The sequence below is a fragment of the Halorubrum cibi genome (assembly GCF_900182635.1).
GTDB classification, from domain to species: Archaea; Halobacteriota; Halobacteria; order Halobacteriales; family Haloferacaceae; genus Halorubrum; species Halorubrum cibi.
Genome location: NZ_FXTD01000007.1, coordinates 170584 through 227412, shown reverse-complemented (window position 1 = coordinate 227412; position 56829 = coordinate 170584). Strand labels below are relative to the sequence as shown.

The 56829-nt window shown below is 55.3% G+C and carries 49 protein-coding genes and 3 pseudogenes (1 of these 52 only partly in view); 13 read left to right on the top strand and 39 right to left on the bottom strand.

Translation table 11 applies throughout. The annotated features are described in order from the left end of the window. Window positions 1-43: 43 nt before the first annotated feature. Complete coding sequence (locus FN829_RS10920) at window positions 44-1321, top strand: phosphoribosylglycinamide synthetase C domain-containing protein (RefSeq protein ID WP_246066516.1); 1278 nt, start codon at window positions 44-46, stop codon at window positions 1319-1321. On the opposite strand, the gene FN829_RS10915 is transcribed toward FN829_RS10920, so the two are convergent. From FN829_RS10915 to FN829_RS10905, 3 genes are read right to left on the bottom strand one after another with little or no spacing between them, the layout of a single operon-like run. After that, window positions 1318-2418 carry a tyrosine-type recombinase/integrase gene (locus tag FN829_RS10915; RefSeq protein WP_142986992.1) on the bottom strand — a complete coding sequence of 367 codons (1101 nt, stop codon included), beginning with the start codon at window positions 2416-2418 and terminating at the stop codon, window positions 1318-1320. The two genes, FN829_RS10920 and FN829_RS10915, sit on opposite strands and share 4 nt — an antisense overlap. After that, entirely contained in the window at window positions 2415-2870 is a 456-nt protein-coding gene (locus FN829_RS10910; RefSeq protein ID WP_094558433.1) for a hypothetical protein, read from the bottom strand. Before FN829_RS10910 ends, FN829_RS10915 begins: the two co-directional genes overlap by 4 nt. Continuing rightward, a complete protein-coding gene (locus tag FN829_RS10905; RefSeq protein WP_246066513.1) occupies window positions 2870-3325 on the bottom strand; it encodes a hypothetical protein in 456 nt (151 codons plus the stop codon). The genes FN829_RS10910 and FN829_RS10905 overlap by 1 nt, the downstream gene beginning before the upstream one ends. A gap of 214 nt (window positions 3326-3539) precedes the next feature. On the opposite strand from FN829_RS10905, the gene FN829_RS10900 reads away from it, so the two are divergent. After that, entirely contained in the window at window positions 3540-3767 is a 228-nt protein-coding gene (locus tag FN829_RS10900; RefSeq protein ID WP_094558434.1) for a hypothetical protein, read from the top strand. A 27-nt stretch (window positions 3768-3794) separates the two neighbouring features. On the opposite strand, the gene FN829_RS10895 is transcribed toward FN829_RS10900, so the two are convergent. The 6 genes from FN829_RS10895 to FN829_RS16230 all read right to left on the bottom strand — a co-directional run bounded on the left by FN829_RS10895 (window position 3795) and on the right by FN829_RS16230 (window position 10864). Then, window positions 3795-6068, bottom strand: a complete 2274-nt coding sequence (locus FN829_RS10895) for a hypothetical protein (RefSeq protein ID WP_142986991.1) — start codon at window positions 6066-6068, stop codon at window positions 3795-3797. A 737-nt stretch (window positions 6069-6805) separates the two neighbouring features. After that, window positions 6806-7141 carry a hypothetical protein gene (locus FN829_RS10890; protein WP_142986990.1) on the bottom strand — a complete coding sequence of 112 codons (336 nt, stop codon included), beginning with the start codon at window positions 7139-7141 and terminating at the stop codon, window positions 6806-6808. 285 nt (window positions 7142-7426) lie between these two features. Beyond that, window positions 7427-7732, bottom strand: a complete 306-nt coding sequence (locus FN829_RS10885; RefSeq protein WP_142986989.1) for a hypothetical protein — start codon at window positions 7730-7732, stop codon at window positions 7427-7429. Between the two features lie 324 nt (window positions 7733-8056). Further along, window positions 8057-8335: a cold shock domain-containing protein gene (locus tag FN829_RS10880; protein ID WP_142986988.1), complete on the bottom strand. Its 279-nt coding sequence runs from the start codon at window positions 8333-8335 to the stop codon at window positions 8057-8059. A gap of 907 nt (window positions 8336-9242) precedes the next feature. Further along, the gene (locus FN829_RS10870) at window positions 9243-9791 is read right to left on the bottom strand and encodes a hypothetical protein (protein ID WP_142986986.1); all 549 of its coding nucleotides are present in this window, start codon (window positions 9789-9791) and stop codon (window positions 9243-9245) included. Continuing rightward, window positions 9788-10864 (bottom strand): hypothetical protein, encoded by a 1077-nt coding sequence (locus tag FN829_RS16230; RefSeq protein WP_246066512.1) that lies wholly within the window; start codon window positions 10862-10864, stop codon window positions 9788-9790. Before FN829_RS16230 ends, FN829_RS10870 begins: the two co-directional genes overlap by 4 nt. A gap of 82 nt (window positions 10865-10946) precedes the next feature. On the opposite strand from FN829_RS16230, the gene FN829_RS10860 reads away from it, so the two are divergent. Next, a complete protein-coding gene (locus FN829_RS10860) occupies window positions 10947-11810 on the top strand; it encodes a hypothetical protein (RefSeq protein ID WP_142986985.1) in 864 nt (287 codons plus the stop codon). A 323-nt stretch (window positions 11811-12133) separates the two neighbouring features. Here the strand turns inward: FN829_RS10860 and FN829_RS10855 are convergent, their stop codons facing one another. The 3 genes from FN829_RS10855 to FN829_RS16220 form a co-directional block, all read right to left on the bottom strand. After that, complete coding sequence (locus FN829_RS10855) at window positions 12134-13042, bottom strand: ADP-ribosylglycohydrolase family protein (protein WP_142986984.1); 909 nt, start codon at window positions 13040-13042, stop codon at window positions 12134-12136. 156 nt (window positions 13043-13198) lie between these two features. Next, entirely contained in the window at window positions 13199-14041 is an 843-nt protein-coding gene (locus FN829_RS16225) for a hypothetical protein (protein WP_246066511.1), read from the bottom strand. A 27-nt stretch (window positions 14042-14068) separates the two neighbouring features. Then, entirely contained in the window at window positions 14069-15262 is a 1194-nt protein-coding gene (locus FN829_RS16220; RefSeq protein ID WP_246066510.1) for a RecQ family ATP-dependent DNA helicase, read from the bottom strand. Between the two features lie 406 nt (window positions 15263-15668). On the opposite strand from FN829_RS16220, the gene FN829_RS10845 reads away from it, so the two are divergent. Both FN829_RS10845 and FN829_RS10840 read left to right on the top strand, forming a co-directional pair. After that, window positions 15669-16244, top strand: a complete 576-nt coding sequence (locus FN829_RS10845) for a DUF7342 family protein (RefSeq protein WP_142986983.1) — start codon at window positions 15669-15671, stop codon at window positions 16242-16244. Next, on the top strand, window positions 16241-16690 hold the full coding sequence (locus tag FN829_RS10840) for a hypothetical protein (protein WP_142986982.1): 450 nt from the start codon (window positions 16241-16243) through the stop codon (window positions 16688-16690). The genes FN829_RS10845 and FN829_RS10840 overlap by 4 nt, the downstream gene beginning before the upstream one ends. 188 nt (window positions 16691-16878) lie before the next feature. On the opposite strand, the gene FN829_RS10835 is transcribed toward FN829_RS10840, so the two are convergent. The 4 genes and pseudogenes from FN829_RS10835 to FN829_RS16445 form a co-directional block, all read right to left on the bottom strand. Beyond that, window positions 16879-18021 (bottom strand): FAD binding domain-containing protein, encoded by a 1143-nt coding sequence (locus tag FN829_RS10835; protein WP_142986981.1) that lies wholly within the window; start codon window positions 18019-18021, stop codon window positions 16879-16881. Window positions 18022-18158: 137 nt separating this feature from the next. Beyond that, window positions 18159-18764 (bottom strand): peptide-methionine (S)-S-oxide reductase MsrA, encoded by a 606-nt coding sequence (locus tag FN829_RS10830; RefSeq protein WP_142986980.1) that lies wholly within the window; start codon window positions 18762-18764, stop codon window positions 18159-18161. Window positions 18765-19060: 296 nt separating this feature from the next. Further along, a complete protein-coding gene (locus FN829_RS10825) occupies window positions 19061-19465 on the bottom strand; it encodes an HVO_A0114 family putative DNA-binding protein (protein ID WP_142986979.1) in 405 nt (134 codons plus the stop codon). Window positions 19466-19488: 23 nt separating this feature from the next. Continuing rightward, window positions 19489-19792: pseudogene (locus tag FN829_RS16445) on the bottom strand (toxin-antitoxin system TumE family protein). A 308-nt stretch (window positions 19793-20100) separates the two neighbouring features. Here FN829_RS16445 and FN829_RS10815 point away from each other — a divergent pair. Next, window positions 20101-20712, top strand: coding sequence for a winged helix-turn-helix domain-containing protein (locus FN829_RS10815; RefSeq protein ID WP_246066509.1), 612 nt, complete (start codon window positions 20101-20103; stop codon window positions 20710-20712). Next, window positions 20709-21188 (top strand): hypothetical protein, encoded by a 480-nt coding sequence (locus tag FN829_RS10810; protein ID WP_142986978.1) that lies wholly within the window; start codon window positions 20709-20711, stop codon window positions 21186-21188. The genes FN829_RS10815 and FN829_RS10810 overlap by 4 nt, the downstream gene beginning before the upstream one ends. Before the next feature lie 121 nt (window positions 21189-21309). On the opposite strand, the gene FN829_RS10805 is transcribed toward FN829_RS10810, so the two are convergent. From FN829_RS10805 to FN829_RS16215, 7 genes are all read right to left on the bottom strand, one after another. Beyond that, window positions 21310-21606 (bottom strand): DUF3006 domain-containing protein, encoded by a 297-nt coding sequence (locus FN829_RS10805; protein ID WP_142986977.1) that lies wholly within the window; start codon window positions 21604-21606, stop codon window positions 21310-21312. Continuing rightward, window positions 21606-23024 (bottom strand): lamin tail domain-containing protein, encoded by a 1419-nt coding sequence (locus tag FN829_RS10800; RefSeq protein ID WP_142986976.1) that lies wholly within the window; start codon window positions 23022-23024, stop codon window positions 21606-21608. The genes FN829_RS10805 and FN829_RS10800 overlap by 1 nt, the downstream gene beginning before the upstream one ends. A 56-nt stretch (window positions 23025-23080) precedes the next feature. Next, complete coding sequence (locus FN829_RS10795) at window positions 23081-23950, bottom strand: hypothetical protein (protein ID WP_142986975.1); 870 nt, start codon at window positions 23948-23950, stop codon at window positions 23081-23083. A 206-nt stretch (window positions 23951-24156) separates the two neighbouring features. After that, window positions 24157-25806, bottom strand: coding sequence for a sensor histidine kinase (locus tag FN829_RS10790; RefSeq protein WP_142986974.1), 1650 nt, complete (start codon window positions 25804-25806; stop codon window positions 24157-24159). 298 nt (window positions 25807-26104) lie between these two features. Then, a complete protein-coding gene (locus tag FN829_RS10785; RefSeq protein ID WP_142986973.1) occupies window positions 26105-26323 on the bottom strand; it encodes an exodeoxyribonuclease VII small subunit in 219 nt (72 codons plus the stop codon). Window positions 26324-26356: 33 nt separating this feature from the next. Further along, window positions 26357-27823, bottom strand: a complete 1467-nt coding sequence (gene xseA / locus FN829_RS10780) for an exodeoxyribonuclease VII large subunit (protein WP_246066508.1) — start codon at window positions 27821-27823, stop codon at window positions 26357-26359. A 105-nt stretch (window positions 27824-27928) separates the two neighbouring features. Then, window positions 27929-29518: a PGF-CTERM sorting domain-containing protein gene (locus tag FN829_RS16215; RefSeq protein WP_246066507.1), complete on the bottom strand. Its 1590-nt coding sequence runs from the start codon at window positions 29516-29518 to the stop codon at window positions 27929-27931. A 223-nt stretch (window positions 29519-29741) separates the two neighbouring features. Between FN829_RS16215 and FN829_RS10770 the strand changes: the two genes are divergently transcribed. Next, complete coding sequence (locus FN829_RS10770) at window positions 29742-30206, top strand: hypothetical protein (RefSeq protein ID WP_142986972.1); 465 nt, start codon at window positions 29742-29744, stop codon at window positions 30204-30206. A 47-nt stretch (window positions 30207-30253) separates the two neighbouring features. Here FN829_RS10770 and FN829_RS10765 read toward each other — a convergent pair whose 3' ends face one another. The 7 genes from FN829_RS10765 to FN829_RS10735 form a co-directional block, all read right to left on the bottom strand. Further along, window positions 30254-31075, bottom strand: a complete 822-nt coding sequence (locus FN829_RS10765) for an IS5 family transposase (RefSeq protein WP_142986971.1) — start codon at window positions 31073-31075, stop codon at window positions 30254-30256. A 507-nt stretch (window positions 31076-31582) separates the two neighbouring features. After that, window positions 31583-32755 (bottom strand): HNH endonuclease, encoded by a 1173-nt coding sequence (locus FN829_RS10760; protein WP_246066506.1) that lies wholly within the window; start codon window positions 32753-32755, stop codon window positions 31583-31585. Window positions 32756-32817: 62 nt separating this feature from the next. Further along, a complete protein-coding gene (locus FN829_RS10755; RefSeq protein ID WP_142986969.1) occupies window positions 32818-33480 on the bottom strand; it encodes a hypothetical protein in 663 nt (220 codons plus the stop codon). Next, window positions 33480-34424 carry a hypothetical protein gene (locus FN829_RS10750; RefSeq protein WP_142987008.1) on the bottom strand — a complete coding sequence of 315 codons (945 nt, stop codon included), beginning with the start codon at window positions 34422-34424 and terminating at the stop codon, window positions 33480-33482. Before FN829_RS10750 ends, FN829_RS10755 begins: the two co-directional genes overlap by 1 nt. Before the next feature lie 595 nt (window positions 34425-35019). Next, window positions 35020-35838, bottom strand: a complete 819-nt coding sequence (locus FN829_RS10745) for a hypothetical protein (protein ID WP_142986968.1) — start codon at window positions 35836-35838, stop codon at window positions 35020-35022. Further along, window positions 35838-36755 carry a hypothetical protein gene (locus FN829_RS10740; RefSeq protein ID WP_142986967.1) on the bottom strand — a complete coding sequence of 306 codons (918 nt, stop codon included), beginning with the start codon at window positions 36753-36755 and terminating at the stop codon, window positions 35838-35840. Before FN829_RS10740 ends, FN829_RS10745 begins: the two co-directional genes overlap by 1 nt. Next, window positions 36755-37348, bottom strand: coding sequence for a hypothetical protein (locus FN829_RS10735; protein ID WP_142986966.1), 594 nt, complete (start codon window positions 37346-37348; stop codon window positions 36755-36757). The genes FN829_RS10740 and FN829_RS10735 overlap by 1 nt, the downstream gene beginning before the upstream one ends. Before the next feature lie 156 nt (window positions 37349-37504). Between FN829_RS10735 and FN829_RS10730 the strand changes: the two genes are divergently transcribed. Further along, entirely contained in the window at window positions 37505-37759 is a 255-nt protein-coding gene (locus FN829_RS10730; protein ID WP_246066505.1) for a MarR family transcriptional regulator, read from the top strand. A 139-nt stretch (window positions 37760-37898) separates the two neighbouring features. Further along, entirely contained in the window at window positions 37899-39143 is a 1245-nt protein-coding gene (locus FN829_RS10725; protein WP_142986965.1) for a hypothetical protein, read from the top strand. Window positions 39144-39182: 39 nt separating this feature from the next. On the opposite strand, the gene FN829_RS10720 is transcribed toward FN829_RS10725, so the two are convergent. From FN829_RS10720 to FN829_RS10705, 4 genes are all read right to left on the bottom strand, one after another. Further along, a complete protein-coding gene (locus FN829_RS10720) occupies window positions 39183-41204 on the bottom strand; it encodes a tRNA-guanine transglycosylase (RefSeq protein ID WP_246066504.1) in 2022 nt (673 codons plus the stop codon). Between the two features lie 73 nt (window positions 41205-41277). Then, on the bottom strand, window positions 41278-42828 hold the full coding sequence (locus FN829_RS10715) for an ATP-binding protein (protein WP_142986964.1): 1551 nt from the start codon (window positions 42826-42828) through the stop codon (window positions 41278-41280). After that, complete coding sequence (locus FN829_RS10710) at window positions 42829-44067, bottom strand: tRNA-guanine transglycosylase (RefSeq protein ID WP_246066503.1); 1239 nt, start codon at window positions 44065-44067, stop codon at window positions 42829-42831. It abuts the gene before it with no gap. After that, a complete protein-coding gene (locus FN829_RS10705) occupies window positions 44067-44525 on the bottom strand; it encodes a DUF6884 domain-containing protein (RefSeq protein ID WP_142986963.1) in 459 nt (152 codons plus the stop codon). The genes FN829_RS10710 and FN829_RS10705 overlap by 1 nt, the downstream gene beginning before the upstream one ends. A gap of 211 nt (window positions 44526-44736) precedes the next feature. On the opposite strand from FN829_RS10705, the pseudogene FN829_RS16210 reads away from it, so the two are divergent. From FN829_RS16210 to FN829_RS16375, 3 genes and pseudogenes are all read left to right on the top strand, one after another. After that, window positions 44737-46050 (top strand): annotated as a pseudogene (locus FN829_RS16210) (homing endonuclease associated repeat-containing protein); the annotation flags it as partial. Window positions 46051-46212: 162 nt separating this feature from the next. Continuing rightward, window positions 46213-46494, top strand: a pseudogene (locus FN829_RS16205) (PadR family transcriptional regulator); the annotation flags it as partial. Window positions 46495-46770: 276 nt separating this feature from the next. Then, a complete protein-coding gene (locus FN829_RS16375; protein WP_008847727.1) occupies window positions 46771-47250 on the top strand; it encodes a helix-hairpin-helix domain-containing protein in 480 nt (159 codons plus the stop codon). 19 nt (window positions 47251-47269) lie between these two features. Here FN829_RS16375 and FN829_RS10695 read toward each other — a convergent pair whose 3' ends face one another. From FN829_RS10695 to FN829_RS10670, 5 genes are all read right to left on the bottom strand, one after another. Continuing rightward, window positions 47270-47851 carry a hypothetical protein gene (locus FN829_RS10695; RefSeq protein WP_142986961.1) on the bottom strand — a complete coding sequence of 194 codons (582 nt, stop codon included), beginning with the start codon at window positions 47849-47851 and terminating at the stop codon, window positions 47270-47272. 109 nt (window positions 47852-47960) lie between these two features. Continuing rightward, complete coding sequence (locus FN829_RS10690; protein ID WP_246066502.1) at window positions 47961-50888, bottom strand: hypothetical protein; 2928 nt, start codon at window positions 50886-50888, stop codon at window positions 47961-47963. Next, window positions 50885-51718, bottom strand: a complete 834-nt coding sequence (locus FN829_RS10680) for a hypothetical protein (RefSeq protein WP_142986959.1) — start codon at window positions 51716-51718, stop codon at window positions 50885-50887. The genes FN829_RS10690 and FN829_RS10680 overlap by 4 nt, the downstream gene beginning before the upstream one ends. Continuing rightward, window positions 51715-52644: a hypothetical protein gene (locus tag FN829_RS10675; RefSeq protein ID WP_246066501.1), complete on the bottom strand. Its 930-nt coding sequence runs from the start codon at window positions 52642-52644 to the stop codon at window positions 51715-51717. Before FN829_RS10675 ends, FN829_RS10680 begins: the two co-directional genes overlap by 4 nt. Then, window positions 52641-56829, bottom strand: partial view of a DEAD/DEAH box helicase gene (locus FN829_RS10670; RefSeq protein ID WP_142986958.1) — the 3' portion only. It continues 476 nt past the right edge of the window; 4189 of the gene's 4665 nt are visible here — the last part of the coding sequence; its start codon lies off the right edge, out of view; the stop codon is at window positions 52641-52643. Before FN829_RS10670 ends, FN829_RS10675 begins: the two co-directional genes overlap by 4 nt.

Genomic DNA, 56829 nt, shown 5'->3' with positions numbered 1-56829 from the left:
TCAGACGAGAACTCTACCGCAAACCCGGACGAAAAGCGCTCAAATACGCCGTCAAAGCAACTCTCTGAAATCAACAATGTGCTACACAAGAGCGTACTACATCGAATCGGAAGGAGATCAGGAAATCGGTGATGGCTTCGTGCCCAAGACTGATGATTGGCGGGCGGAGGTCGACTGGGCCGACGTCATCATTTTCGACGATATCTGGGTAGGCCCGGACATCGGGACGGGCAAACTCGCTCAGGAACTCCGCGAGCAAGGGAAGGCTGTCGTTGGTGGAACCCCGAACACCGATCATCTTGAAGAAGATCGTGGCTATGCGATGGAGATACTCGAAGAGCACGACGTCAATACCGTTGAGCACCACATCTTCAATGACTTTGACGCAGGCATCAACCATGTCAAAGAGAATCCGGCTCCATACGTCATCAAGCCACTCGGCGAAGTTCAGAACGTCAAACGATTGCTCTATGTCGGGAATGAGGATGACGGGAGTGACGTTATAGACGTACTCCGGGCTTACAAGAAGGCGTGGGGACACCGCATGAAGGGCTTCCAACTCCAACGGAAAGTCCAAGGCGTCGAAGTCGCCATCTGCGGGTTCTTCAATGGTGAGACGTTTATTGACCAAGTCAATTTCAATTTTGAGCATAAGAAATTATTCCCTGGGAACATCGGTCCACAGACTGGTGAGATGGGAACGTCGATGTTCTGGGCGGGGCAGAACAAATTGTTCGAGGAGACGTTTGGCAAACTCGAAGGCTGGCTTGCCAACGAAGGGTACGTGGGAAGTATTGACATCAACTGTATCGTCAACGAGAACGGGATCTATCCGCTAGAGTTCACACCCAGGTTCGGGTACCCGACGATTGCGCTACAAGAAGAGTCGATCGAGTCGTCTACCGGCGAGTTCTTCTACGACCTCGCACACGGAAACGACCCGAACGTAGAGGTTCACAATGGCTACCAGATCGCCATTCGGGTTGTCCTTCCACCGTTCCCGTTCGACGACGACAAGACATACGATGAGAACTCTCGAAACGCCGCGGTGGTCTTCGAGACGGAGAGCCGCGAAGGGATTCATCTTGAAGACGCAAAGAAGGTTGACGGCCAGTGGCGTGTTGCCGGCGGCAATGGGATGCCCATCGTTGTGACCGGGAAAGGTGAGACGATGCAGGCAGCGCGTGAGCAAGCGTACGACCGGATTGATGATATCGTGATGCCGAATATGTACTACCGCGATGACATCGGTGAGCGTTGGATCAGCGGCGATGGAGACCGCCTACAGGCGTGGGGGTACCTCGGACCTGCGGATAGTTAGATACCAAGCCCGAACTTGTAGATCTCGTCAAGGTATCGGTCTTTGATGTCTTCATAGTACGTGTGGACGTATGTGGCCAATGAGTCATGCTGATCGCTGTCGTAGTCACCTTTGTGGCCAGTCATGTACTGTATTTTTTCTTCTGGCCACTGCCGTTCGTTTCGGAAGTGCGTTGAGAACCGGTGCCGACCGAAGTGTGAGGTTAGACTCCGATATGGATCATCAGGATCCATCTTATATTCGGGGTGGAAGTAATCTTTCCAAATCTCGTTGATTTTTGAATTGTTCATCTGATTATGGCGGGTCGGAGAGAGAAACAGCCATGATTTTCCGTTGTCGGGCCTCACGAGAAGATACTCAATGAGGAGCAGCCGCATCTCATCATCGAGTGGAAGCACTCGGGGGACATTCGACTTGTTCAGATTTCGGTCAGGCGGAATGTAGACGGAGTTGGGCCGGTCGCGGACTCGTCTGTGCGTCCCCATCTCATCGTAGTGGTCTGTCAGTTCTTGATGACGGAGATTGATTTCTGACAGCTTGATGTTACACAGTTCACTTGCGCGGAGACCGAGTTTCAGTTGCATCACAATGATACACCGATCCCGCCAGTGGTTCACGTCTTGGAGCTTCTCACGGAGCTCAGGAACAGAGATTCGTGGCGGCTCTTTCGCTTCTTCTGGTGACAAGTACCCTTTCTGTAGCTCCTTCGCAAATGGATTGAACGCGTCGTCGTGGGGGAAGGCCGGGTCGGACTGCCAGTATTTGAAGACGCTATTCAAATGGCGGATCTTCGGTTTAATGGTGCTGTCTGAATTTTCGCGTTCTTGGCGAAGATATGTAATGAACTCAACAACGTGGTGTTCAGCCGGGCATGCCGGGTGACGGTCTTGTTCGTTCATGAAGCTCTTCCATTGTTTGATTGGTACGGTGTAGTTATTGATCGTTCCTTGAGGCGTCGTTTCGTAGTCGATGAGGTCGCTAAGAGCCGCCTCAAACGGTTCAAGTTCCTTTCTGATGAAGGTCTCCTCGAGCGTCGAGAGCGGATCTAAATCTTTCTCGAAGGCGTCTGCGATCTCTCTGCGTTTTTCGTTTGTCATTTGAATGACTCCCTGTCGAATGACATGACGAACTCCCAGATTTCATTACATGCTGGGTAGTTGGCTGAGGCCATCAGCACCGGATTATATCGATGTGGATACTCAGTGTGCCACACGAGCCAGTGGTAGAACCGCTTGAGGAACAGCCAATAGGGTTTGTACGCTCGCTCAATTTGGACCTCGTCAAGAAGCCCCTTGATGAAAGACTCGACATCTTCTGGTGTCGCTAATGCGTAATGTCTCCCCGTGTCTTCGAGGTGGTCTCCCCAGCGGTCTTTGACGCGGCGTGCCTCCGCACGCTTCCACTTAGAATCAGAGTGGATTTCGTTCCACTCCGACCAGATATTTTGCTCATCTATGCCGGGGGAAAACGAGTAGAAACGGTACTCTTCCGGTACCTCTGATAGTGACTTGTATATCCCCAACCGTTCTTCGATCTTCTTTGAGACCACTATTTTTCACTCTCGATTGGATAGAACATCTCCTCATCTCGCTGTACCCGCTCTCCATCAAGGACATCCAATTGACGACTCACCCGTTCGGGGGTTGAGTTCATCATATGCTGAATGATTTCGCCGTACTCGGCCCCTGGGTTGTTCTCGATGTACTCGGCAATTGCTTCACGCTCACCTTGGTAGAGTGCGGTTTCCAACTCTTGGACGCGTGATCTCCTGGCTTCTAGCTCTTTGCGGAGATCGTTCCGTTGTTCTCGAAGGTCGTTGATGTCCTCGTCTCGCTCAACTGATGGGCTGAATTTTTTCATCCCTGCTTCGACCATTGCTTGAATCCACTCTGAGAACGACATATCCATCTCCGCCGCCTCACGCTTCCACCGCTCTAACTGTTCGTCGGTGGGGTAGGTCGCTACATGTTTTGTCATCGAACTATTTCTCAAGAAAATGTTCACCAGCAACAAATATAGTTCTTGTCGACAAAGATATTTAACTAACCACACATCGCTTGCCACAGCAGAGCGTTGAGATGATTCAATTTCGGGGGTGTCTGCTACGAGGTTTTAAAAGTAAACACAAATTAGCCCGAAATACTGTGCTAAAAATTAGGATACCGAGAGTCCACAAGGGATCGAAACCAGACACTATCTCTGCCACGAGTGGAGTTCTATGACCCGCCATATTGATCAGGAAATAGATGATTCAAAAAGCGTCTTTGAGCAACTGCGAAAAGCGAAGATTAATCGAACCGACAAAGACGGTGCGATTGGAGTTCCGGTATTCCTGACCGCAGAGGAACTTGAGCAGCAAGGTATTGATCCGGAAGAGACAGACGAAGTCGTAATTCGCGTTGAAAGGGGATTCTTGCTCTTAGATGATGCGAACCCCGACGAGTGAACCACACTCGTTAGAATCGGTCAGGAATCATTTACCGAGTAGCCGAGAGAGGAACCCACTTGACTCGTCAGTGTTACTGGCGTCAGTTTCGTTTTCCACTGAGTGTCCCGGCTGCGTCTCGGTCTCTGCGGGATTTCCGAGGAGCTCTTCGACCGAGTACCCGATCCACTCGGCGAATTCGTCCGGCGCGCCGATATACACGCTCGTCGAAGACTTCTCCGACATGAACCGCTTGGGGAGTCGCTTCTCGTAGTCGTACACCTCGTACTCTTCGCGGTCGAAATCGGCCGTGATCGCGTCGGGCTCTGATTCGAACGTGACGCGGCCGCCCTGAATGTCGCGCTGCCATTTGAGCCGCCCCGTGTCGTACGTTTTCTCAGCTGGTTCGTTGTCAGGGAAGTACTCCGGTTGCTTTCTCCCTGCCTCTTCGTAGAACTCCCGGACGATACGACGGACGTCTTCGATCGTACCGTTCCCGTCAGTCCACGGTTTGTCGGTGAGCATCCGTCGCGCGACGTAGCTGAAGATCGGATTCTGCCGTTCGAGTACCTCCGCGAGGTCGTCTTGCGCCGCGCGGAATCCCGGGTCCTCCGGGTTCGAAGGGAACGACACGTCCATGCTGAGAATCTTCATCCGGTTCCGGAACTCAGATTTCGGGAGCGCGTCGTTCGTCGTGAAAATCAGGCACGGCTGATCGACGCTCGTCGGCGTCCAATCGCCCCAGTAGTTCCGGATTGGACTCCACCGCTGTATCTTCTCTTTCTCCGCGTCGATGATGGCGTACGGGAAACTCGTGTTCCACTCTCGAATCCCGCGGATTTCTTTTACACCGACGTCGTCGGCGTCCACCCCGGAAATCACGGTGTTGTCGGACACCAGTCGGAGGATATACTCGGTGAGTTTGTCCTTCCCGGCGTCACTCTTCCCTTCGATGTACAGGTGTTGGAGGACGTTATCGAGTGTACGGGATGGCGATGACATAGCTTCGGCATACTGGTTTGCGAACGGGGCCCAGAACCCGTAGAGAAACGCCTCGTACATCTGTGCCATCACCGCCGTCTCGGACTGCGTGTGACCGTGGTTTTCGACGGTTTCGATGTAATCCTCGATCGTTTCGAGGCAGTGATCCAACACCGCCGGAGTCGGTTCCTCGGTAGCGACGAGGATCATCTCGTCTTGCTCACCGATCACGACTTGCTCGGCGTCCGGCAGCACCGTCATCGTCGGAATTGCCGTCGATTCCTTCACTTGCGTGTTGTACGCGCTGAGCGGTGCGGTAATGCTGTGATCCTCGATGGTTGCGCCGCGATCGCGGAGACTCGCCCCGAACTCGTCCGCCGTGTCCTTATCGACCTTGCTCGTCCCCATCCGTATCCGCTCGTCGGGCGTCCTGACACGAGGGCGATCGAGCGTGTCCGTCAATCCCGTTTCGTGTTCCGATTCGACGAGTCCCACATCCGGTTCCGTCTCTTCCTCGGCGGTGTCGTCCGAGCCATCACTGTCGGTCTCTTCTGGTTCAACGACAGTTCTGTCAGCGGCGTCCGGATCTTCGACAAACGCCACCGTTTCCTCGGCCTCGTCAGGGTCATCGACAACCGCCGTGACGTGATCTGCGACTGCTTTCAGATCCTCGACGGCGTCCTGATTGAGCGCCGCAGTGTCACTCACGTCGAGGTCGCCGGCTCCGACCCAGTACTCGATCCGATTTTCACGCTCTTCGGGAGAGTCCGCGTCTTCGAGCGCTTCAACCAAGCCTTCGAGCAGCGTCTGGCTACTGTACCCGTCTCGGTACTGATCGATGAACCGTTCGAACGACTTGTCCAACTCTGTGCCGAGTTCGGTCGTCATCACCGAGATCTGATTCGTGTGATACTCCCACGAATTCCGCGACAGGTTCGCCGACCCTTGGACGAGTTTCACCGTGTCGTCCGGCATGACGATCCGGTAAATCTTCGAGTGCACCGTCTTCCGATTCTTCAGACGCACGACGAGCCGGTCGTCCTGCCGGAGCTGTACCAATGACCGGGCCGTCGCCACTTCGTTCACCTGATCGGCATAATCGTCGGCGTTCCCGATCAGCACGTCGAGCGACCCGATCTCGTACTCGGTCAGCATTTGTACCATCAGTTCAGGCGTCTCCGCGTACGTCACTGCGTCCACGTGCTCTGCGCCCTCAAACAACTCTAAGAAGTCATCCCGACTTTTCACCATCGCTAACCGGTATTTTGCCGCCCCTGACCCGTAGAATTCCGGCATATCTGCGAACCGGTCGAACGAGATGTTCGCCGTCAGTTCGTCCATAAACATGCCATCCGTCTGCGATGAATAAACCCGTGCCGTGGAGTGGTAGTAGAATATCTTCGGTCCCCCAAAGACATCTCGACACCATCAGGAAGGTCTGTAGAGAGCAGTCAAGCGACCTGAGAAAACGTAGCTAGCCATCGAAAAGTCGCATATCGTCATCAACCTGAACCAAGGTCTCATTTTGGTAGAGTTCTGATGGATATGATGCTCGAAACTGGTACTGATCGCGTTCGAAATGAATCACTCCTCCAACGATTGTTTCCAAGGGGGAGGGAGGGTGTCCCGAGTGTAAATGGTTGTAAGCAGGCGATTCAAGCTATCTCTAGCGGATTTGTTTTGATAGGTCTGAATATACACTCTATCGGGTCTGTTGAAACCCTTAGGAAGAGATACATTCTGACCGGAGTGTGGTCAGTACAGAGGACTCACGAACCGCTCAGTACACACGAACAATGTAACCTGATCGGACACAACCTCTCCGACTCTTGGTAATAGCGCCGTACAGGATACAGAGGATCCATACAACACCGAGGTCGTGTCCAATCGGTTCCCGAGATGCTGAACATACTGTGCTACGCGAAGCATACTCACGTTGCTGTCAATAGCATAATATTATATACTTCTGTCAAAGATTAGTAAAAGCCGTCTTAGGACGGCATTCTGAACAAGCTGCTGCTTGTTCGGCATAACAGGGTGGCTTGATGCCACTCGGGTGGCTTGAACGTCACCCACTCCTACACACAGGAGACACATCTTCGAGATTGATACCCTAACAGAGTTCTGACCGTCCTGGTTGGAGCATAGATTTCAGCAACTGAATTCAACCGGAACACCCGCGCGAGTTCTTTCACATCTACGCAGTCGGGTTTCTTGTCGATGTCTGCGATTGTGTTGATCTTTTTCCGATAAGTGACGATCACATCCAAGTGCTCGGACAGCGGATCGTGGATATAACAGGAGTTGGAGGTCGCCCCAAGCACGGCTTCTGCGACGGCGTACCGCTGGGCGAGTTCGTTGAGGTTCGCGTTCTCGACGCGAACCTTTTCGACGTTCTTCCCAGCCCCATCCATTACTACTGCCTGTGCGTACCGTGTATGGACATCGATCCCAGTATATGCTCTGTTCACCTGGGACGTCAGTGCGTGAAGCAGGGGTTCACCTATCCTAGTTTCCCGGATGCCGCGGCGCTCAGCACCCGAGCTGGCACGCCTGTGACCGGCTCCTTTCACACGCGGACCAGTCAACAGAGCGTGCTCTGTGGCATGCGAAATCCATCGATCTCTTGCGCTTCATATCCTGCTTCACGCTTTCATAGAATTACGGCGGCCATCGAGTCAGCAGAGCGTTCCGTGGTACTATCTGTTAGGGACCTCCGCGTATTGGGTCACACCGCCTTTGCGTGTGTATAGTTGATTGTCATGAATAGTAGGTCCGAAAAAGTACCCGAGATCGGCGAGTTCTTTGTGATAGTCTCTTTTTGTTTTGTGTGATTCATACACCTGTTCCTTCCCGGCGATCTTATGTAGCAAGTTTAGGTCAACGTTTTCGAGAGTGTTAGCCATCACTTGTGTCTCAGTCCTGTCCTTTTTGTCTGCGATGTTCTTTATCGACTCGTACGGATCGTTACCGTTGAAACGGTCAGTGTCGTTATTGGATGTCATCTGTTTAGAAAGAGTGCTTGAAGCTTACAGCTAGAACTCATCGGCCCAGACTGTTAGTTACTGCGCAATTCGTGATTAAACCGGATACTGTTGCTATCCAAGGTTCGTTGAGAGGAGTACTTTTGGACACGTTTGGTTAGTTGACTAGAGGGTCGGCGTCGGGTTCATAATACCGAAGGGAGCCGTTCAACGTTGTAGATGGTGAACATCAGAACGCATTCTCTAAAACTGGTAGAACTTTCAGCAGTCAATTCACGCTTCAGCGACCGGGTGTTTCATCCCAACATATATCTGAAGAATAGAACTTCAACAGAGCCTCTAAAATCAATTCCCTCCCCAGCGCGTACGTGTGCTGGCGAATGGTTCGGTTGACGACTCTGCCCGTTTTTTGTGCTCGATATTGACCGCTTCGTACCCACGATCGGTCTCATGAATATCATACTGTAGTAGGTCGTCCTCTGTAGGGAATCGACCAGCAACGTCGCTCACGTGGAAGAATACATCATCAGCCACCTCACTTGTCGAAATGAACCCATAGCCATCCTCCGAATTAGAGTGATCAACAACACCGACATCGTCCCAAGCTACGAATTCGTCGTTCATCTGCTGTCCACCAGTTGGTGCTGAGGAATCGTCCGTGTCAGCGGTATCGCTCGAGTGCCCCGTGTGACTCGCCCTGTGCCTGAGGAGATCCATCGGCGCATCGAACTCATCGCCACAGTCAGCGCAGCGATGCACTGTTTTCTCCTCTGGCTCCGGATCATGAGTGCGTTCGACATGGCGGTCTACTGCGTGCTGAGAGTGGTATGTGCGGTCACAGTGGTCGCACCCGAAGCGAGCACCATCGGGCCGCTTAGTACACGACGTTAGATGAGACATCAACTCATGCTCCCTAGCAAATGGCTCCGCACAAAACTCACACTCGTAGTTTTTCTCAAGATAGTTTTGCCCGCCTTCGTCTTCGTGTATGTCCCCCGTAGTCGGGTTCGAACTATCGACGTTCGAGTCGACACTCTCGCCCGTCTCGCTCGTTTGGGCCCCCTCGGACTCAGACCCTTCTGGCGTGTTCAACCCCGAAGCGGAGAGTAACGTTCCAATAGCCTGTTTGCGTTCCTCAGAAAGTGATTCTCGAACTTTGCTAAGCAACCAGAGAGTTCGCTGAACCGTCTCAACGGGTACCTCAGCAGACGGTGGGTCTGTAATCGTCGCCGCTGTTTCCCGATGCTCTGATGGATCGGTATCGACGGGGGTCAATTCTCGAGTCAGAATCCCAACGATCACCAGTGCTTCTGGGACCGTCGAATCTGGGAGTGTCTCTAGAACCTTTTTGAATCGGTTCCCCACCTGGTAATCAGTGCGGTCCGGATTTCGGATTCGATCTCCACCGTCATATTGGAGGGACATCGACTGTTATGCTAACTGACCAGTTCACATATAATATGTTTGTGACTGATTGGCTCAATCGAGCTTGTTTCGCCTGAAGTCATGGCCAACGATAAACTGCCTAACTTCAGTTCCCGCTGTACCGTCCACCAAACGTTGCGAAGTGATCAACGAGCTCCGCCTGCGCCGCCTCAAGTTCGTCGACCGATCCGACGTGCTTGTAGAAAACAGTGTTCGAGTCGAACGGATTACCCGCCGTTGAAAGAGACCAGTCACCCTCACGCGTCCGGTCAACAACCGCTTGGTCAACAGCTTCGTCAGCACCTTTGATCTTGTAGCCGAACGCTCGCAGCGCACCGTCGACGTCGGTTCGATCGTAGTCGGTCGGAGACATCCAATACAGGTGCACGTTCAGTCGCTGCCTGTGATTCGCCGGTGCCTTCGGTCCCTCCATCTCGTGATTGATGCGATGAATCGCAAGTGCTGACCCGGAGTTTCGATTGGTCTTCACGCTCATGTCCGTCTCCGGATCGAAGAGCTCGGGCTGTTCATCAACCATCTCCTGATCGAACACGCGGAGGCGTGCCTCGATCTCGTCTTCAAACTGCGAGATCAGTTGGAGCGCCTTGAGATAGCGATCCGAACGCAACCCCTCGGTCAGAAACTCATCGGTCATAGGTCGAGTCTCGACCGGAGATACGTTAACTGTTCGTCGAGTGTCTCCGAGACCACGATCGGTCGCACCGTCTCAACGACGCCTGAAGGGTCGACCATTCGATCGATCGTCGGCTGGGGTTGGAAGCCGGCGATCTGCTGTTCAACCGCCGCACAGAAGAGAAACGCATTGGCCGCCCAGTGATCGTCGACGGCATCTCCTCGCCGTAGTACCGCCCGAACCGCCGCAGCGACATCCTGCCAGTACAGGACGGTAATTGGTCCCGACTCGTCCCACACGATCTCGCACGTCCCGTCCGGTCGCTCATCGATACTTGGCGACACGACTGCGTTGAGACGGTCACGCTGTCTCTTCGGTAACAGGAGGACGTGATCCCAACGCACGTCAGCGTAGTGTCGTTCGACGAGTCGCGCCGTCTCCGGCGTTTTCCGATAGTTGTCGTCGTCGAGTTTCACTTCGATCGAGACTCCGTAGTCGGGATGTCGAACCAGAATATCCGCCCGGCGTCGCCCGCCGTCGCGTTTCGGAAGTCGAGCCTCCCGGAGTACTTCGTTCGGTGGGTCGTCATCCGATACGCCGAACAATTCTCCGGCGAGCGCCGCAGACGGCTCAAGCAACTGCGCGAGCCACTGCGACCAGTCGAGTTCACCGCTCGGTCGTACCGGTCCCCGAAGCGCTCGCGTCCCCGTGATGTCCGTAGCGAGCGGCTCCGTCTCGAAGGGAGCCGCGGACGCTGCCCACGCGTCGTTGGATTGCTCGAATAGATCAGCAATTTCGATCGCCTTCTCGTGACCAGCTTCACTGAAGAGCTCCCACCACGAATCGAGCTCGGTCCACCACTCGGTCAAGTGGCCTTGGTTCGTGGCTCGGAGCGCAGGGTGACAGACCATCGTGGATTCCGAGCTCGAACCGAGCTGAGCTACTGAATCAATCGCTTCCCACTTTTGTCCCGGTTCCCGTAGCACTCTGTCCCGATCAGACCGATACGCCGCCACACCGCTCTCAGAGCCGAGGTACGCGTCAAACCAGGGATCAAGACGTGCCCAGTCACTCGGTTCGACGTCGCTGCTCACGAGCCGACAGACGCAACGAACTGATAAAACTGCTTGCCAGGCTCACCGGGGTATTTAGTCGATGTCTCGTGAGAGATTCGATATGCCCTCCACGGACACCACACGAGCAGCCCCCGGCCAGCGGTGGGAGACGACCCTTCACGGCATTCGTCGGCTGCCGCACCGGACGGCCGCGTTCATCGTCACGATGCATCCCGCGGTCTGGGTCGGCCTTTTCGTCGCGCTCCCGCTCGCAGTCTTGGGGTCGACGACCGTCTTCGGTTCGCGGGCAGCCGTCGGGTACGTCATCGTCTGTGCGTGTCTGTGGTTGATGATCTGGTTTTCGAGTGCGGGGCTCAAGACGAACCGCTACCGGCTTACTCCCGAGACTCGCACCCTGGTGATCGAATCCGAATTCGACGACCCCGAGACCGAACAGTTCGCGGCGGCGACCGGTGCTGACGAACAGACGATCGACCTCACCGAGGTAGAGTCCCTACAGTTGATTCCGCTCGGGCCGATCGTTGCCGCTCGGGTCCGCTACCGGTCGCTCGCTCTCACGAAGCCAGAGGGGTTCCTCATCCCGCGTGGACAACTCCGCGAGATTGCCGCCAACTTCCGATCGTGTGGTGTGTCGGTCCCCGACCTGGTTGCCGGCGACCCTCCGACACTACAGCGTCGGCCGCTCCGTGCTGTATCTCGGATCGCGGCGACGCCGATACTGATCGGCGTGCTCCCAGTCTACATCGTACAGGTTCGACTCGATATCGACGTGTGGCCGTTTCTGTTCGGGTTCGTGCTCGTCACCTGGGTCGTGATAGTTCGCCACCTCTCGGTCCGGTTCGGGATTCGACCCGAAGGAGGCCGAGCACGCGACTGGCTCCTTCGGTGGGGAATTGACCTCTTTGTTTCGGCAGTGGGGTTAGTGGCCGCGCTCGGATTGCTCGGTCTCGTTGAGTCGATGTGAGGGTGACTTGGCAACTGAGTCTTTCACCAACCGCAGCAACGGCCTCGATGCTGAGTGTGAGTTCCAACCCAATTCCTGGTTCATGGGTTGTTTCCACGGTTTGAACACTGCTTCACGGTATATTTTGAAGTGGTACTCGACCTGTAGCGATCCTCTTCAGCGCGACTAATTGACGGTTCGGCCCCGATCGATCAGCTGTGGGCACGCCGGTGTCAAGAACTGATTATGATACTCCGAAATATCATATTCTAGAGTACGATTATCGCCATGGTGGTTGAGCCGTACTTCACTGACCTCTGTCAGTGGTGAGGGAGGTGGGAAATTCATGACAAGCTCGTGAGCTGACTTGCCAGCGATTTGATTTCTCTCACCTCATTGATGGCACTCAACCACCGTTCGGGAAGCTGTGACGCCCCGAACCGCGCCCCGGCGACCGCGCCCGCAATCGCCCCGATCGTGTCGGTATCTCCGCCACGATTGACCGCCGTTACTATCGCCTCCTCGGCGCTGTCTGCGACGAGGCTATCGTGGAGTGCTGTCTGTAGCGAATGGACGACGTAGCCTGACGTTTCCAACGGGCTAGGCGTCTCACCACGAGCTACTGGTTCGAGCGCAGTCACGAGTTCGTCAGGCGCGTCTGAGTCGACGTCGTCGAGCGCAGCCTGTAACGGCGCGTCTGTGTTCTCAAGCAGACCAGCTATCGTGAGGTTCAGAATCGCACAGCCGTACGTACACCGCGGGTCAGCGTGGGTGATCTGCGAAGACTGTCGACTCACCGCGGCAAGTCGATCCCAATCACTCGCGTACGGGACAGCGAGTGGTGGACATCGCATCACGCTTCCGTTGCCTGCGTTCTGGCCTTCTCGACTCTGCTCCCAGACGTGTCGGCCCGCTTCATCCCACGCGTCGCCGTGTTTGAGTCGACTGAGCGACCTCGCCGTCATCCCTCCGATATCGAACGGCTCGGTGTCGTACCAAGCGACGAACCGCCTGGCGATGTCCGCCGGATCGAACTCTTGTAGTTCGACGAGGCTCCGTACGATACACAGCGCCTGCTCGGTGTCGTCCGTGATCGTCCCGGCGGGCTGATTCCACGTCCCCTCGCCGACCATCTCGTCGAGTCGTCCGTGTTCCGTACTGATCGCCGACGCGGATTTGAACTCGACCGGTCGGCCTAGCGCATCGCCGCACGCTAACCCGAGGAGGACACCGCGTGCTCGATCCGAATCCATACGTCGGCAACGGAGAGGAATTTGAAAAACCTACGTCGTGGTACAGTATCAATCAACGTGGAGGGGGGAGGGGGTTCCCGAGTGAAATTGAATGGTACGTCTCGCATGACTGGTCCTGTGTGAGACATCGATACTGACCCGAGACTCCTTCATCGGTCACCACTTACCTCGTTCTGCGAGCGCGAACGGATACACGATCCCACTGCCGCCGTCTCGCAGCGTTAATCCGGCCTCGGTAAGCGTCCACCGGGAGTTGACTGTCTCGTCAACGAGCAAAACCGGGTCTGACCGAACACCGGCCGTCACCTCGAACGCGTCCTCGACGTTCCACCGTTTCTGATACGAATTTGCTAACTCGTGTTGCGAGTCGGTCGATTTGACCTTTCGCAACGCGGGTTCGTAGGGAACTCCGAGTCCCGCTGCGATTCGCTGTGCGAGATCTGTCACGTGCTCATCGTCGTTTCGTGACGGGACAGCTGTCACCCACGCCGGCGCGGGTGTCGGTTCCCACACGGCTTGGATGTGTTCAACGGCGGCGTCGACTACTTCCTGGCTGTATGCCTCACCATTACTCCGCTGTTCGCGGACGAGCTCACCGAGCCCCGGGTCTCCGTACACGGTGAGTGTCCGCCCGTCTTCCGTTTTTCGTGTGTCTGCGATCTTCGAACGCCCACCGTCCGGCTCCGGCATGTAGTACCGTGCAGATATCACCTGCCACGACGCGTCCCGGTAATGCTCGACAGCTTCGTCGACGAGCGCTTCGTCTCGGACCGAAGACGGGAGGAACGGACCGGTACAGTTCGCACACTGCCCACACGACGTCGTCATCGTCCCGTCGAGCACGTCGTCGATAAACGCCGCCAAGCAGGACTCCGTCTTGACGAACTCTTGGATCTGCGCGAGTTCCCGCCACCGCTGTTCCGTGATCGATTCGAACCGGTCGTGATCGTACTGCCAGTCTTTCGACGTCCGCTCGAACCCGTCCTCAACGCGGAGCAACGCGTTCTCGACACGTAGGATATTCAGTCACTTCGACGCCGCTTTCCACGACACGTTCGCGCGTTTCAACACCTCATACTTGTACAGCGGTGCGTCGCTCTCTTCGATCGTCGCCAGGACGGTTTCGAAATCCTCCGGAGCAGGGAACGCTTCTTCGATGAAGTACTCGGCAATCCTGTCGTCTTCCTCTCCGGAGAGCAGGACGGCGTACGCCTCGTCTAACCCGCGTCCTGCGCGACCGATCTCCTGGTAATACCTGATGAGGTTTGGCGGGCGCTGAAAGTGGACGACCCACCCGAGGTCTGGTTTATTGAAACCCATCCCGAGCGCGTTCGTCGCAACGAGCGCGTCGACCTCGTTCGCCAACAACTGGTCTTCACGTTCGCTCCGAACGTCCCCGTCCATTCCTCCGTGATAATGCTTCGCAGAGAATCCTCGCTGAGTCAACCACTTCGCCACCATCTCGACTTCGTCAGTCGTCAAGCAGTACACGATCCCGGACCCTGGTAACTCGCCGAGATTCTCCGCGAGCCACGCGAGTCGCCTCGCTCGTGAGTCCATCTCTACCGTTTGAATGCGTAGCGAGTCCCGCATGAGATCACCACGAATCACGCGCAAGTCCGGGACCTGAGTCGTCACGTCGTCAATGACCCGGTCGTTCGCCGTCGCAGTCGTCGCTGCAACCGGGATATGACTCGGTAGGTCCTGTAGGATGCGTTTGATCCGACGGTAATCCGGCCGGAAATCGTGACCCCAGTCAGAGATACAGTGAGCCTCGTCGATGACGAGCAGTCCGATTTCGTCTTCCATCTCCGCAAGAATATTCTCACGGAATTCCGGCTTAGCGAGCCGCTCTGGTGAGATGAGAAGTACGTCACAGTCCCCGTCGAGAACCCGCTGTTTCGCGTCGTCCCACTCATCGGTGTTGTTCGAGTTGATCGTCCACGCGTCAAGCCCGAGTTGCTGTTCCGCGTCCTCGATTTGATTCCGCATCAACGCCAACAACGGACTGATGATGAGCGTCGGCCCAGCTCCCTGTGCTCGCAACAGTTTTGTCGCAATAAAATACACCGAGCTCTTCCCCCACCCGGTCCGCTGAACGAGCAGTAATCGCTCTCGTTCATTCACGAGCGCATCGATCGCTTCCCACTGGTCAGACCGGAACTCCGCATCGGGCCCGATAGATCGCTCAAGCAATTTCTGCGCCTGCCCTTTCGTCACACGATCTGGCGAATCACTCACGTCTACGTGACTCTCATCACACCGACTATTGATGTTACGGGACGCGCCTCACGATCAGTAACCGATCACGACCAGCCCCGTGTGTCGCCACTCAAACTATGAAGTCAACAGCTGGTCGAGTTAGCTCTCCTAGTCACAGTCAAGACAGTGACTGTTCGGAGCTCATCTCTCCCACACGACTGGTGTGATCGGGAGGTATCCCTCGAAAAACTTGATGAGCAGAATGCCGTTGTCAAAACCGATGAGTGCCCGTTCCTATACAAGACGACATCGCACTCTCGTCCCGACGACAGTATGTCCGGGACTTTGAGGTCCGCTGTCTCAATGTGGACGGGATAATACTGCTAGAAAAGATTTATTCCGTGCTAGCGCGAACTGAGGGCGTATGGAGGAGCCACGTCCGGATCGGAAAGCTGATCCCGAAAGCGACGGAGAGCCGCCGGACTTCAAATCGCTGACCGATCCCGAAGACGTCGTTCGCGGTAAGCGCACGCGTGACGACTTCTTTGACGCCGTGCTCGGGTTGAGCAAGCCGGCGACCGCAAGCGACGTGGCCGAGCTCGCCGGACGGGGCGTAGACGCGGCACGTGAGTACTTGAAGTGGTTCGAGGAACTCGGCATCGTGACGCGAGTCACTGAGACGCCGGCGACGTACCAGCGGAATCAAGCGTACCTGAACTGGCGTCGCGTACAGCGGCTCCGAGACGAGTACTCCGACGACGACCTGCTCGGGTTCCTCCAAGCGGAATCCGAACGAGCCAAGTCATTCAGCGAGCAGTTCGACGCCGAGTCCCCCGAAGCGGTGTCGATCACCAAGCACGCGTCCGCGACTGGCCGGTCAATCGAGGATGTGTGGGAAGACGTGTCTGCGTGGAAGACCGCTCGTCGACGAGTCGATCTCCTCGAACGTGCGCTCACGTCCGGTTCGGCCGGTGACGCCAACGAGCGAACGGCGGTATGAGCGACGGGGGAGACGCTGACAAGTCGGGCAGGCCGGGTAGTGGCGCACCAATCGACTTCGACCGTCTCGATGTCATCAGAGATCGGCTCGCTACCGACGAGCGTTTCGTTCGGATTGAGGAGCGCCCCGAGTTCGCACCGGACCGCCTGGTCTGTACGTACGACTCGCGGTTCTATCCCGGTCGCGTCGAACGAGCCCATATCGAGATTGCGTGGTACGAGAACGGCGACTTCACGATCCACTACCACGAAGCTCACCAGGATAGAGCGTTCAATCACCGATGGGACCGTCACCCCTCGGATCACAATACGCGAGACCACGTCCATCCGGGCCCCGACGCACCGACGCCCGGCGACGACGTCGACCACCCCGACGATTGGCGCGACGTCCTCTCGACAGCACTCACCGAGATTGAGACGCGACAGCGGGCTTTCTGGGAAACGTAACCGTCTCAACTACCGGGCATCACTACCGAAGAGGTCAGGCGGACCACGCACGGACTCTTTGTGAACGCTCACCGCTGGTCGCATGACGAGTTCGTCGGGTAACCTGCCACAGACTCATCGCTGGGACGGCCACAATCCGCACGTCTGTGACACGCGACGCTCGTTCAGGCAGTCACCCAGAGCCTCGGTCAGTTCAGATTCAGCCGCACGTCACCCATCTGCTTCCCACGGGCGACGAGTGTGGTACCGTACTCACTGCGTGCTTGATCCCATGCCGCGAGCGCCTCGTTGATCGATCTGTGACTCGCAAGAGCTTCGGCGAGCGCGGTTGCATCACCAGCTGCCTTCGCGGTCCCCGCTGCCGTATGCGGGCGGGCAACGAACGCACCATCTCCGAGCAGACATACCCGATCTGTAACCATCGCCGGGACCGTCAAGTCGTAGATCGCCTGTACGAAGAGGTCTGGTGTCTCGCTGACGAGCGTCTCGAACACGGGTGGGAGCGTGGCTGCGCGCTCGCGCTGTCGGTGACGAACCGGTTCGCGCAACTGACCCGGTGAAACGGAGAACCGTTGTTCGGTATCGCTCGTGTCTGTGAATATCACACCTCGGTCCCGTCCGTCGAGAGTATCGTACCACACCCAGTTGAGCCGACGCAAGCCCGGCTCAGTCTCGCCGTTCGGGCCCGGAATGAAGTACGCGAGAATGAGCTGATCGGCTCCCTGGTAGAACGTGAACATCTCGTCGAACGCCTCGGCACACGCAGCCGGGAGGGTCGCTTCGTCGACGACGCCACGCCACGCGACGTAGGATGCGAACTCTGGTTCCACGTCGGGATGTAGTTGCGCGCGTGTCGCCGACTGACCACCCTCGGCGGCGACGACCATGTCCGCCGTCCGTTCCGTCTCGTCATCGGTCGTGGCCGTGGCCGTCTCGGGCGTCACGCCTGTGACCGTTGTCCCAGTTCGGTACTGCTCGTCGGGGAAGGCGTAGCGGAGCTGTCGATAGAGCGCGTCCCACGACGTGAACACCATCGTTTCGGACACGGCGCGTTCGACATCCCCGCTCTCGGTAAGGAACCGACGTTCGTGAGACCGCGTCGTGATCTCCGCTGGGTCAACGATATCATGATCGCTGAGAAACCGGCGGATATTCTGTTGGGCGACGATACCGCCGCCACGGCTTTTGAGCGTACCTGCCGACTGCTCGTAGATCGTTGGATGGTGACCCGACCGCGCGAGCGTAATACCCGTAAAGAGCCCGCCCATCGATCCGCCGGAAATGAGCACATCGAGACCGGACACAGACTGATGGGACTGGTCGGTGGACACACTAGTCCGTTACTGCGTGACAGGTGAAAGCCTACGGGTCCATCGAAGCCGCGAGGCTTCCCGTGGCGGTTGCCGATTCACTCCGGGACGTGGTATCTACGGTGCGAGGGAGTCTCAATCAAGCGGCGTAAGGGTAATTATGTCGGAAGTTCCTCGTCAATGCCAACATCGTGCCCACCGGCGTACCCGTTCAGCTTGGCAGCAATCGGCGACTCACGCAACTCGTCGTCGCCGTATCCCGCCGTCTCAAACGCGTCCATGAGCGAGGAGACGGACCGCAGCTTGTACTTCTGGTGATAATCCTCAGCAGGATAGAAGCGTGAGAGCTGCTCGATGCGTGTTCCGATCCCATCGGCAGTGAGTCCCTTTGTAGTGAGAAACTCATCAAGGACTGCTCGTTGCTCTTCCGTCCCAGCAAACACGATGTTCTGGTACTGTGTTTTCCTGGTCTGGTGCTGTGGGTTGTGCGATTTGAACACCCGATTCAGAAGGTCTCGATACGCTACCGTGGCGGAATCGAACTCGAGTTGGAACACTTCTGTGTGGTCGCCTAACGCGTGATACGTCGGATCGAGTTTTGTTCCGCCGGCGTAGCCGATGCGGGTACGAACGACGCCGTCCATCGCACCGAACTGGGCATCAGGCCCCCAGAAACAGCCGATTCTGAACGTCGCCGTGGCAGTCTCCGCACTATCCATCGCACGGCGGTCGTATTCACGTATCTGTGTTTGTGTGAGCGTCATTGGAGTCACCAGCCTCAAGAGTCGCCGAAGCGTGGGTCGTGGATCCCACCACATTACCACTAGTTAGGCTCGCAGCCGTATATGCTGAGTGTCGATATCCATGCGCAGTCGGCAGCGAAAAGACACTCTCGGCGTCGTGAGCTGCTGTGGAGTGCGGTCGACGGTTCGGGTCATCGAATACTCGACCTACTGAGTCTGCCCATCTCTTATTTGTACTATTACGTTAGTTCGCGGCCGATCTGGTGAGATACGGGAAGGAAGCAGCGACGATTGACCAACCCGCGTGCGGGTGGCCGTTAGGGCGCTGCCGCGCCGATGTCCCCGTTAGATCTCGCAAAGGGAATGTCGATTTCGAGGCCGTCGTAGGTCAGTTTCGGTTTCTTCGCCTGACCTGCTCCGCCACCTTCGAACTCGATAACACCGATATCGTCGAGTTCAGAGAGGTTTCGGTGAACCTGTTTGTAGTCCCGGTCCACCAGTTCGGCAGCTTCGCGGATACTTTCGGGTTCGTGTTCGGATATTGCTTCTAACAACTCCAAGTTCTTCGGACTGAGGAGTCGGCTGAGTTCAGCGTACGAGCCGAAGTTCAATACCGGCTGGGCGTCGTCGAGATCCTCACCCTCCTGAGCGGCCTTGATGCGACTGCGCGTGCGCTGATCGAGGCGGTCGCGTTCGCCGACGGTGACTTTGAGTGTGGGCATGGTATGTCCCTCCCGGAGGCGTCCTACTCTGACCAGTCCCACGAAACGGGAGTCATTTCTTCAACGTCACGCTTGAACCGGTCGTAACGCGTCAGCATTCCGGAGAACTGAATGATTTCGACATCGTTCCCAATGTGGCGATCGTGACTTTTCGTCCGTTCGTGAGCGTTGTCGTGGTGGAGGATGGTGTCGCCACCGACTTCCCGAGGTGTAGACTGTAGTCCATACGCTCGGGTACTTCTCAGCCTCCGTCTGCCGGATGGTCACACTGACAACGTAGCCATCTTCGACATCCTTCCACTCTTCGATGGTGGTATAGGACGCTATCCGTCACCTATGTTATCACCTCCATATGTATGAGCCTATGGACCCCACAACATAGGACAGGGGCGGCTCAGATAGGTTCAGGTGGATCTGTTGAGCCCTGAAAAGGTGATCTGTCTTGCTCCGGCTTGGTCAATACAAGCGGCTCACGAATCGCTCAGTACAGGACTGTAGATTTAACCAACGGTCTACCGTACGCCACGAGATTGTTGGTTAAGACAGCTAATAATATTCCTCCACGCATGGCACGCCCGACGATCAATATACTGTCCCCCAGATTATTATACTGTTCTCTCGTTGTTTGCTATACGATGCCCGAAGATACGTCCCCACCCTATCGAATACGCCCGGATGGCGGTACCGAACACCGTGATGTGAACGATGTCGTCGAAGACGAATGGATTGAGGAGACGACGCCGTTCGAACGAGTATACGAGATTATCCGCCGTGCCTACGAACCGACATCAGCTGCGAAAATCGCCGATCGTGCTCGTGTCTCGCCGACCACGGCGCGAAAGCACCTGCGAACACTCGAAAACGCCGGCGAAGTGACGACGTCGCAGGACGGTCAGACGACGCAGTACCGACGGTCGGAAACGGCCATTGTCACCGAACACGCACAGTCGCTCCTCGCGGAACAGACGCCGGGAGAGATCGCATCCGGAATCGCGGATATGAAGGCACAGATACAGGCGTGGCGCGAGGAACATGATGTCGATTCACCCGAGGAGTTCGCCCGTGAGTTGACTGTTGACGACGCCGACAGCGACCACGGTGCGCTCCTCACAGAGTGGCAAACGACACGACGCAACCTCGCGCTCGCCCAAGCTGCACTCGCTATCGGTGAGGCGACTCACACTGGTCACCTGACCGGCACAGACACGGATGACGACGGCAATGGGGATACATCTGCCGTCGTATGACCGACGACGAGAGAAATCAACACCGCCAGTCGAATGAGCAATCCGAGGTGTTCGGCCCTATCGACGCCGGAGCGTTGCGCGAGATTCGAGACCTGTTCGTCGAACAGGAGCCGCTGGTCCACACGGCGTCACTAGACGATCCGTTGAATCCACAGACGCTTTCGATTGAACTGTCCGACGGCGTCGGAGCGGCGTCAACCGCTCAGATAGACGTCCGATGGAGTTTAACTGGGAACTACGCCGCACACTATAGTGACGACCGCGATCGGAATTTTCGGTTCGACTGCCACCCGAAACCTGACGCGCCGAGACAGCATTTCCACCCACCACCCGATGCTCCGAGCCGGCCGGTCGAGCCATCCTGTATTACTGTGTCCGCAGTCAGCCTTGTCACACGGGCAATCCTCCAACGCTGGCGGTATGCCTACACTCACGACACGTTCGAGGAACTCAACGACGCCGAGAATCCGCCGTAGGCGGGCGTTTCGAGGATGAACTGTCTCGTGGCATCCTGAACAGCACGGACAGGGATGGACTCTCGTTTGGACTGTTCTTCTGAAATACCGCTCAAGTACACCGGAACTCGGTCAACCCTAGTCAGGAATCGTCATCAGACGGTGGTCGTTTTGACAGTCGATCGAACCGATCTTGCGCTGCCGAGGATCGTTCTGTTGTCTCTTCAGGCTCGTATACTGCTTCCTCAATTTCACCATCACGAAGCGTTACTGTGAGGATTGCGTCGGCGTGCTGCGCATCTGTAGGGAACTGTGCCGCGTCGATCACAGCGTTCCCAACCTCGTCGCCATCGCGTTCGAAAAACACGGTTGCGTAGCCGTCTTCGATATTGTCGATAACAGCCGTGTACGTGCCGTCAGGTAGCTCAACTGGCGGCATTAGTATTGCTCCTCCACGACACGCTCTCCATCATCAGTTGTGACTATCACTGTATCGCCATTATTGTTCCATATTGGAGAGCCCGACCCCCAGTACAGTTCGGTTTCCGTATTGGTCCCGCTCCCAGTTCGAAGCGTTAGGGTTGCTTCTGAGCCGATCGTGACGCCATCAGGGATCGTGTAGGTGTGCCCAGCGTCATCAGCGACGGTCCACCCGGAGAGATCAAGCGGGTCATCTCCCGTGTTCTCGAAGACGATGTACTCGTCATTGAGGTTCTCCCGATCATCGCCTTCTGCATCGGCGTTGATTTCTGCGACTGCGAGTGTCGCGTTCTCAGTCGACGTCTCGTCATCATCGTCTTCTGTAGAATCGTCACTCCCGCCCGAATCAATCGCCCCAGTCCCAGCTCCGCCAAGCCGGTCGCGTTCAGTCACTGTGCCGGTCGTCCCTGGTTCGACAGCATCCCCATCACGAAGCGCACCGGGGTCTGTCGGGGCAGCCGCCTGGGTTTGAACGGAGACTGCGCTCCCGTCGCTCACAAGCACGATATCACCGTGGGTCGCGGTCCAATACGTCGGGATCGACCGATCCGACAATCGCTGTAGCACCTCATCGTTCGGGTGGCCGTACTGCGAATCATACGCGCTTGACACCACGACTGCTTCCGGCTGTACCGCATCAAGGAACGCTTCACTCGATGAGCTCGCAGAGCCGTGGTGTCCGGCTTTCAGCATCGTGGATTGTAACTGCTCGCCGTACCTCTCAACGAGGTATGCTTCCTGGTCGTCTTCGGCATCACCAGACAACAGGAAGCTTGTCTCTCCGTACGTGAGCTTCAACACGATGCTGTTCTCGTTGCGCGCTTCATTCTCTAGATACGGCTCCGGTGGCCCTAACACATCAACGGTGACCGCACCGAATGGAAGCGAATCACCCTCTCGCGTCTCGTACAGCGTCACATCGTGCTCCTCGATCGCATCAAGGTACTCGCCGTACGTTTGTGTGCTCGCGGCAATTCCGGGATCGTACACCGCACCGACCCCGTCAGCCTCCGTCTCGTAATAGTCGATGATCGCTGCGTTCCCACCAATGTGGTCAGCATCGTTGTGTGACGTGACGAGATGGTCGATCCGCGTGATGTCGTGGCGTTGTAGATAGTCGATGACGTACTCGCCGTCATCGTTGTAGTGTCCGGTATCAACGAGCATCGTCTCCCCATCCGGCTCGATAATGAGCGTGCTCACTGATTGCCCGACATTGATATAGTGGACTTCGACGGTCCCGTTTGTCGTCGCTACAGATTCTGTGTTATTCCCTGGTGTGGACTCTCCTGGTGTCGAATCACCAGGAGCCGCACCCGCACAACCAGCGAGCACGACCATTACCCCGACGACAACCAACAGCACCCCGCGTCTCATACACACCAGTCTGGCGGAAGCGTGTTGAGCGTTCGGATGGCGTACTCATCGTCGAATCAACCCGCATAGTCTGTGGAGCCCTGGTTTCGGTCACCCAGCGTTCTTCTGCCCCAGATGACTCCAAGCGTCACCAGCATCCCAGTCGTGAATCCTGTGCCGTGCGCAACGACGTTCACGAAGCGACGGCTCGCATCGAGTTCAACTTGGAATAACACAGCAATCAGGGCCACCACGACAACCCACCCGACACCCACACGCACCCCCGCATCACGATCGTGGGCCCAGGCACGTCGCATCCGTTGAATCAGAGCGCTGTGATGCGCCCCGATTCCGAACAGAATTACACTCGTCACCCCAAGGGCGATTCCTGCGAGTTCCGGCAGCACATCGGATGTGACCGACAACACGGTGAGTGACGCAACAGTCACTGTTCCTGCCGTGACCACGCCAGCCGCATACCCGTACCACGCCGTCACTGATCCAAGCAGTACCACGTACAACATCCCACCGAACGCACTCACCACACCAGAAAATCCGCTTGCCGTCGTTATTCCCGCAACGACCTCCCACTGAAGCAGGAGGACCCAGTAATCAATGGCTTTCGTCACTGGCGGCGCAACCACAACGCACCCAGCGGTAGCGAGCCAAAACGTGCGTCGACGTCCTCGCTTGGCGAGTAGTCCGTATATCGAACCGACCACAACAGTGTACCACGCAACGTTCGACACAAGGTGCCCCAAACTGTCGTGGACCGCTGCCGCTGTCCATGCTGACACCAGCGACGGCTCCCCATATGTGAACACGAACTCTGTCCGGAGTGACTCTGGGAAAACCAGATGGATCGCAACAAGGAGGCCACCCACCCCAGCCAATATCGTCGCCTCTACCGACTGTTTGAGTGTAGATACAGGTGGGACTCCACTCATTGCCGTGGCGTAGCCAAGTCAGATGGAAAAATATCAAGAAGTCTGTCAGGCACGGCTATATGAAATTAGACTCTGTAGGAATGGCTCTACTGAAATCTTCCACAGGTGATACATATTGCCCCGGTTGCGGTCAATACAGGGGACTCACGAATCGCTCAGTGTAGCGGACACATTTTGTAGAACAGTCAGAGCCTGTCAGTACAGAATCACGCTACGAGTTCAACGCCGAGGATCTCGAAGCGAGCGCCACCGGTCTCACTCTCAGTCACCTGTATCTTCCACCCATGTGCAGCAACTGTCTCGGCGACGATAGCGAGTCCAAACCCGGTCCCTTCCTCGCGGGTCGTATACCCCGGGTCGAACACGGACTCACGGTCACTCTCAGGGATACCGGGCCCATCATCAGCCACGTAAAATCCCGTCCGGTCAGGAAGCACTCCGACGGAGACCGTCACGTCCGGGCCGCCGTGATCGATTGAATTCCGAAACAGGTTCTCGAACAGTCGTTGGAGCCGTGTCGGGTCCGCTTTGAACGTCAGGTCGTCCTCGACGCGTAACTCGGCAGCGTTTGTCTCAACCATCTCCCAACTGTTCTGTGCGACCGACGAGAGCAACACTGCATCCCACTGCTCGACTGGTTGGCCATCACGGGCGAGCGAGAGAATTTGCCTAATTAGGTCCTCCATCCGAGTTAGCGCCCGTTCGATGGCTGCTGCGTGTTCATTCTCTGCAACCTCCTCGACATCCTCGCGGAGTAATTCGAACCGCCCTGTGGCCACGTTGAGAGGATTACGGAGGTCGTGACTCACTAAACTGGCAAACTGTTCGAGACGTTCGTTCTGTCGCACTAATTCCTCACGGTACCGCTCACGGTCAGTCACGTCGGTCAGAAGGATGGTTCGGCCGAGCCCAGCTTTTGCTGTCCCATACGGTGTCTCTGTAACATGGTAATACCGGGGGCGGTCCTCTTGTTGGAGTTTCAAAATAGCGTCGTCGCTGTCAAGACAGTCAGCTACTCGTGGAAGTGTCGTCTTCAGAGGGGTGCCCTCGGCACCGTCAAGGTCAGGGAAGAGGGTCTGCGCAGCGCGATTCGTGTCTCGAATGTGGTTGCTCGCGTTAAGCGCAATAATTGGCTCGTCCCGTTCGCCGGCCAATTGGATGGCATCGAACTGGTCGATATAGACGAACGCGACACCAACGGCGAAGACGGCGACCCCGAGCGGCTCGTAGGTAATATCGATGAGGTAGGGCGTGGTGTACCCGATGATATCGAACACGACGGGCAGGCCGGTGATTCCAACGAGAGCGAGGAGCGCTCGTGTGTCGAGATCGATCTCGGTGAACAGTTCCAACAGCATGAAATAGCCGACAAAGGCGAGTGCATACGAGAGCCCCATTGCAGTCCAATGTAGCGGCCCTGTGTACACGGACAGATGAGGGAACGGGGTGGCGACGGCTGTCGTCGTGAAGTATCCTTGGTGGAGAGGATTGGTGACCTTCACCGCGACAAGTACGATGTAGACGGCGATAGCAAGGCGACGGTATGTCGGATTTCGATGGTAGGTCCGACCAGTATACGCTGAACAGAAGTAGAGCCATGCGCCGACAGCTGCGAGTCCCAGCACGAGCCCGAACGTATACCACGCGAGTTTGAGTGATATCGTTGGAGAGACGAGAAATCCGACGTGAGCGGTCGCCCACCCGCCGCTCGTCAGGAGGAGTGCCCACAATCCCCGTCGCGTATCAGCATTTGTGATACGTTGAAGGCGTGTGAGACTTATAAAACAGGCCAATGCAGCCACGACGAAGAGACCAACATAGACCAGAAAGAGAGGAGATGTCGTCGAGACAGCCATATTGGACCGTCCCGGGGGCTAGGGTAATACTTTATGAATCTGTAAGGTGACGATGTCTTGATAGCGCGTGATAGACGCGCACTCCTCAGCGACCAGCCATTTCAGACGATAGTATATCTGAAAAATAGGATTTCAACAGAGCCCTAGGAATCCTATAGCCCGGGATCAGACCCATTATGGAGGATACTCAATTCAACGATCATGTATATCGAATAGTACCTCGTGGATACCACTGACACGACCCTTAGGAGTCACCGCGCAGACTCGTGAGGAGTGTTCAGTCCCGTCTCATGCTGGGTTACTCCGCAGTCTCCTCATCTAGTTCGTCGCCGTCGATCTCGATGATGTCACCGTCACCGACATCAAGCGTATCTCGAAGCACCGTAAGCTTCTCATCTGCCTCCTCACGCAGTTCTTTGGCCGTCTCGAGTCCGACTTCACCGTCTTCAAGCGTTTCAGCGATTTCTTCAAGGCGATCAATTGTGCCGCCAATATCGACGTCGTCGTGTTGACTCATACCTGTGTGATTACCGCCCAGCCTTTTCAACCCTCAGAGAACACCCACGGCGAGTACCAGCAGCGTCAGCCCCAGCACGACAAGCAATACAATAACGGCAACTCGGAGGCGTCGAGCCTCACTCTGCCCGGCTTGTACGCGGGCGTCGGTTTCGATCTCGCGGTACCCATCCTCGATTCGAGCTTCGAGCGCCCCAAGCTCACGGTCAACGCGTGTCTGATACGCCGTGTCGATCCGCGATTCAAGCCCTCCTACTCGACGCTGCGCGGCCCCAACAGTCACCGCATCCGTCTCCACAGCATGTTCGAGGGCCTGGTACGCGTCATTCAGCTGGGTTTCGATCGCAGTCAGCCGCGACGTGACAAGCGCCTCGTACGCGACCGTGATCCGGTGTTCAAGATCAGCGGTGCGTTGCCGTGTCGCCTCCCGAGCCTGCGCTCGCTGTTCAAGCGTTTGGAGCCCGGCGTCAAGCCGTTGGGTGAGTGTCGCCACGCGGTCAGTGACGACCGAGGTGTAGGCACGATCCACTCGGTGTTCAATATCGGCGACGCGCTGGCGAACTGAAGCGAGGTCCGGGGCGACCGCCACACCAGCGTCGGTTGGCGTCATCGGCCGGTGATCCGCTACCGCCTCCGCAAGTGTCTCGTCATCTTCGTGCCCAACCGCAACGACCGTCGGTGTCGCACAATCAGCGATCGCCCGAACGACGGGTTCCTCGTTGAAACACCACAGATCTGCGTCAGCGCCCCCCCCACGCGTCACGACAATCACATCGATTGCCGAGTCCTGTTCTAGTCGTCGCACCGCAGTAACGAGGGAGGCGACTGCGGCCTCGCCTTGGACTGTCGCGCCACAGACTGTGATCGGAACCCCCGGATTCCGGGCCCGGACCGCTTCCTCGAAGTCACGGCGAGCGGACCCAGACAGCGACGTCACAACCCCGATGTGACGTGGGTACTCTGGCAGTGGTTGCTTCGCGGTCTCATCAAGCAATCCATCTTCTGCGAGTTCGGCCCGAAGCGCAGCGAGATCCTCTGACCGGTCTGACTCACCAACCGGCCAGAAATTCTTCACCGCAAGCTGTGTGCGGCCATCATCGTGATAGAAATCAACGGTTGCGCGAACAATCGTCTCAGTTCCTTCCTCCAACTCATGGGTAACCGCCTCGCGCTGGTGGGCCCACATGATACACGAAATGGTAGCGTCGTCGTCTAAATCGCGCAAATCGAAGAACGTCCCGAAGTCATACCGGTTAATGTCTGAAATCTCACCGACGACATATGACGGAAGCCGATCCTGCGCCGCATCCAACACCGACCCAATCTCCGCGTTCAGATCCCCAACTGACCACACATTCCCCTCCGGAACTGATGGACCCTCTGGGCGCAGATCGTGCGTATCGGCCATCTGGTCTGCGGTTTTGTCTCTCACGGCTTGACTCTGGCTCTCTTCTGTAGATATCTCTAGCAGTAGAGCTGCGAGTTCGCTGATGTAGTCCACTTAGAACTGCCCGGGTCTCTTGCTGTCCTCAGGTGCCTGGTAAGAACCGTTTGCTGAATGTAGAGCTTGTATACAGCATGAGCTGGCTTTCCCGTCACAGCTATTTTAGTTGTTATTCGAGAGGCGTCGTTTGATCAAATACCCGACCCCTCCTACCGCTGCGAGTGCCTGTGCGACCCCGAACCCAGGTTGTTCGTCAACTGTCGCTTCATCTTGATCCATGGTTGAGTTATCTTCTTCAGTATCAGCAGCTGTGGGAGCGTCTTGGGTATCCGTCTCAGTACTTTCCTCGTCATCTACCACAACTGGGTCTTCAACAGTTGTTCCATTCACACTCAGGATGAATTCTCCTGTCTCCTCAAACGTCGTTTCCAATTCAACAGTTTCTCTACTATTCGGATCTACTTGGACATCCGTTGTTTCAACTTCGGTTCCATCAACAGCGAGAGAGATGGTTGTTGATGATCCGACATCAGTCCGGTTTGTTGCCACTACGCTTACCGTTACAGTGTCTCCAACATGTGCTTCGCTAGCGAACTCCTGAAGGGCCACATGAACTAACTCGAAATCTTCTTCGATCTGTTCTTTGTGGAACTCGACTGCCTCTAGCCTGTATTCCCAATCTGGGGCGTGAGGTTGTCCCTCAAATGTCCTGAACGTCGCAGGGATGTCGAGATGATCGTAAATTTCGCGGCTAGTCTCGAACCGGTCGTCAACCTGTAACGTCCCAAAAATCTCTTCGACCGCTTGGCTGATCTCTCGGTGATCGCCTCTGAATCGTTTGTGAGTATAATTATCGGGATCGTCAGGGTCTTGATCTTCACCACCGATCCACCGGAACTGCTCAATGTCCATCCACGCTTCTTTGTTGAACGCCTCTCCGGTGAGTTCTTCCAAATTTCCCGCTCCTATCGGAAATGGAACCGTTGTTCGTTCTGGGTCGCCATGAACTGGGAGGTCATCAGTGACCTCTTCGACCGGAAGGAAGGAGTATCCATTCGCACCAGCAGACAAAGCGTTGATATATTCCGGATGAAGTGGGGCGACTCTTTCGATAAAATCGGCAGCAGCGGAGCCTCCGTCGTAATGGACTTGATCTGCTATCGTGAATGTTCCCCCGTTGAGTCGGGATTGGGCATCCTCAATCATCGCTATGAATTGGCGATCAACACGCTCACGTCGCGGATCAGTGATCTCTATTTCGTGAGCTAAGGTCAACTCATGCGGCTCCAATCCGAGAAACCCTTCTGTCAATGTGAGCGGGACACTCACCACGGGACAGTTCATTGCATTAGCAATGCGCCCCGTCGTACCGCCATCAGGCCGTCGGGCCCCCTCGACCCGTTCTTCAAACTCACCCCAGGGAGACGCTGTAACCACTAGCGGCCGTTCCCGAGAGTCATTCACAGATTCTTCAATTGAACGGATATCTGGTGTATAGAGGAAATATGGGGAATGGAACCCGGCGTCAGGATCTGCTTCGATCTTTTGGACTCCCGGTTCAGTTCCATACGGGGTTCCAACGGGGTTGGCACCGTCAACGGTCTCAGAAATACGAACCTCAGCGCTCACTGTATCATACGATTGGCCACCACCTATCGGGTACAGTGATGTCCTTACAGATTGAGACTCAGGGATAGGGTCATCGAGTTCAACCTCCCAGTTGGTGGATTCTGTTCCTGCCTCGATCTCCATCGCCTTATACACTGGTCGTTCATCCGTATCTTGAAATATCTGAAATACTCCGTCAACATCGGTTTCAAACGATTGGCTCTGTTGAAATCCTCTTCTTCAGACATATTCTTCGCAGGAACAGATGGTTACAAAGAGCCGTACTCATCTAGATAGTTGACCCCGCCATTGTCGTTATTATATCACGAGGAGGACATTTATATCGCTGTATTGAATACTTGCTGTTATGCGTTATCGATCCCTCCTCATTGGTGAATTTCCTTTTTCCATCTATACACTCATGGCAACAGCTCTCCTACTGGCTATCTTTTCTCTTGGGTTTAGTGCGGGCGTTGAGCTCGCGTCTGGCACGCTCCTCACGCTGTGTATGTCTACGATCGCGCTGTATGCTGGAGTCAAGTGCGGTGGATTGTTGATAGCACAGGTTTCCGTCTTCTCTGCTATCTTCTGGCGCGCTGTGTTTCCACCTCTTATCGGATACCTTCGGTGGGATGATTCTTCCCAGTACCGTACCATCAGAAGTGCAGATATTTACCTTGGGCCAGAAGGAGAACTTATGTGGGGTATTGAAGCTGGCATTCAGTATGGGGTTCTTGCCGGAGTCTTCCTTGGTAGTGCTGCCTACGGTATCGGCGCACTATACCGACATCTCCGGCGTGACGATCCATCCACCTATCCGGGGATTATATAACAACCACTTCTGTAGATAATGCCACTTAGACACCCTGTATTAACCGCTCAGAGTGATCGGTCGATGTTGTGACTGAGACAGGCGATGGTGAGTTCACGGAACTGCTTCCACCAGCGTCGTGACCGGACGAACGCACCGTACTTCCGCTTAAGCGTTGAGTTGACCGCCTCTGATTGACTCCGCTGGCCGTAGAGATCAGCGTCTAAGCGTGCGTTCCATGCTTTGTGGAGTGATGTGAACTCACGATGCTTAATCAGTGGTCGAACCTCGTGTTGCCGGGCGAGCCGTCTGATTTTCTGATCGTCGTAGCCTTTGTCTCCAAGGAGAATATCGATACACTCGGGGTTGCGCTTGATCAACGACGGAGCGATCTGGCTATCGTGTTTTCGAGTCGTCGTCACGTGTAGATCGAGAATTGCGTCCACCTCCGCATCGACCAGCAACGTCACCTTGAGCTGCTGAATCGTGAGTTCAGCACGTTTCGTGTAGTGTTTCGAAGCGTGACTACGGTCGAACCCCGACGCATCAACACCAACAACTCCGCTTGTCGGAAGTAACGTCGCTGAGAGAGTCAAAATGATCCGCCACACAGCCATATCAAGCCGGTTGAACGCCTTACACAGCGTTGAAGCAGTAGGAAGCTCGGTTAGCCCGAGAACACGACGGATGCGTGGCATCTCGATCAGTTCGTCAAGTAGGCCACGGTAGGTCGTGTTCTTCCGCACTTTGAGACAGAGCAGAACAACGTGCTGCGGGAGTGTATAGCGGTGTTTGGAGAACTTCGAGGAGTATCGAGAAACTGCTCGGCGGGCCAGATGGATCGCCTTCTCAGTAAACCGGAGAATCTGCGACTTCGGGAGGGGCTTCATCTCGTCGAATTATACGGAGAACATGTAACTCTCTGAGGATTTCAACAGAGCCAAACGATTCTATTACGACAGATTCCCCATCCGATACTTGATCGGGAACTTCGATAGTAACGTTCGTGTCTTCTTCTTCTTGGGCCAGAGTTCGTTCGCTGAACCCGACGATACCTGCTGTAGAAATCCCTGTCATTTGGAGTATTCGTCGTCGCTGTACTTCTGTAGGTCGTGAATCCATTGTCATGTTGCTTCTTTGTGAAGACAAAAAAGTGAGGGGGATGTCGAAGTTAGTCTAGAACGTACTTCCGGGACTCAACTGTCATACAGGTCGGTGAACTCCTTCCGCAATTTGGACGGTCTGGTTCTACAGAGCTCCCCGGGGTTTGAGAAACACATCGAGTATCAGTCGATCACCGTTGATTCACGCTGGGACACGTGGGCTAGCAGCAAATGCCCCACACAAACTCCCCGCGTCACCACGACTACACCACAAAAAATCCGCCTGAAAGCGGGTTACGCCTCGGCGTCGTCGTCCCGCAACGCCTCAAGCGCCTCTACTAACAGCATTTGAACGCTATCCGCGGCAGCCCCTCCACCGATCTCTTCCTGACGCCCCTCACCCACTGGCTCACCTGTATCTGACACGATCTCGGCGGCAGACTCGTCATCCTCATCAGCAGTCACTTCGCTTGCCCGCACCGCCGCGTTCCGTATCGCCTTTGCTTCGTCCGGTCCTCTCGCTGCCGTCGATGAGGCCTCCTCATCTGACGCGTCCTTCGAAACCCGCGGCCGACCGCCCCTGCTGAACGCGTCGAGCGGGAAGTCATACATTTTCGAGCGCGTCTCCTTGTAGAATGTGCCGCGCCGCGAGACACCGAACACCTCCATCACCGTCTGTCGGTCACACCCACGGTCAAGCGCTCGCCGTACGAGCTCGTCTTCTGTCCGTTGGACGAGCAATTTCGGGTCATCAGGGATGTGGCCACGGGCGCTCATCCCGATATCATCGAGGAGTCCCCACTCTTGAGTAGCGATATCTTTCGTCACGAGCGGCTCTGCCCGCTCAGCCACTTCATGATCGAGCCCGCCCAAATGCCACAACCGCTCTCGAACAGCCGTGCGGGTCATCTCAACTGTTAATTTGTCCGCAATCTCCTTTGTGCGGAGTGGGCCGTTGTCATACAGGATCCGCAAAATTTCGTACTCGTGGGACTTCAATTCCTTGTCATCGGCTTCCGTCAGCCGGATGGGTATATCGCTGGGCGTCGATCTCATGTGATGCCACGAGTGGCAACTCCGACACAACGTGAGGAGGTTCGCTGGGTCGTGTTCGTCGAAGTCATCCGGATCCCGATCTGCGTGGTGGACCTCGAGGTCGGCCAGGCCGCCAGCGGCTGGCGCTTTCGCGTTACATGCCCGGCAGCGATACCGATCGCGTTCTAACACCTTCTTCTGCGTCGCCTGATCAACCGTTTCGTTCCGCTCCGCGCCCGAGCCCATCGACGCCGTCTCTAACTGGTCCGATGGCGTCTCGGCATCGGCCGGCGTTGTGTCCGCGGGCTCCTCGTCCGCTGTTGGTTCGTCGTCTGCTCCTGTTCCGTCAGCCGTGTCCTCGTCTTCTGAATTTCTCATGTATATCGTTCTGTGTCCGGCTTCGCACGCACTGTGACCGCCAGCATCGCTCATCCTCCTGGTGTATCGCTTCAATCAGCAGCCCCGCTGTTGGGGAACGCGCCGCAACCGTCCGCCTATCCGGGTTTACGCGTCGCCGTGAGCGATTTGACGTTGAACTCCGCCTTTCCGCAGTACCGCTCAGCAACTCGGCCGAGCGCCTGCGTCCGCAGGATATCTGCCACGTTGTGCAGGACGAGCTCGTCGAATCGCCCCTCTTCGAAGGCGGTCACCGCCGCCGCACTGTCCGCGAACGGATCGATATCACTGTGGGACCCGTCGCCGAGTAGCTCGTACACAGCCGCCAACCCGCGTTGTTCCTCGCCGTCAACCGTCGTGTTGAACCGATCCGAAACCACCGGCAACACGTCCGCGTACGCCACATCGAATGGCCACGCCATCTCACGGGCCGCGTACCGACTCCGCAGGAACGGCAGATCGAAGCCACCGTTCCACACCTCGCCGTTGAACGCGATGAGTAGTGTCTCGGCGTCGTGTATCCGATCTCTGACGAACGTCGCCACAGCCGCAAGCAGCGCGGCCTCATCGGTGTGTGTCGAGACGTTCACAAGTGTCTCCGACAGCCGCGCTTTCACGCTGGCCTCGACGTCACCGGCTGTCCGCCCGGCAGTTTGGACGAACACCCGAACCCCCATCGGCATCGCAAACCCGACAACGGTTACCTCATCATCCACGTCGAAACCGGTCGTCTCGATATCAAACGCCACCTGCTCGAGCATTACGCCACCTCACCTCGCTCCGGCACACGATCGTGGCTGGCCGGCCTCACGCGCAGTTCACCGAATCCGAACCGCGCATGCGTCCCGATTCGCAGTACGCCATTCTTCGCCGTCTGTACCGGGTCGTTTCCGGTGTAGCCGACGAGCTGGCCGTGATCGACCGTCGCCAACTCATACACCGACTCCCCAACGAGTCGCTCCTCCCGGCGACGTAACCGGCGGTCTCGCGTCGGCGCATCGCCCGGCACGCCAGCCACCGACGTATCCCACCACCAGGGCATCGACTGGCTGTCTGCGCCCGGTTTCTCACTTTGGAGGACATAGGACGTCACCAGTTCGATCGTGTACTGATCGTAGCCTCGCAACCCGTCGAACGACAGTGCGTCGAGCTCGACGACTTGTGAGTCCACGAGCGACACCTCGCCGAAGCCGTAGTTCCGAGCACCGCCCAGCTGAATCCCATCGAACAGGCTCTCCTCAAGCGGGAGCACACCCTCGCGCTCGCTGTGGAGATACGCGTGGATGTACCATTTCACTCGGCGTTTCGAATTCCGCTGGTGTTCGGGGACGCCGAAGAACGATTCTGGCGCGACTGTGAGTCGCCCCCCGTGGGATTGGCGATCCATCGTGTTCTGGGCGTCACGCGGCCGCGACGTCTGCAGCCACCGCTGGGCCGCATCTCGAAACAGGAACAGGTCCTCGTACGACTCAACCGGTGGAAGCGACCCCCCGAGTTTGCCGGCGTACCCGTTCTGTGAGTGTTCGCTCGGGTAGGAGCCGTACTCTGACGGCGCGAACATCGCATGACTCACCTGTAGTTCGCGTCGGGTTCGATCATCGACGTCCGCCGCAATTGCCTGAAACAGCGCGTTGCCCGACACGTGGTACGGTCGCCCCGCGTACGGGCTTTCGAGTTCGAACACCAACTGTTGGATCGTCGTCACGCCACACCCCCGTCGCTTCGAGTGGAGATTGTCCCATGTTTCCGTACCACACGATCGGTAGCTGTGGTGGATCGACCCGCCCACAGCAGGCACCCACGATCGGTTCGGGCGTACAGCGGCGTCGCCCGCCATCGGCACGCACGCACCGGTCCGGCACGCTGGCTCGCAGCCCGTCCCGCGGATTCACGGCCCGACCATTCCGCTGGGACGCTGGGGTGTGAGTTCGCTTGGCTTCGCCCGAGTGTGAGATGGTCTGCGCCCCCAGCTGTCGTCAACGTTCGTCGAGCCGGCAGTGCCGCGGGCGCTCCTGGGCGGACCAGCAGACGTCGACGCCCATCCACTAGCGACGCCGGCAGACCGCCAGTCCGCTCTGTGGACTCACCGCACGACCATATCGGATGGTCTGTCGTGTCTGGCGTCCCAGTCGTGGCGTGCTCGGGCGTTGACAGTGCGTGCGCTCCCGGGCAGGCCGGCAGTCGTCGACACCCACCCACTAGCGACGCCGGCGGACCGGCAGTCCGACCCGCAGACTCACCGCACGACCATATCGCACGGGGGCGGTCGGCGGTCCGCCAGTCACGATCGTGTCGGCGGGTCATCCGCTCACCTCCACTGTGCCGCGCCTGTCCTTGGCGACAGCATCCTCGATATACTGTAGCGCCGTCGACCACGACCTGATTCGTCGCAACTGCGCATCCACGTGACGCCACCACTGCGCTTCACGGCCCAAGGGCGACCCAGACACTCGGTTCCATACATCAGCAAACGATTCAACCGGGGCTGGGCCGATCCACGCCTCTGGTCCGTCTGGTGACGCTGACAGCCGCATCGTCATCGCCTCCGTCCACAACACCGTTCGGTGTGGCACCACAGCGTCCGCGTCGAGCGCTGCCTGCTGTCTCGCTTTTCGATCCGCGTTCCGCGGTGGTGATTCCGACGTCGGCTCGGCAACCAGGTACAGATCGTCGAATGCGTGGCCCGCCCGATATGCGTCGAGCAACGCGGCCACCAGCAACACGTGGTACTTGAGCGACGAGTACGGGAGATACACCGACTCGTTCACCAGCGCCGCAGTCTCGCTCGTCAACCACGCCGCGTGGAGCTCCTCTGGCGAGCCATCGATCAACGGTGTAATCGCGGGATATTGTACGGGGACCGCCCCCGTTTCGAGTACCGAGCCCGTCAGCAGCGACAGCCGCGCTGGCGACGAATGATTCGCCACCGTCTGTTCGGGTTCGCCGTCCGGCCGGCTCAACAACGCCGCATCTCGATCCGCCTGCATCGGGACTGAGTCGTTCACCGGCACATCGAACAGCTCGTCACGTCCCGACCCATGCTGGCGGCCGCGCAGTTTGTGGACATCGTGACGGTACGCCACCCGCAGGTCCACGCTTGCGGTGTCATTGTGGGCCATCACAGCTCCTCCATCGCATTCACACGCTCTTGCAGCGGTACCACGAACTGCTGACGCACCGACTCTCGCCACAGGTCGTCTTTCCACGCCATCCCCGAGGTGGCGTCTTGGGCGCGATTGTACACCCGCTTGATCTCGGCATCCGTGTACAGCGGGTTGATGACGCGCGCCTCGGCCATGCCCGCCCCGAAGTTCCGCGCGCCACCAAGTTGGAGCTCGAACTCGTCGCTATGGGCGTCAAGGTAATCGACCGCCTCAACCAAGAGCCCGACGTACTCCGGTTTCAGCTCTCGCAACGAGAGTTTCCACGTCCCCACCAAGTTCCCGACAACGTCTCGGGACGCCATTCGCAGCGGCTGCCCGTCATCCTCGCTGTTGCGTGAGCGCACCTGGGTGTTCAGTTGCCGGTAGTGCGCTTCTGCTTCGCCTTGCAGGACGTCCACCTGTCGGCGAATCGGCGAGAACCGGAGTGGTCTGCGAACGAGGCGTCCCGCCCGATCGTTGAAGCCGCCAAAGAGGTCGTAGATCACGCAGCCGGCGTCGCCATCGACACACGAGCCTTTCTCGTGGTAGCCGGCGTCGAGGTCACGCTCGTACACGTCCTCAAGCATGTAATCCCCGTTCGCTGCGCCCGGATGGCACGCCGTGCCGCCGGCGACCTGTATCACGCGTTCACAGCCGTGGCGTAACCACCCCGAGAGTGGGAACGGAGACACCATCCCGCCAATTTGGTTTTGTGGGTCGTCCGCCTCGTAGCGGTCTGCTGAGGCATGGTGGCGGTCCGTCACGATCCCATCACCCGGTGCGAGGAGTGGGATTTCGAGCCCCACATACAGGTCCGGGAGTGTGAGATTCTCGATGTCGTCTGGGAGTGACATCTCGTGGTCGAGATGTTCGGTGTCGAATGCCGGAGGCATTACTCGTCACCCCCCTGGTTGGTCGCCTGTTGGTGGGTCTGCTCGTTGTGTTCGGCCTGGTGTGTCCCGTCTCTCTGGGAGTAATCAGCTGTGTGTTCAGTGGCCCCTTCGAGTTGCGTTGACCCGCGCTCGTGGATGTCTTCGAACGGTTGTGTCGGGTCAGCCTCGGTGGCCTGGTGTGTGTGGAGCGGGTCAGTCTTGCGTGTCGTCTCCTCACCGACCGGGTGTGCGTCGCTTGATCTGGGTCGGCTCGCCACAACTGGTTCTGGCTCGATGAGCACCAGCCACGATGACTGGGTCGACACGTCAGTACACAGGCCAATTCGGCCCGTCACGACGAGTTCGTGCACGCCGCGCATGAACTCTGTCGGGTGCGCGTGCTCGTCTGCCCCGCACATCACGTATCCGATTTCAAAAATGGGGTTGCCAGCCGCCCGGAAGGCATACGCGGTCAGCTCGTCGCCTTCCCGGAGTTTGCGGTCGCAGATTTGACATGCTGCCGGCCCTTCCCCGAGCGCATGAAATTCCACTTGGTTTATTGCTTCAATTAACTGATCGACGTTCTCTTGACCGGTGAAGTCCTTCTGTTTCATGGGTTCTTACTTTCTGTGTGGGAACCCGGTCCGCGTGCGCCAACACGCGGGCATTCTAATCGACTGCCCCGTGGGACCGAGTGTTCAATCTCTCCTAATGCTCCTGCTTACTTATACTTAACGAATAGTAAAGGTAGTTCGTATTTACTAATATGTATGGTGAGAGATAAGAGGAACCAAAAAAGACATGACGTAAACATGCCCCTGAGAATAGACAAGAATACTGAGAAAGTGATTGATGAATTTGTATCTAAAGGCAATCTCACAACGGGTGCGCTTGTGGATTTTACAGGTCTATCTCGACCGACTGTAACAAAGAGGCTAGATAGACTTCATGCTGCGGAGTTTGTAGAATATGTCCATGAGCCAACAGCACTCTGGCAACTTACTGAAGATCCTAGATCGCAATGAGCCTTCTCTCAAACTCACTCTGTTTCGGTGGAAGAGGTAATCTCGAGTCTGAACACTCGTAAATCGATCTGCCTAACTGTTCATTCCAAGCTGAACACCACTACGGATCTATTTGATGCTGGAATAGCTCCCCTTGTATATGGGAACACTGTCAATGACTGAGCCTGAAGTGCTAGCAACGACAAAAGAGCAGTTGTTTACCGGAGATGAGACCGGCTCAGGATACACAGTTGTCGATACTCAGTTCTCGACCGACCAGTGGTTGAATGATGTACCAATCCCACAGGAAGTAACCGAGACCCTAGCGCCATTCAATCACGTACGTGTGGGTTCAGGGTATCCGGATCTTGTTGGTGCCGGTTCGATTGCGAGTAACTCGTTTCGTGGTCACCATGGAGACCTAGATTCGCCGCCTCTGGTCGTCGTTGAAGCGAAGGGATATGGATCGACCGGACAGGTAGACACGGAGACGGGAATTGTTCAAGCTCATAACCGGCTACAGGAAGCGAATCTCGGATTTTTGGCCGCTCCTCGAAGTTCTATCTCGCCGGATACCCGAGCACTTGGTCGAGAGTTAAATGTCGGTATTCTCGGAGTCACAGAAGACCGGTCGGTAGATGTGCTTGAGAAACCGCGAGTAGTTGGCACACAGGTCGGTCGAGAGGCATCGACGATACGTTTCCAAGCCGGCCCACAGCGTGTTGCTGACCAGTCGTTTCATCTCAACCGACCGAAAAACTATCTTGGATACCCATTCTGTGTTTATTATCCGGAGCCGACTGAGAATGTTCTCGAAGAGTACGTAGTGAGGGATTTCAGAAGTGCTAGGGATGGTGCCGCCTTCCTCGGGTTGATCGAAAAGCAAGCAGATGGTTCCGACGTTCTATCTCCTTTAGGTGAGGAAGTGCTTCGATTCGGGTTACAAAAACACGAGCAGTCATTGAACTCTGTCTTAGAAGAGTTCAAATCATGGAAAAGGGAGCGGACAAGACTGACCCAGTTAGCATCAGACTGGGCGTTAGTTGCCCGGTGGGTTGTATTCTCTTTTCCCGCAACACAGACACTCGTAAACCACATTCAGGAGCTTCAGAACAACGATCAGCCGCCGATCCTTCCTATCGTTGTAGAGCATCTGTTCGATACCTCGCCCACGTTCGCGGTCGAGTTCTTTATTCGAGATACGGAAGAGGCACGATCTGCAGTACTGACTGGTGACGGTGACTTGATCACAGCCTCGCTGTTAGAGTCACAAGTGTACCGTTCGGTGGTCGTGTACCAGTTCAAACAGATGCTGTATCATTCCGGCATCCTTGCGGAGTCCGGATCTGATTCGAGTAATCTTGAACCGGAGGAGAGCAATTGGCGATTGGAACAGCCGATCTGAAGTACACGAGCGTCGAGGTGGTCAATAGCGGGCGCAACGCTACTGGGGAGGTGTGGATGAAAGCACGTCGTCTAGGTGCTCGGACAGCTCTTCAAGATTAGTTGTTCTGAAGTGTTCGGTGAGTGCGCGCATTTTCGGCTCTTTTGGAAGGACAACGCCGTCTCCGTACTGGGCGAATGCTTGCTCTATTACGGTGCGGTAGGTTTTGCTGGTGGCATAGCCGACGATGGCGTCGAACTGTGAGCCATATTGTTCAAGGTAAGAGACCAAACGGTTCACGACGAGTTGTTGGCGCTGTTTCTCAGCGTTTGTCAGCACGTACTCGTACGATTTGATCTGCGAGAGATTCTCGTACTGTTCAGGTACGGGACCGTACATGCCGGAGACAGTCACTTTGTGAATTTGGTCGTTCCACTCAGCGGTTGCATCTGCGACGACGCGGTGCGTTCGAGAATTAGAATACGGCTTGGTTTGGCTACAGGGGATAACGAGCAGTACGCGCTCGTCGCCGACCCGGTAGTCCTTCCGGTCAAGAATGTTGAAGTCTTCCGGTGTGTGCTCAAGTGAAATCTCTTGATCATCGACTGGGATATCCAAATCAAGCCGTTCCTGCTCCGCGTCGCTCTGATCGGCGACTAACCGATTGTAGCCGCGTTCTCGGAGTTGCTGTGCCAACTCTCGATCTCGTACGGTTGCCCGTTTTAATGCCCGCTTGATGTTCCCGACATCGTTGCGAGCCATTTTGGCAACGTATTCAAGCAACTCCCCGCCACCGTCGCTGATCAGCTCCCGCACGTGATTCATTTCGTCTTGGTAGACACAGAAGTTATGATAGCTCATCAGTGCGTAAAAATCGCTCTTCATATACTCGCCGTCTCGGTCATACGACTCGCTGTCGTACATCGTGCCCTGTAGCTGATCGAAACCTATCCGCCGTAGATGCTCGCATGCGGGACATTGACACCCCCAATCGTCGGGAATCTGATCCGCAGTGAATTTCGACCAGTCCGCTGCCCATCGTGCGTCGGCTGTCCGGTCAACATCGACACCAAAATCACCTAAGTCGTGTGTCGAAGCGTTCGGGTTCCGAACGAGTTCCTCGTCTGAAACTCCGATCTCTCGGTTGATGAACTTCTTGAACTGTGCTGCTTGCATGTAGCTTGACGAGTCAAATGAATCCGCACCAAGAAGCGTCAGGAGCGCCGTGAACTTCCCACTAATCCCGAATAAATGAAGCCCGAGGTTATCTTCCCGGTCCGCAGGAATCGCATCCTTCGCACCTTGTACGATGTCAACCAGCATTTCGACGTTCGTTCGAAGCGGGACGAGTGACCCGATTGCAAATCCCTCGAATGACTTGTCAATGTGCGTCGCACGGTCAAGGAACGTCCCGACGTACCAGTTGATCGTTTCGTAGTCGTGACCGTGAATAGCGACATATACCGCAGGCGGATTTGGCTGATCCTCTAAGAGTTCAAGACAGCGTATGGCACTGTCAATACTGTCTTCCATTCGTTGAGTCGTCTCCTCCTCGTTCAGATTCGGTGGGATCGGATAGTCTAGAGTAGCGATGATATCAGCACCATAGTCAAGCTGTAAATCGAGGATACTCTCGGGGTTCGTATAGATGGCCCAGTCATTATCATCTCCTCCCTCTGTTGGAGGGTCACCGAACGTATCCGAGTTCAAGAGTTTGAAGCCACCTGAGTCTACAAATAACGGCTTAGTGAAACTCTCCGGTTGTGAGTGATATGGCTTGACTGGCTCATGGTCAGTAAAGTGATCGTGAATTGGCTCCGAGCGCCAGTTCTCAAGCGATTCGGGAGTGATGTTGAAATCCAAGAAACTCATCGCTTGGAACATCGCGCCCTGAAACTCGGGTTCCCCAAAGAGATGATTCCGTAACCGACTCCAAATTCCGCCGGATTTCTCGTTGGGCCCACCGATAAAATTGACTACAGGGAAGAACGCCGGTGTCTGAACGTCGCCGTGCGGTGTGTGGATTGTACCGCGACGTGCGTTGCCAGCATCGTCAGTCGCGTCGGTCTCAAACGATGCCATTCTCTACACGTCATTGACGATGGGATGTGATAAGTTCGGTCGTTCCGCAGTGAGCCAGCTTCAATCGGATCCGCTACAGTCTGTCTTGAACCATGACGATATGGATATTATGCCGACGACCGTTGTTATAGATCAGTCGGTCGTTTTCGAAATCAATCGAAATCTCTCCGCTATGATATCCTGAACGCTCAAGCTCGCTCAAATCGTCTCGGTCGCCGTACGACCAACAAATGATTTTATCGACGCTCTCAAGCGGCTTATCTGCCTCAAAGTGATCCGTGAGCCGGCGATGGATAGAGCTCGCATAGAGGTTCGTATCCTGACGAACTAACGCGTTGACCTCTGCACTCGGGTCGTAATCTTCAACCGTAATCTCTGGCTCAGCCCCAAAGCGGTTCGAGCGCTCCAACCCGAGAACGACTTCGGCGTCGTTCGATGGCGTGAATCGATTCCGCTCGTGAATCCGTTGTTCGCGTTTTTCGATCGATGATTGCTGAGACTCTGCGCGGCGAGTGAGTTTCGCCTTACGACGGTGAGACAAGTAGTCTTTGAACCACGGATCTGACGCAATCTTCGAAAGGTAGTGGCTGAGTTCCTCTACGATGGCCTGATACACTGGGCTAGATTTGTTTCGGATCTTTTCTCGGTTCGCGGACAACTCGAGGTCTTGGCAGTTTGCGATGAAAAAGAAGTGGAGGAACTCGTTGTCGTGCGAGATCGTGTCGTTGACCCGCTCAACCTTGATGTGGTCTTTTGCCAGCCAGACGCCGAACTGTGCCGAGTGCTTTCCGTAAGTAGGGAGCTCGTTGCGAGCGTCCTTGCCACCCACCATCCCAACTACTTCTACGGTTGTTGTATCTCCGTTCTCAGTCTCAACGATGAGTTCCCGGGGTGGGTAGTGCTTACACATCCGAGATTCCGAGAACTGACCCTCCCCGGGCTCTCGCTGCTCGGTCGGGAACTCAAGCTTGTTGTTCATTACCAGTCGATCTCGTGTGTCATCGATTTCGTCGCCGAGGATGACCGTTATCTCCATTTCTCGGAAATCATCTGTAAAGAAGTGGCCTGTAGATCCGGCGAGCGTCTTCCACTTCAGGTAGTGTTCTATCTTATTGTAGGTGAGTGATGTCGGCGAAAACCCATGACCGGATTTGAATCCGGTAATACGAATGTGCGTCCCGGAGTTGCCCTCTTTGACTGCCTCCTCGTTCAGCACATACTCAGGCATAGTTCGGTTATTGAGCTTTTCCCACGGTTGCTCCATCTGTGCGCGTAAGTTGAGCCCGTTCTTCGTGGTATTGACGAGGACTTCTTCGCTCTTGTAGAAAATCTTCGTTCCGTGACCTTTGTAGCCGATCGATCCGTTTTGACGGCCGCGCTTCGTGGAATTGCCGAGATCGAAGAACGACTCGAGATCTGCGTGGTCCATCCCCTCGCCGTCGTCTTCGATAACAATTTCAGATCCAATTGGTCGATCTCGAATAGTGATCTCGACTTCGGTCGCACCGGCATCATAACTGTTCGACAGCGATTCACGGATCACCTCAAGCGGATCCTCGAAATCGCTAGCGATCTCTAAAAATTCGTTTACTTCGTTGACTTGCGGTATTTTGGTTGTTGACATTCAGAAGTATCCTCCAAGTGATTCGTTCACAACGCGATGTGCGTGCTGTTGCATCGACTTCTCTCGTCCGAGTGACTGTTCGATATACGAAATCAACGCGTCATCTCCTGGACTTTGAATCGCGGATTGGATTCTCTTTATCTCCTCTTTTTGAATGATTAGGTTGTGCATCGCAACAGCGCCAAGCTTGTCTTTCTGATACTCCGCATCTCCCTTCATACGCCTCACTAACATATCATCACTACAGACCTGGCAGTCACATTCAGTAAAATCGACATCATCTACGGGCTCCGAATTGTACAGCGACGTATCGTATTTCCCGTTAATCGCCGAGTGAATGTACGATGATGAATCGAACGTGTCTGCACCAACTGCGGCCAAGAGAGGGATCGCACTTGACGAGATGCCGAGGACATGGAGAGGCAGCTCCTCGAATCCCCAGTCCCTCAAAACCTCACGACAATCGCTGACTGCGGTGATCAGTTTACCCTTATTGTCTTTGAGTGGAACGAGACTCCCCAAAGCGACCCCGTCGAATTCACGATGGACACGGTCCCGGCCGATGACTTTCTCAACTTCTGTGAGAAACGTATCGAGCATTGAGTAATTGTACCCGTGGAGTGTCAGATATCGTGTGTCGTCTCGGCTGGTTAAGTCGAGAAACTCGTCGACGTTTTCCGCAGTCAGTCGCGCTTTCTCAACGCGAGTCGGGTAGTCATCGTCCGGGGCAATAGGATGATCGAGGTTTACAAGGACGTCTCCCCCGAGCCGTCTCTGTATCTCAACGATTGCCTTCTGATCGACCTCGACCTCAAAATCGCTACCATCGAGTGTCCGATCCCCGAGGAATTTGAATCCACCTGAGTCAAGAAAGAGAGTGCCGTCAAAATCGAACACATCGCGTTCCCTGATCGGGGCAGAAATGTAGTCTTCGTAACGCTCTCTCGAGATGCCGTAGTCCGTAAGCGACGCAACAGATGTCATTACACCATCGAAATATCGGCTGTAATCACCACCGTTTACGACTTCATCTCCGTTCATGAACTCCTTGATAGTTCGGTGGATACCGCCACCATACAGACTTGCGTCTGTTCCCCCGGCATAGAAGTTAACAACTGGGAGAAGGTTCGGAGTCGATAGTTTCGTGTCGCCGATCTGTAAAACTCCACTTCGAGCGTCACCCGCCTCAGCAGAGATCTCAAAGATGTCGTTTCTGAACTGCTCTGACCGAGATTCCATCAAGCAGTCACCTCGCTGCTCATATCATTACGTACCACTTGTTTCAACTTCCGACCTTTTGTTCCGATCCCATCACCCTTGACATAGGTTATATCGACATTATTATCGTTGGAAATATCGCCAACAGCTTGAGTGTAGACAGACCCCATGTTCATGATGACAGTCTCATAATCACCATTTGAGATACAGTGACGTAGGTCTTCTGTAACGTAATCGCGTAATTCGCTAGCCCGAGAGGGCGTCATACGACGGTCATAGTTGGTGATTTCATCGTCAGCGTGGAGTATTCCGTGCTCCGCAGAGAGTATTCGAAGTTCTATATCTGAGCGAAACGCGCCCTCTCTTATTGCTTTTTTGATAATTCTAAAAAAATAGCCATCATACACTTCGATAGCTCGGGTAGGTTTAGTCACATCATTTTTGGTAGCCGAACAGGACTGAACGAGGAGCGTGGGCATTGCATCCGTATCGATCCCGACCAGTCAAAAGTGTGTCCCCTAGGGATAACTAAATCATCTATTTCCGTCGAAAACCCTATGTTTCAGAAATTTATTATATACTATCGGCAATTACGTGTCACAACCTCTACCGTTATGCTTTCAAGAACTCGTGAACTATTCTACCATAATACGGAAGCGAAGGGCATGTCGCGGTAATATCAGTAACCAAATGGACGCAGACAGAATCTCGAAGCAATCGAAAGGTAACGTCGACCAGTCACTACTAGAAGGGACGGGTAGTGGCGGAATACTATCTGCGGGGTATTTCAACGATAATTCGCTTATTAATCGACTTCACGACGGTGAGCGTGTGGACTATGCCCTTCAGAATCTCACTAAAGGAGTTACAGTCGGTAATGAGGACTCCGATGAGACAATAAGCCCTCATTCGAGCTATCGGACAGTCCTCCTCGTAACTGACGAGCGTCTCCTCTATGTCGTCGGTCAAGGAAGCGGTGATGAAACGTTCTCCGTCCGGTTCGAGGATATTCGAGATGTCGAGATATCTCAGGGCGTTCTAAAAGACCGAATTATTGTCCAAACAGACGATGAGACGTACGATATGTACACACAGAAAGGTGGGAGTTTAAACGAGGCTTCAAAACACATCTCTGAGATCTCAGCAAAGAAGGCAAAGAAATCGAATGAATCATCTGGTGATGAGCAAGTAGAGCGAACAAACAAAGAAGTTACAGAAAACGACGCAAACAAGCCTCCCAACAGATCCGAACAATCTGCTAATGTACTAAACCAGTCCGGCCGTAATAGGGATTCCAAGGGGAATTCGTCGAATTCAAACTCAAATATGTCTGTAACCGTTGAGATACTCGTTTCTAATATCGATGGAGAACCAGTCTCCGACGCAAGGGTCAAAGTCACTGGTACAACACTCTCAGTTGACGGACGAACTTCGCAAACTGGGCGGTGTAGTATCTCTGTTTCCGAAGCCTCCGAATCGGTCAAGATGGAGGTCAACCACTCTGAGTATCAAACAATACAGGAAGAGGTAACCTTGGCTGATGGTGCCGTTATCGATATTACCCTCAAAAGTGCTGATAATTCTGACAGTCACTCGGATGAGAAGTCTCGCTCTGAGGGTACCGATTCGACTGAGACTTCAGATACAAGCAATGGATCACCGGAGCGTACAGAGCTATTGGACGAACTCCTCGCGCTAAATGAGCGCTTCTCCCGGAAGGTAACTCGAGGGAGAATGCGAACTGACGGGAAGTACAGTCCTGAAGATTATGAGACGGCGTTCGGGTCGTGGTCGACTGCCGTGGATCAAGCGTCGTTTGATCGGACGAACGAGAGTTCATCAGCCCAACCAAATCAACAAACGTACTCGAGACAGGAAGTCGTCGATGCCCTCGTTGGCTTAATCGAGAAGGTGGACGGTCGACCTAGTACATCGGATATGAACGATTTGGGTGAAATGTCCGCCTCTCCCGTCTACCAGTATTTCAAAAACTGGGATGCTGCCGTTGATGCTGCAAAGGAGGAACACGGTGCGGTAGAGTCAGATCACGACAGAGGTCAATCTGCGGAATACGATGACGATTCAGATACAGATTCTCCTGCGAAGGATACGGCGTCGGAACAGCCAGAAGACGGAGATTTGACGGCCGATCAGCGGGATTCGGAGGTGTCCTCTGAGGCATTCGCCGAACTCAGCGGTTTTCGACGTGATTTGTTGGTCGTGATCAATGGATTGGAAGCACCGAAAGGACTCGAAATTAAACGGGAACTAGAGGAGTACTACGACGGAACGATTCACCATGGTCGTCTTTATCCCAACCTGGACACGCTCGTGGAAGCAGGCTTCCTTGAGAAGTCGGCACAGGACGAACGGAGCAATCGATACGAGCTGACGGACTTCGGTGCCAATCACATTGAAGCTCGATATCACTGGCAACAGAATCGAGTCGCCACTAACGAAAATCAAACACGCACTCCTGAACCCGAAGATAGGACGACATCAGAGACCACTAAGGACGACACACCCAGTAAGAGAGAGCAACGAGATAATACTTACACAGAAAATATTCCTCAGGGTTCGGCCACAGAGGATGGCAAACAGGACTCTGACAGTGAGCTAACCGAAGGAGATGACTTCGAATGGGGCGTCGAAGAGTCGGACACAGTCTCGGACGACCTCGGTGAAGTACCAGAAGGACGTCTCTCTAACGTAGTTGCAGAAGTGATGAAAATTCGAGATATTTCATCTGGGAAGCGCGATTCAATCGTCGACATCAAGCTATCGAACGGGAAGCGAATCGACTTCACGATCTGGAACAAGCACGACATTGAGATTGATTTTCAGATTGGGGATAAACTCCGGTTAAATGAGGTCAGACTCAAGCGATGGGAAACCGATCACGGATACGCTCATCAATTGAGTAGTACGAAAGACCTCACAATCGTTCCCATTGAGGGATCTGGTGTTCAGCGGCCGCTTGAGGAAGATGAAGAAGACGAGTGTGTAAGTGGTGAGTCAGAGAAAGCGCACGACATTGATCAGCTTATTGGAGTGGGAGGTGCGACGAAAGCCGACGCGGAGGCTCTCATGGAATCCGGGTATATGACGACTGCGGATCTAGAAAATGCCTCGCTCGATGACCTCCGTTCCGTCTCGGGACTTGACGACGGAACGGCTTTGCGTATCAAAGCAGAACTCGGGTAGCGGAATAGCCGCTTGATGCCTACGACAACGAGAGCTCCACGTAATCTTCGAGGTCGGAATCGCGCAACAAGTCGATTTGCTTGTCGGTAAGCTCGTCGAGAAAGAGTTGTTTATCGGATAGCAATCCCTCAACGATCGGTTCTAACGGCGTCCCAACGTACGGGCCGAATATCTCTTCGCGGCACTCTTCGAAGTACTCCCGCATGTCCTTTCCGTAGTCTGCAGCCCGCTGCTTGAGTCTTTCAAAGCTCCACTCATCGTCTCGGTAGACTTGTCCTTTCCAATCCCAATCGGAGAGGAGTTCGTGGACCGCTTCGAGTCTGACTTCGCTCACACGTTCGACACGCTCGTTGAGTCGCCTCATTCCGTTCACGCGACTCTGCATTCCGATTCGAATCTCGTGAATCTCGTTACTCACCCGGCGTTTCTGGTCTTCAACCTTCGATCTGAGCGCATCGATGCGGTCACCGAGTGCCTCGAAATCGTCTTTTTCCAACAACTCTCGTGCTTCGGCAACGGCTTGTTTGGCATCTTCGTCGATTTCGAGATTAGTCTGAAGGAACTCTTCAGCCAGGATCCGTTGGAGTATCGTTTCCTCCATTGTTTCGGCGATATCCTCCAATCGGGAAGCAAGCTGTCGGTGACGATACTGTTGGTAGATCTCTTCGATGCTTTCCTCGAAACTTTTGTCGGGCAAATTTTCAGATTGTTCAGTCGACATAGTGAATACTCACCTCCGTGAACTCCTCTCCGAGCTTATCGGTGCCACTAGTCCCTGTTAGCGGGACTTCTCTAAAATTCATCACCACTACATCGTTGTCAAGTTTCAGACTAGCCAGAGTTGCCGTAGTTCTAGCGAATGGCTTTCCACCATACAGCCTATTGGCAAGCTCAGCTGCACTCACGGCATCATCCAACTCTGATTGAGTGTGATTACACACCTGCCCGAGCTGTTCCGTGAGATCTGGATCAACCGCATCGTACGTCTTCAGTTTCTTGTACCGATCACTAACGGATTGTATGTCCGTATCCGACAACATCTCTGATACGTATTCAACGGCCTCGCGCTGATAGCCGTGATCCGTTGTGTCGTTGAGCGCCTTCCTGACATCGTACATCTTGTCGGCAAGGTCACGTACGTTATGACCTGATTCGAATCGGACACGTGATTCGATATTTCCGATGTATTGGCGACCGAGCATCCCCAGAACTTCGAAAGGCGGGTTTTGTTCCAACCGGTCACGGACCTCCGGTACGTCGAGAGTGCTGGCGGAAACGCCTAGCAACGAGCCAAGCACATCTTCAACGTACTTTGCGTCCTCCATCGCTTTCTTGACTGTCTTAATCTCCTCATGTCCAAGTACTTCCTCAAGTCCCGAGAGCAGTTGCCGGTCAACCGTGAGCTCGTCATCAGATTGGTACCGCTCGTTCAGCCGCTCGGCAGTCACTTCGTGCCACGGATCATCGAGAAGTGTTAGCGTCGAATACGTTGCGAGAAGGAAGTCAGTGAAATCGTAACGAGCGTGCCGCTTGTAGAACACGCTGTCGCTGTTCAGTTGTGTTTCGATGATTTTGTCACGCCACTCTTCAGCGTATCCGGTAAGTTGGGTACCGGCGGCTTCCAACTGTGCCGAATAGTCGGCTGATCTCGGATCCATGTCTCGACGTACCCCGAACTCGACGAGCCGACGAAGATCTGAACGACGAAAATCATCCCGCTCAAGAATGATCTGGTCAGGATCCGGTGCGTGATTCGAATCCGGATAAACGAATGGTGACTTCTGACTACTAAGCATGTAGCGCAGTGAGGTACCCTCGATCAGACGGAAGTCGTCAGTGATCTCTTCCAAGAGGTCGCGGAGAGCACGTTTGATGAATTCGTCCGTTTCGATGTATCTCTCTGGGTCCTCTATCCACGAATCGATCTGTCCTTTTTGTCTCTCTATTTCCTGTTCGGTCGGCGATGGACCCATGGTACCCCCTGTACTATATCCGCACTTCGAACAGGTACGAGTCTCATCAGAGTTATTAATCCATGCTTCAGCCCCACAATTCGGACAGGCCTCCGTTTCTGGTGTATTACCGGTCGATGCAATTTCGACATCATAATCATCAACTATTATCTCGCTAGGTAAGTCAGACGTCTTGAAACCAAACGCGTCGATAAACTTTCGGCTGACAACGATGTGGTCTCCACGCTCACGCCCGTACCATTTGGCGAGGTCAGCGTACTCCTCAGCGTCTTCATAAACCGCGTCCGCGACCGAGACGCTGTTTTTGAATGACCGAAGGACATCTGCGGACGACGGAGCTTGGATAAATCCTTCGTGGTAATCCTGTAGCACCTCGAAGATTGTCATAATAAATTCACGCGGGGACTGCTGGCTCTCGTCGAAACCGGCATAGATCCGTCGAAGGAACGTCTGGTTGAATGGGAATAAATCACGGAACGATTCCTCACAGAAGCCACAATCGGCGCAGATTGACCCCTCTGGGGCTTCTTTGAGATTGAACGTTCCATCGTCGGTGTCCCGGTCGTATTGAACGCTACCGTCGTGTGATTTGATATATCCGAGATACGGGCGCACAAAGTCGACTGCGGAATCCTCGTTCAGGAATAGCACCGTATTCGAATCCTGTTCATTTGTCTGGAAGAACTCGAAGCGATCCTCCGCCGTCCGAGTGTGTAAAACCTCTGTAGAGTCACGGGTTCCCGCAACAATAAAGTCCCAATTGTCCGCGGACTTGTCGCGCTCCATGTACTTTCGGAGTCGCTCTGCTTCCATCGCGGCGATAGAGAAGTCCTCGAAGACGATGACTGGCCGAGTATCCTCGAACTGTTGTCCGACTTGGTCAAGTACGTCTCCAAGCGAAGAGGTGTCGTAGTTCTCCCTGATTACCTGCCAGAGAGCGTTGTTGAACGCTTTGACGGCTTCTGAAACGCCAATATCCTCGTTGAAAATTTTCAGTTCATCACGCTGTCTGTATTCGTTTTCTCCGATGAACTGAATCTTCTGAGCATACTCGCCCCGCTCAACGAGACGATTCAGTTTCTCGGCGATGTAATCACGTATCTTGTCGGTCTGCTCACCGTCGGGAGCAACGTCGTACCCCTGCCTGCGCAGTGTGAGCGTCGCTCCCGAGGTGGCATTGTCTGCTACGGTCTGCGGGATATCGACGATGTCGTCACGTAGGCGCTTGAACTCAGACGCTCCCGAGAGCTCTTCACCGAACTGCTCCTGGTAGAACTCCGGAATCCGCTCGGAAAGGATCGACATCAGATCGTCGTCTTTGTCGATGTGAAGCATGGGACGACCGTCAAGTCGGAGCTGGTGAGAGAGGTACGCACAGAGTTCCGATTTACCGGTACCGACTTCTCCTTCGATGACGACGGCAAAATTCCCGACCCGATTTTCAGAGAATTCTTGATAGATGCGATCCTCGCCCCACGTTTCACCTCCCGCGGCTGTACCGCGGAAGACTTCCATGGGCCGGTGCGTGAATTGGAAGAGGTCGTAATCCTCAGAACGAACTGCAGCGACCTTACTGAACAATCGACGAAGCGTCTCTTCATCGACTTCGTCGAAGTGTGGACAACGTGCCGAGTCTGATTCGTCTGGTTTCACGATTTGACTCATTGAATCACCTCAATCGAGTTCGCGTCTCTGTCGATTCCCTCCCGGCGAGGGACTCCATTCAGATCGACGGTAGCAGCGTCACCCGATTCGACAATTCTAATCTCCTCCTCTCGCACTAGGTTGAAAAGAACCCGTGAGAGGGAGGCTGGTACGTTCCCGTCGGCTGTAAGCTCAATAAGAAAGAGATTTTCCCCCAACCAATCGATATACTCTGTAATTGTCACGCGTCCGTTCGTCCCAACTTCGCCCACTGCAAGTTGTATCGACTCATGAATCATATCCGGGCTTGGGTAGACGGTATGTCTTCTGCCGTTGGCCTTGTGAACGAGGTTAAGAAAGTCAACGAGCCGGGACCAGTTGACGAACTTGTGTTCGTTTAAATCGATCTCTCCCTGTTGAGACCGAGGAACGTATCCACGCTCGCGGTGCCGCCGGTTGATCTTCTTGTACAGGGAGGGATCGTCGGAATCGAACGCCTGAATTTCTTCCTGAAGGAGGTATTGATAGTTGAGCAGGACAACGGACTGTCTTCCCCAGTCTGCTTCCTCTGCTTCCGACGTGAGATTATATAGCACACCAAGCCGGAAGTCGAGTTCTTCATCGCCAGTCTCCCACGGGAGGTCAACGGCGTAGTAGTCGGGCTCTTGACGGCCGACGAGTCCAATTGCGCGCAACCCGTTTATCCCTTGGTTCAGAAGGTCGTCACTAAGTACGGTGTCGCTTTTGAGTTCATCTTTGGTAGTGTGTCCCCGCTTTATCGACCAGTAAACGGTTCGCAACGGGGCAGGAGTCTGTACCGTGTTCAGAATGTAGGGTGCTGTTTCGCTCATAGTGGGTGCATTAGCCAGTCGTGATACCGTGCGTCTATCGGGCTTGTCTCGGGGGTGAGATCCTCCGCCGCCTCACGGGCCAAACGGATCTTTGGACTACGTTTCGCGTAGGAGGGGTCAAAGGTTGTTCCTTCCATCGAAACTGACCGATTCAGGTCGTGTGCAATCTCCGATGCAGTCGATTTGTCCCACTCGATTCGCCTTCGGAGCCAGCCTCCGAAGGCCTCGATAACGTCGTCGCTCTCCAAAGGTGAGACCCCGAGTTCGTCCCGGCGTGCGAAAATGTTTGAGAAGGTCTCGTAGAGTGGAAGGTACGGCGCTTCCGTAAGTTCGTCAAACAATTCGGACGTCGTCTCGACCGCATCACCTTCGACCAGCTCATAGAGGTTCGCGTTGTCTTGTACAAAGAGATTTTTTGTGTCTCGAAGCGGCATCCCCCAGCCTTCGCTCTCGTAATGCTCGACAAATGCCTCATAAACGCGGTCATACCGCCCGATATGTCGACAGAACGGCTCGTGGTAGAGGGGGCGAAGGCCACCAGATGGTTGGAAGCGACGCTCGTCAGCGACGACGATCAATGATCCCTCGGAACTCGCGTATCGATTGACGAGGTCATTCATCGTGTACTGCGTGTTCTTTTCGTAGTAGCTCGTCGTGACGACACAGAGGTCCTCTGACGGAGGAAGCTGTATTCCCCCGCTAACGTGATAATCATACCCGGGAAAGTCGTATTGTCTACCCCCACGATCGTGTTGCCACGTGTGCTTGAGCTGACGCCACGAAGTCGGGTACGTGGCGTGTTCCGTACCGAGATAATTAATCGCGGGGAGCGATCGCAGTTTCCAATAATGGACGTTTCCATCTGGGTCGTGGATGAACGCGACATCAGCGTCGTTCATCCGGTTTTGGACTGCTTGTAGACTCACTGCTCACCTCCATCGACGACGGCAGTAAGTGTCCGGTGATCAAGCAGATCATTTTCGAGATAGTGGCTCGGCGTCCGCGAGAGCAACAGACACTCGTCACAGTAGTCGACGCATCGGTCACAATCACCGACATCGACGACGTTGTCTGCGACTTCCTCAAGGCTCTCATGAACGTGCCAGCCGATGCCGTTACCACCCTGGCGACCGTCCACGATGTATACTTCAACTGCGTCTTCGGTGATCGACGCCTTGACTCGATAGTCGGACCGGTCACACTTGACGACAACCGGAATAGCCCGATCAAGTGCTTGTTCGAGGCTGGTCAACAGTTGTGGCCATGAGGCCGTAGGATGGGTCACCCGTTCGAACCGTTCGGCGATCGCATCACGCTCAAACTCGAGGCGCAGTCCCTGCGTGTGATGTTGTTGCCCCACCGGACGGTACGTCTCTTCCTGTGACTTTTCGAGCCGCTCGCGCCACGAGAGTCCGTCAGTGGAGCCGCCACCGTCCTCTTTCTCGATCAACGCCTGGGATCGCAGTATCTCGGTCGAAGGGCTCATCGAATGCCCGCGCTCGAAAGCATAAACGAAGTCCGTCAGCTCGAATTGTCCGTATTCGATATCGCAATCTAAACCAAATAGCTTCGTCTCCTGACGGTCGCGCTCTGCGTCTGTCGAACGAACGTACGTCGACATCTGTGCGAACGTCCGATAGGAACGTTGTCCTCCCTTGGCTACCGAGCACTCAACTGACGAGATGCCGTGAATTTGTGTGGTCGTGAGGTCGGAGTCGCAATGTGGACAGATAGTCTCGTCAGGATCGAAGCTCCGGAACCGCCGATCACACTCCTCGTTGTCACAGACGGCGACATCAGTGAGCGGTTTCTGTGTTCCCCGGACGTCATCGACGATGTATTCTGTTCCGTGTAGCGACACCATTCCCCCGAGCTCGTTCTCTTCTCCGGGATACATGTCGTACAGTCGGCCACTCCCTTCGAAAGAGATCTCTTCCCGCTGACCGCTGAATTGAACGGGGAAGTTCTGACCGAAACTTCGGTAGTTGGCGAGATACCCGAGCTTACTCAGCCACTGATCGAGACGTGACGTGTTGCTTGTGAGATCTCGGTTTGTCGCCGCACCTGTGGACATCCCGCGGAGCCGCGAAAACGTCTGGTCAACACGCCGTGATAGGGAGAGCGGGCCGTCACCGAAGAAAACCTCTTCGTACACCTCGACTCCACGTTGGCCAAAAATACCGGAGAGATATTCTCGTAGGACATCGTCCATCTCCTCTTGAATGAACTCTTGGAGGATCTGTAGTTTGTCCTCAACGGAGGTGACAAACTTCTCCAAATTCTCAAGCTCCGGCTCCGAGAGCCGATAGGTCAACTCAAACACTTGGTCTTCGTGCGGATTTCGAGCAAGGTATGCGAATACCTCTGTGACGACGTGTCCCGCGAGTACCTCGTCGAAGTCCTCCGGATCAGGAATCCGAACGGGCTCAAATTCTCCGAGATAACTATCCAAATTGGCGTAGTAGTGGCCGTCGACTGGGTGTTGTCCACGGATCACCGTCATCACGAGTGACGAACTACCTCGCGTCCGACCAGTTCGCCCGGATCGTTGGACGTAGTTCGTGAGCGTCGGTGGAACGCCGACTTGTGCCACCGTATCGAGGCTCCCGATATCGACCCCGAGCTCCATCGTCGGCGTTGAACTGACTACATTCACCTCCGGCGGATCCTTGCGGAATCCCTCTTCGATAGCACCACGGATTGCTGGCGAGATGTTCCCTTTGTGTATGCCGACCGTGACGAACTCCGGTTCGTCCCCTCCCTGAATCGGTTCGGTCACGTCGTGGGCCCAATGGTCAACAGCGTAGTCCCATCCGGACTCGACATCGGCGTATCCGGGAGTCGCCACGAATTTTCCCTCATCCGTTCGGGAGAACCGGGAATACGTCTCTATCGGTTTTCCACACTCCAAACAGGTATCGGGAGCGTCACCCGATTCCGTAGTGGGGAACGACGCGTAACACTCCGTACAGAACGCCGAGTCGGGAATCAAAATGAGATTCGACTCGTCCTCTCGAACGTTCCGAGTGAACACTCCGCTCTCTGCCGGCGGTTCGACCAACCCGCTTTGCTCGAGGGAATCTCTTGCCTCATCGAAGTAGTTCCCCACTTTGGCACGCTTCTCGTCATCTGTAATGTTGGCTCGATCGACTCCGCGCTTGAGGGATTCGTGACTGGCGACGGAGACGATTCCACTCTCAAGAAACCGACTTAGGACGTCGTTGAGGACGTTATCGATCCGGGCACGGCTGGTTTCGAGATCGCTGTCGAGTCGGTCGAGAACCTTCTCCCGAGATAACCCGTCGATCTTTACGCCGGCGTATTGGAACGAGGCGTCGCCGAGCACGAACCGCTTGTAGAGTGCATGTGCGATTGTGAGGTCCGTTGGATCATCGAACCCCATGACGGCATCAGCGGTCACAAGCGCGCTATCGAGTAGCGCCTCGCAGTTGGAGAGATATGCGTGAGCTTCGATATCCTCCCTCAACGGGACGAGGAAGTTGTAAGCTTCCGCGTCCTCGTCGAGATTCTCCTGAACTAGCGGCTCCCAGTACTCCTCGCGGAGGGTATCGGCAACCGACTTGAAAAGCTCGTACTGGTCGGCTTCACCACCAGCCTCTAGCAACTCTTGGAGGTAGACCGTCTGGGCCATCAGTCCATACTCGGTTCCAATGATTTCTTCGCCCACACTCTCAGCAGCGCTGTGCGAGTCCGAGAACACGAGCGTCTTATTGGACGGTGCGACACGGCATACCTCCGATAACATGTACGAGAGAAGCGAAGACGTGGGAACACCGATATCAGTTAATCGGGGCGATCCTCCGCATCCCGGGCAACCACCAGTACCATCACCGCGTATCGGTGCGAACGTTTTCTCTTCTTCCTCATTGTCGACCGCGACGTACGGTTCGTGACATGTCCCTTTGCGACAGAACTGTACCTCAGGGATTGGTGCGGCACCGCATTTACGACACCGGTTGTCTCTTGAGAGTGCCCCGCACTCACGGCACCAGTGGACCCGGTGTGGTGGCTTGAGGAATACGTGGTATTTCTCAGTGACAATTCCTGCGAGTCGACCGAAGGCCATGATCGTATCGAGAACGCCTTCCGGGTCCGAAACCCCTTCCCGCTCCACCTCCGCGACGAGGCCCTCGTAGGATCGGAATCCTACCTCACCCGTTGTATCCCGGTCGAACCACTCGGTGAAAGCTGCCACTTCGGGGAGTTCTTCAAGCACAAACTCAAGCCACCCACTCGCAAATCCACCGGACTCGATGGCGGCCTCAACGAGAGCGTCTCTACCCTCCTCCGTTCGCACGGTTTCGCCAACATCTGCTATATCGTTGGTTTCAGTATATTCGGCTGCTGCGTCGTAAAGTGGTTGGAACGCCCACCCCGGGGCTGAGGATGAAGGTTCGATAGAGTCCTGGGCCAGTAACCCGACCTCTCTGAGGGATTCAACGGCGCTCTGCAGACCATGCTCGGCGATAAATCTATCTGGGTCGGCTACACCGATTCGGGCGACTGCGAGCGCAGCCACGATCTCGTCGAGACTGCTTCCCGGGAGTCGGCCGAAATCAGGAGTAGTTTGAGGGCGGAACTTTCGGCCCGTGAACTCAACGCTGTTGATTGAATCCTCATCGCTACCGGTGAGCGAGGCAGCGAGTTCCGTGGGATTGTCTACTGTCGCGGACACCATCGTAACTTGCGGATCGTTGTCCGCATAGAACTCTTTTAGACGCCGCGAGAGCATTGAAATCGCTGCCCCTTGAATTCCGCTCCACACGTGGGCTTCGTCAAAAACGATATGCTCTAGCGGCTGCTGACCTGGCTGGTCTCCGAGAATATTTCTTGTCTCCTCCTTATCGTTGACGAACATGTAATCCAATGCTTCCGGGTTCGTGAGGAGGATATCCACTCCCTGTCGGATAGAATCACGAGTTACCTTAATCCACGAGTAGGAGTTATCCGCCGTTCCAACCGCGGAATCGCTCAGTATCCGCAGTTTCTCGTCCGGATTTCGTGGGTCTATTAGTCCGCGTACGTACGTCCCCTCCTCCATCTCGAAGTCCCGAGCCCCGACACGAGCCGGCGTATCGGAGTCCCAGATG

Coding starts and splice junctions, on each gene's coding strand:
- FN829_RS10915 (WP_142986992.1), bottom strand. CDS start 2,418: ATGACAAACGAAAAACGCAGAGAGATCGCAGACGCCTTCGAGAAAGAT.
- FN829_RS10900 (WP_094558434.1), top strand. CDS start 3,540: ATGACCCGCCATATTGATCAGGAAATAGATGATTCAAAAAGCGTCTTT.
- FN829_RS10895 (WP_142986991.1), bottom strand. CDS start 6,068: ATGGACGAACTGACGGCGAACATCTCGTTCGACCGGTTCGCAGATATG.
- FN829_RS10890 (WP_142986990.1), bottom strand. CDS start 7,141: ATGGATGGGGCTGGGAAGAACGTCGAAAAGGTTCGCGTCGAGAACGCG.
- FN829_RS10885 (WP_142986989.1), bottom strand. CDS start 7,732: ATGACATCCAATAACGACACTGACCGTTTCAACGGTAACGATCCGTAC.
- FN829_RS10880 (WP_142986988.1), bottom strand. CDS start 8,335: ATGAACGACGAATTCGTAGCTTGGGACGATGTCGGTGTTGTTGATCAC.
- FN829_RS10870 (WP_142986986.1), bottom strand. CDS start 9,791: ATGACCGATGAGTTTCTGACCGAGGGGTTGCGTTCGGATCGCTATCTC.
- FN829_RS10860 (WP_142986985.1), top strand. CDS start 10,947: ATGCCCTCCACGGACACCACACGAGCAGCCCCCGGCCAGCGGTGGGAG.
- FN829_RS10855 (WP_142986984.1), bottom strand. CDS start 13,042: ATGGATTCGGATCGAGCACGCGGTGTCCTCCTCGGGTTAGCGTGCGGC.
- FN829_RS10845 (WP_142986983.1), top strand. CDS start 15,669: ATGGAGGAGCCACGTCCGGATCGGAAAGCTGATCCCGAAAGCGACGGA.
- FN829_RS10840 (WP_142986982.1), top strand. CDS start 16,241: ATGAGCGACGGGGGAGACGCTGACAAGTCGGGCAGGCCGGGTAGTGGC.
- FN829_RS10830 (WP_142986980.1), bottom strand. CDS start 18,764: ATGACGCTCACACAAACACAGATACGTGAATACGACCGCCGTGCGATG.
- FN829_RS10825 (WP_142986979.1), bottom strand. CDS start 19,465: ATGCCCACACTCAAAGTCACCGTCGGCGAACGCGACCGCCTCGATCAG.
- FN829_RS10815 (WP_246066509.1), top strand. CDS start 20,101: ATGCCCGAAGATACGTCCCCACCCTATCGAATACGCCCGGATGGCGGT.
- FN829_RS10810 (WP_142986978.1), top strand. CDS start 20,709: ATGACCGACGACGAGAGAAATCAACACCGCCAGTCGAATGAGCAATCC.
- FN829_RS10805 (WP_142986977.1), bottom strand. CDS start 21,606: ATGCCGCCAGTTGAGCTACCTGACGGCACGTACACGGCTGTTATCGAC.
- FN829_RS10800 (WP_142986976.1), bottom strand. CDS start 23,024: ATGAGACGCGGGGTGCTGTTGGTTGTCGTCGGGGTAATGGTCGTGCTC.
- FN829_RS10795 (WP_142986975.1), bottom strand. CDS start 23,950: ATGAGTGGAGTCCCACCTGTATCTACACTCAAACAGTCGGTAGAGGCG.
- FN829_RS10790 (WP_142986974.1), bottom strand. CDS start 25,806: ATGGCTGTCTCGACGACATCTCCTCTCTTTCTGGTCTATGTTGGTCTC.
- FN829_RS10785 (WP_142986973.1), bottom strand. CDS start 26,323: ATGAGTCAACACGACGACGTCGATATTGGCGGCACAATTGATCGCCTT.
- FN829_RS16215 (WP_246066507.1), bottom strand. CDS start 29,518: ATGGAGATCGAGGCAGGAACAGAATCCACCAACTGGGAGGTTGAACTC.
- FN829_RS10770 (WP_142986972.1), top strand. CDS start 29,742: ATGCGTTATCGATCCCTCCTCATTGGTGAATTTCCTTTTTCCATCTAT.
- FN829_RS10765 (WP_142986971.1), bottom strand. CDS start 31,075: ATGAAGCCCCTCCCGAAGTCGCAGATTCTCCGGTTTACTGAGAAGGCG.
- FN829_RS10760 (WP_246066506.1), bottom strand. CDS start 32,755: ATGAGCGATGCTGGCGGTCACAGTGCGTGCGAAGCCGGACACAGAACG.
- FN829_RS10755 (WP_142986969.1), bottom strand. CDS start 33,480: ATGCTCGAGCAGGTGGCGTTTGATATCGAGACGACCGGTTTCGACGTG.
- FN829_RS10745 (WP_142986968.1), bottom strand. CDS start 35,838: ATGGCCCACAATGACACCGCAAGCGTGGACCTGCGGGTGGCGTACCGT.
- FN829_RS10740 (WP_142986967.1), bottom strand. CDS start 36,755: ATGCCTCCGGCATTCGACACCGAACATCTCGACCACGAGATGTCACTC.
- FN829_RS10735 (WP_142986966.1), bottom strand. CDS start 37,348: ATGAAACAGAAGGACTTCACCGGTCAAGAGAACGTCGATCAGTTAATT.
- FN829_RS10730 (WP_246066505.1), top strand. CDS start 37,505: ATGGTGAGAGATAAGAGGAACCAAAAAAGACATGACGTAAACATGCCC.
- FN829_RS10725 (WP_142986965.1), top strand. CDS start 37,899: ATGGGAACACTGTCAATGACTGAGCCTGAAGTGCTAGCAACGACAAAA.
- FN829_RS10720 (WP_246066504.1), bottom strand. CDS start 41,204: ATGGCATCGTTTGAGACCGACGCGACTGACGATGCTGGCAACGCACGT.
- FN829_RS10715 (WP_142986964.1), bottom strand. CDS start 42,828: ATGTCAACAACCAAAATACCGCAAGTCAACGAAGTAAACGAATTTTTA.
- FN829_RS10710 (WP_246066503.1), bottom strand. CDS start 44,067: ATGGAATCTCGGTCAGAGCAGTTCAGAAACGACATCTTTGAGATCTCT.
- FN829_RS10705 (WP_142986963.1), bottom strand. CDS start 44,525: ATGCCCACGCTCCTCGTTCAGTCCTGTTCGGCTACCAAAAATGATGTG.
- FN829_RS16375 (WP_008847727.1), top strand. CDS start 46,771: ATGAAAATTCGAGATATTTCATCTGGGAAGCGCGATTCAATCGTCGAC.
- FN829_RS10695 (WP_142986961.1), bottom strand. CDS start 47,851: ATGGAGGAAACGATACTCCAACGGATCCTGGCTGAAGAGTTCCTTCAG.
- FN829_RS10690 (WP_246066502.1), bottom strand. CDS start 50,888: ATGAGTCAAATCGTGAAACCAGACGAATCAGACTCGGCACGTTGTCCA.
- FN829_RS10680 (WP_142986959.1), bottom strand. CDS start 51,718: ATGAGCGAAACAGCACCCTACATTCTGAACACGGTACAGACTCCTGCC.